Origin of the sequence: Streptomyces sp. NPDC006458, from assembly GCF_040612135.1 — a bacterium.
Taxonomy (GTDB): domain Bacteria; phylum Actinomycetota; class Actinomycetes; order Streptomycetales; family Streptomycetaceae; genus Streptomyces.
Genome location: NZ_JBEXPR010000007.1, coordinates 264,313 through 305,681, shown reverse-complemented (window position 1 = coordinate 305,681; position 41,369 = coordinate 264,313). Strand labels below are relative to the sequence as shown.

Annotated in this window: 41 protein-coding genes and 2 rRNA genes (1 of these 43 running past the window's edge); 18 read left to right on the top strand and 25 right to left on the bottom strand. The window is 70.9% G+C overall.

All coding sequences use genetic code 11. The features are described from left to right. The 3 genes from ABZZ79_RS12710 to ABZZ79_RS12700 form a co-directional block, all read left to right on the top strand. A 23S ribosomal RNA gene (locus tag ABZZ79_RS12710) occupies positions 1 to 73 on the top strand; the annotation flags it as partial. 73 nt (positions 74 to 146) lie between these two features. Beyond that, positions 147 to 263 (top strand): 5S ribosomal RNA (gene rrf / locus ABZZ79_RS12705). Between the two features lie 70 nt (positions 264 to 333). Next, positions 334 to 885, top strand: coding sequence for a GNAT family N-acetyltransferase (locus ABZZ79_RS12700; protein ID WP_356688913.1), 552 nt, complete (start codon positions 334 to 336; stop codon positions 883 to 885). Positions 886 to 889: 4 nt separating this feature from the next. Here ABZZ79_RS12700 and ABZZ79_RS12695 read toward each other — a convergent pair whose 3' ends face one another. The 7 genes from ABZZ79_RS12695 to ABZZ79_RS12665 form a co-directional block, all read right to left on the bottom strand. After that, a complete protein-coding gene (locus ABZZ79_RS12695; RefSeq protein ID WP_356688912.1) occupies positions 890 to 2,404 on the bottom strand; it encodes a TraM recognition domain-containing protein in 1,515 nt (504 codons plus the stop codon). A 15-nt stretch (positions 2,405 to 2,419) separates the two neighbouring features. Further along, complete coding sequence (locus tag ABZZ79_RS12690; protein WP_356688911.1) at positions 2,420 to 3,826, bottom strand: ATP-binding protein; 1,407 nt, start codon at positions 3,824 to 3,826, stop codon at positions 2,420 to 2,422. 6 nt (positions 3,827 to 3,832) lie between these two features. Continuing rightward, entirely contained in the window at positions 3,833 to 5,392 is a 1,560-nt protein-coding gene (locus tag ABZZ79_RS12685; protein WP_356688910.1) for an SCO6880 family protein, read from the bottom strand. Beyond that, positions 5,389 to 6,714: a hypothetical protein gene (locus ABZZ79_RS12680; protein ID WP_356688909.1), complete on the bottom strand. Its 1,326-nt coding sequence runs from the start codon at positions 6,712 to 6,714 to the stop codon at positions 5,389 to 5,391. The genes ABZZ79_RS12685 and ABZZ79_RS12680 overlap by 4 nt, the downstream gene beginning before the upstream one ends. Continuing rightward, positions 6,704 to 7,528: a hypothetical protein gene (locus ABZZ79_RS12675; RefSeq protein WP_356688908.1), complete on the bottom strand. Its 825-nt coding sequence runs from the start codon at positions 7,526 to 7,528 to the stop codon at positions 6,704 to 6,706. The genes ABZZ79_RS12680 and ABZZ79_RS12675 overlap by 11 nt, the downstream gene beginning before the upstream one ends. A 191-nt stretch (positions 7,529 to 7,719) precedes the next feature. Continuing rightward, a complete protein-coding gene (locus ABZZ79_RS12670) occupies positions 7,720 to 8,028 on the bottom strand; it encodes a hypothetical protein (protein WP_356688907.1) in 309 nt (102 codons plus the stop codon). A gap of 285 nt (positions 8,029 to 8,313) precedes the next feature. Continuing rightward, positions 8,314 to 8,922 carry a TetR/AcrR family transcriptional regulator gene (locus ABZZ79_RS12665; protein WP_356688906.1) on the bottom strand — a complete coding sequence of 203 codons (609 nt, stop codon included), beginning with the start codon at positions 8,920 to 8,922 and terminating at the stop codon, positions 8,314 to 8,316. Positions 8,923 to 9,011: 89 nt separating this feature from the next. On the opposite strand from ABZZ79_RS12665, the gene ABZZ79_RS12660 reads away from it, so the two are divergent. The 3 genes from ABZZ79_RS12660 (at position 9,012) to ABZZ79_RS12650 (ending at position 12,087) form a co-directional block, all read left to right on the top strand. Beyond that, positions 9,012 to 9,938, top strand: a complete 927-nt coding sequence (locus ABZZ79_RS12660) for an oxidoreductase (protein ID WP_356688905.1) — start codon at positions 9,012 to 9,014, stop codon at positions 9,936 to 9,938. Between the two features lie 244 nt (positions 9,939 to 10,182). After that, entirely contained in the window at positions 10,183 to 11,145 is a 963-nt protein-coding gene (locus ABZZ79_RS12655) for a bifunctional lytic transglycosylase/C40 family peptidase (RefSeq protein WP_356688929.1), read from the top strand. A gap of 231 nt (positions 11,146 to 11,376) precedes the next feature. After that, the gene (locus ABZZ79_RS12650; RefSeq protein ID WP_356688904.1) at positions 11,377 to 12,087 is read left to right on the top strand and encodes a phosphatase PAP2 family protein; all 711 of its coding nucleotides are present in this window, start codon (positions 11,377 to 11,379) and stop codon (positions 12,085 to 12,087) included. Between the two features lie 19 nt (positions 12,088 to 12,106). Here ABZZ79_RS12650 and ABZZ79_RS12645 read toward each other — a convergent pair whose 3' ends face one another. Beyond that, positions 12,107 to 13,522: an FAD-binding oxidoreductase gene (locus ABZZ79_RS12645; RefSeq protein ID WP_356688903.1), complete on the bottom strand. Its 1,416-nt coding sequence runs from the start codon at positions 13,520 to 13,522 to the stop codon at positions 12,107 to 12,109. A 7-nt stretch (positions 13,523 to 13,529) separates the two neighbouring features. Between ABZZ79_RS12645 and ABZZ79_RS12640 the strand changes: the two genes are divergently transcribed. From ABZZ79_RS12640 to pstB, 5 genes are all read left to right on the top strand, one after another. Beyond that, entirely contained in the window at positions 13,530 to 13,694 is a 165-nt protein-coding gene (locus ABZZ79_RS12640; protein ID WP_356688902.1) for a hypothetical protein, read from the top strand. Between the two features lie 382 nt (positions 13,695 to 14,076). Next, on the top strand, positions 14,077 to 15,204 hold the full coding sequence (gene pstS / locus ABZZ79_RS12635; RefSeq protein ID WP_356688901.1) for a phosphate ABC transporter substrate-binding protein PstS: 1,128 nt from the start codon (positions 14,077 to 14,079) through the stop codon (positions 15,202 to 15,204). A 133-nt stretch (positions 15,205 to 15,337) separates the two neighbouring features. Beyond that, positions 15,338 to 16,345: a phosphate ABC transporter permease subunit PstC gene (gene pstC / locus ABZZ79_RS12630; protein ID WP_356688900.1), complete on the top strand. Its 1,008-nt coding sequence runs from the start codon at positions 15,338 to 15,340 to the stop codon at positions 16,343 to 16,345. Further along, the gene (gene pstA / locus ABZZ79_RS12625) at positions 16,342 to 17,403 is read left to right on the top strand and encodes a phosphate ABC transporter permease PstA (RefSeq protein WP_356688899.1); all 1,062 of its coding nucleotides are present in this window, start codon (positions 16,342 to 16,344) and stop codon (positions 17,401 to 17,403) included. The genes pstC and pstA overlap by 4 nt, the downstream gene beginning before the upstream one ends. Positions 17,404 to 17,450: 47 nt before the next feature. Beyond that, positions 17,451 to 18,227, top strand: a complete 777-nt coding sequence (gene pstB / locus ABZZ79_RS12620) for a phosphate ABC transporter ATP-binding protein PstB (protein ID WP_356688898.1) — start codon at positions 17,451 to 17,453, stop codon at positions 18,225 to 18,227. Between the two features lie 837 nt (positions 18,228 to 19,064). On the opposite strand, the gene ABZZ79_RS12615 is transcribed toward pstB, so the two are convergent. Continuing rightward, complete coding sequence (locus tag ABZZ79_RS12615; RefSeq protein ID WP_356688897.1) at positions 19,065 to 20,063, bottom strand: inorganic phosphate transporter; 999 nt, start codon at positions 20,061 to 20,063, stop codon at positions 19,065 to 19,067. Between the two features lie 9 nt (positions 20,064 to 20,072). Beyond that, on the bottom strand, positions 20,073 to 20,693 hold the full coding sequence (locus tag ABZZ79_RS12610; RefSeq protein ID WP_356688896.1) for a DUF47 family protein: 621 nt from the start codon (positions 20,691 to 20,693) through the stop codon (positions 20,073 to 20,075). Positions 20,694 to 20,924: 231 nt separating this feature from the next. On the opposite strand from ABZZ79_RS12610, the gene ABZZ79_RS12605 reads away from it, so the two are divergent. Further along, positions 20,925 to 21,272 (top strand): metal-sensitive transcriptional regulator, encoded by a 348-nt coding sequence (locus tag ABZZ79_RS12605; protein ID WP_356688895.1) that lies wholly within the window; start codon positions 20,925 to 20,927, stop codon positions 21,270 to 21,272. Between the two features lie 49 nt (positions 21,273 to 21,321). Here ABZZ79_RS12605 and ABZZ79_RS12600 read toward each other — a convergent pair whose 3' ends face one another. After that, positions 21,322 to 21,498, bottom strand: coding sequence for a hypothetical protein (locus tag ABZZ79_RS12600; protein ID WP_356688894.1), 177 nt, complete (start codon positions 21,496 to 21,498; stop codon positions 21,322 to 21,324). Between the two features lie 99 nt (positions 21,499 to 21,597). Next, positions 21,598 to 22,422: a hypothetical protein gene (locus ABZZ79_RS12595; RefSeq protein ID WP_356688893.1), complete on the bottom strand. Its 825-nt coding sequence runs from the start codon at positions 22,420 to 22,422 to the stop codon at positions 21,598 to 21,600. A 146-nt stretch (positions 22,423 to 22,568) separates the two neighbouring features. Here ABZZ79_RS12595 and ABZZ79_RS12590 point away from each other — a divergent pair, with 146 nt between their 5' ends. Next, entirely contained in the window at positions 22,569 to 22,742 is a 174-nt protein-coding gene (locus ABZZ79_RS12590) for a hypothetical protein (protein WP_356688892.1), read from the top strand. Position 22,743: 1 nt separating this feature from the next. Here ABZZ79_RS12590 and ABZZ79_RS12585 read toward each other — a convergent pair whose 3' ends face one another. The 7 genes from ABZZ79_RS12585 to mshD all read right to left on the bottom strand — a co-directional run bounded on the left by ABZZ79_RS12585 (position 22,744) and on the right by mshD (position 30,408). Next, positions 22,744 to 23,166, bottom strand: a complete 423-nt coding sequence (locus tag ABZZ79_RS12585) for an NUDIX hydrolase (RefSeq protein ID WP_356688891.1) — start codon at positions 23,164 to 23,166, stop codon at positions 22,744 to 22,746. 26 nt (positions 23,167 to 23,192) lie between these two features. Then, positions 23,193 to 24,239, bottom strand: a complete 1,047-nt coding sequence (locus ABZZ79_RS12580; protein ID WP_356688890.1) for a CHAD domain-containing protein — start codon at positions 24,237 to 24,239, stop codon at positions 23,193 to 23,195. Next, on the bottom strand, positions 24,220 to 26,454 hold the full coding sequence (locus ABZZ79_RS12575) for an RNA degradosome polyphosphate kinase (RefSeq protein WP_356688889.1): 2,235 nt from the start codon (positions 26,452 to 26,454) through the stop codon (positions 24,220 to 24,222). Before ABZZ79_RS12575 ends, ABZZ79_RS12580 begins: the two co-directional genes overlap by 20 nt. Before the next feature lie 337 nt (positions 26,455 to 26,791). After that, positions 26,792 to 27,793 carry an ABC transporter permease gene (locus tag ABZZ79_RS12570; protein WP_356688888.1) on the bottom strand — a complete coding sequence of 334 codons (1,002 nt, stop codon included), beginning with the start codon at positions 27,791 to 27,793 and terminating at the stop codon, positions 26,792 to 26,794. Continuing rightward, complete coding sequence (locus ABZZ79_RS12565; protein ID WP_356688887.1) at positions 27,790 to 28,674, bottom strand: ABC transporter ATP-binding protein; 885 nt, start codon at positions 28,672 to 28,674, stop codon at positions 27,790 to 27,792. Before ABZZ79_RS12565 ends, ABZZ79_RS12570 begins: the two co-directional genes overlap by 4 nt. A 58-nt stretch (positions 28,675 to 28,732) precedes the next feature. Then, positions 28,733 to 29,119 (bottom strand): GntR family transcriptional regulator, encoded by a 387-nt coding sequence (locus tag ABZZ79_RS12560; RefSeq protein ID WP_356688886.1) that lies wholly within the window; start codon positions 29,117 to 29,119, stop codon positions 28,733 to 28,735. Between the two features lie 362 nt (positions 29,120 to 29,481). Then, positions 29,482 to 30,408 carry a mycothiol synthase gene (gene mshD / locus ABZZ79_RS12555; protein WP_356688885.1) on the bottom strand — a complete coding sequence of 309 codons (927 nt, stop codon included), beginning with the start codon at positions 30,406 to 30,408 and terminating at the stop codon, positions 29,482 to 29,484. 145 nt (positions 30,409 to 30,553) lie between these two features. Between mshD and ABZZ79_RS12550 the strand changes: the two genes are divergently transcribed. Next, on the top strand, positions 30,554 to 32,362 hold the full coding sequence (locus tag ABZZ79_RS12550) for a bifunctional metallophosphatase/5'-nucleotidase (protein WP_356688884.1): 1,809 nt from the start codon (positions 30,554 to 30,556) through the stop codon (positions 32,360 to 32,362). A 282-nt stretch (positions 32,363 to 32,644) separates the two neighbouring features. Further along, positions 32,645 to 33,028, top strand: a complete 384-nt coding sequence (locus ABZZ79_RS12545) for a DUF6281 family protein (RefSeq protein WP_356688883.1) — start codon at positions 32,645 to 32,647, stop codon at positions 33,026 to 33,028. Positions 33,029 to 33,056: 28 nt separating this feature from the next. Here ABZZ79_RS12545 and ABZZ79_RS12540 read toward each other — a convergent pair whose 3' ends face one another. From ABZZ79_RS12540 to ABZZ79_RS12515, 6 genes are all read right to left on the bottom strand, one after another. Continuing rightward, entirely contained in the window at positions 33,057 to 34,478 is a 1,422-nt protein-coding gene (locus tag ABZZ79_RS12540) for a HAMP domain-containing sensor histidine kinase (RefSeq protein ID WP_356688882.1), read from the bottom strand. Then, positions 34,475 to 35,212, bottom strand: coding sequence for a response regulator transcription factor (locus ABZZ79_RS12535; RefSeq protein WP_356688881.1), 738 nt, complete (start codon positions 35,210 to 35,212; stop codon positions 34,475 to 34,477). Before ABZZ79_RS12535 ends, ABZZ79_RS12540 begins: the two co-directional genes overlap by 4 nt. Positions 35,213 to 35,302: 90 nt before the next feature. Further along, on the bottom strand, positions 35,303 to 35,488 hold the full coding sequence (locus ABZZ79_RS12530; protein ID WP_356688880.1) for a hypothetical protein: 186 nt from the start codon (positions 35,486 to 35,488) through the stop codon (positions 35,303 to 35,305). Positions 35,489 to 35,510: 22 nt separating this feature from the next. Continuing rightward, positions 35,511 to 36,662 carry a trypsin-like peptidase domain-containing protein gene (locus ABZZ79_RS12525; protein ID WP_356688879.1) on the bottom strand — a complete coding sequence of 384 codons (1,152 nt, stop codon included), beginning with the start codon at positions 36,660 to 36,662 and terminating at the stop codon, positions 35,511 to 35,513. Between the two features lie 102 nt (positions 36,663 to 36,764). Then, complete coding sequence (locus tag ABZZ79_RS12520) at positions 36,765 to 37,787, bottom strand: LacI family DNA-binding transcriptional regulator (protein ID WP_356688878.1); 1,023 nt, start codon at positions 37,785 to 37,787, stop codon at positions 36,765 to 36,767. A 97-nt stretch (positions 37,788 to 37,884) separates the two neighbouring features. Beyond that, positions 37,885 to 38,664 (bottom strand): response regulator transcription factor, encoded by a 780-nt coding sequence (locus ABZZ79_RS12515; RefSeq protein WP_356688877.1) that lies wholly within the window; start codon positions 38,662 to 38,664, stop codon positions 37,885 to 37,887. A gap of 183 nt (positions 38,665 to 38,847) precedes the next feature. Between ABZZ79_RS12515 and ABZZ79_RS12510 the strand changes: the two genes are divergently transcribed. The 3 genes in view from ABZZ79_RS12510 to ABZZ79_RS12500 are tightly spaced (at most 38 nt apart) and all read left to right on the top strand, a layout consistent with a single transcriptional unit that may run on beyond the window. Next, a complete protein-coding gene (locus ABZZ79_RS12510) occupies positions 38,848 to 39,720 on the top strand; it encodes an alpha/beta fold hydrolase (RefSeq protein ID WP_356688876.1) in 873 nt (290 codons plus the stop codon). Between the two features lie 38 nt (positions 39,721 to 39,758). Further along, positions 39,759 to 40,013: a MoaD/ThiS family protein gene (locus ABZZ79_RS12505; protein ID WP_356688875.1), complete on the top strand. Its 255-nt coding sequence runs from the start codon at positions 39,759 to 39,761 to the stop codon at positions 40,011 to 40,013. A 7-nt stretch (positions 40,014 to 40,020) separates the two neighbouring features. Next, on the top strand, positions 40,021 to 41,369 hold the 5' portion of the coding sequence (locus ABZZ79_RS12500; protein ID WP_356688874.1) for a hypothetical protein. 67 nt of this gene lie beyond the right edge of the window; 1,349 of the gene's 1,416 nt are visible here — the first part of the coding sequence; it begins with the start codon at positions 40,021 to 40,023; its stop codon lies beyond the right edge, outside the window.

The window sequence follows — 41,369 nt, the reverse complement described above, 5'->3', positions numbered from 1 at the left end:
GTTGATAGGCCGGATATGGAAGCACGGTAACGTGTGGAGTTGACCGGTACTAATAGGCCGAGGGCTTGTCCTCAGTTGCTCGCGTCCACTGTGTTGGTTCTGAAACCACGAACGACAGCTCCGGCTGGTTGTCTGTTTCATAGTGTTTCGGTGGTCATAGCGTAGGGGAAACGCCCGGTTACATTCCGAACCCGGAAGCTAAGCCTTACAGCGCCGATGGTACTGCAGGGGGGACCCTGTGGGAGAGTAGGACGCCGCCGAACAATCATTGAAGAAAACCCCCGTACCGTTAATCGGTACGGGGGTTTTCTGCGTTCGGCTACTGTGGCCGACATGAGCTACCAGGTTCGTTCCATACGCGCAGACGAGTGGCCGGCGGCCAGAAGGCTTCGGCTCACCGCGTTGCAGGATCCCGTGGCGCATCTCGCCTTTCTGGAGACCTACGAGCAGGCCATGGCCCGCCCGGACGCCTTCTGGCAGGAGCGCGCCGTCGGCGCGGCCGAGGGAGCGACCGGTCGCCAGCAGATCATCGCTGAGGGCCCGGACGGGGAATGGGTCGGCACCTTGACCGTGCTGATCGAGGAGGCCGGATCGACGGACTGGGCCGGGTTTCCGGTGGAGCGGAAGCAGGGGCATGTCGTCGGCGTGTTCGTGAAGGCGGACTGCCGGGGCATCGGTCTCACCGAGGTGCTCTTCGCCGCCGGCCTGGACTGGGCGTGGGCGCAGGGCGTGGAGCGGGTGCGGCTCATCGTGCACGAGGAGAACACACGGGCACAGGCCTTCTACCGCAAGATCGGGTTCGTGCCAAGCGGGGTGATCGTGCCGTTGAGCGCGGCCTCCGGTGAGAAGGAGCTGGAGTTCGTCCTCGACTCCGATACCGACTGAGCGCTCAGACCGGCAGCTCGTCGTGCGGCCAGCGGGAGCGGGCCTGCTCCCGGGAACGCAGCAGGGCCAGGGTGCGCAGGCCCCGGTCGGCTCCGGTGGTGAGCAGATCCGGGAGCTGGGGGAGCGGGGCCACGGCGGCGATGTCGTCCAGGACCAGGGTCAGTGGTGGGTCGAGCCGACCGGAGGATGACCGTTCGGCCATGCGCCGGCCGCGCTCGACCACGCTTGCGACGAGGGCCGTCAGCAGGGGCATCGCGCCGGGGTTGGTCCGCGGATCCTCGATGGACTCGCCGACCACATAGAGGCTTCCCCCTTCCGCGACGAAGGAATCCAGCGCGAGGGCGTCGGGTCGATTGGGCGTGCACGCCTCGCGGATGTTCACCGTGAACAGCGCGGCCAGCGCCCGGCCGATCAACTCCTGGGCCATGTCCCTGCGTTCGGGATGGGCAGTGAGAGCCGCCTCCAGCTCGCCCGCCGAGCCGGGTGCGGCCTTGACGTGCGTACGGAGGGTGCGTACGGCTTCCTGGATCTGGGTGCCCTGGGACCAGCGGTGGACGTGACGGATGGTGCGGTTGTCCAGGGCCGCGGCATGGAGACAGCTGCGCAGGAGCGTTTCGGCCGTGTCGCTGACCGCCTGGTCGAGCCGGGACGTCGGGCGGACCGGGGTGAGCAGGGCCCTCGCTCTCTCGGCCGCGGTCGCCTTGGTCTCGCAGCCCGTCGTGGGCGACCAGTGGAGTCTGGCCGGGGTGTCGCAGAGGTGGGCGGGGTCGTAGAGGAGGGTGGGGCCAAGTTTTGCCCGTGCGTCCTTGGTGTCCTGCCAGAGCGAGGGGTTCGAGGTGACGACCAGGATGGGGCCGTCCGCGTCCCGTACCGCCTGGGTCGCTGTCCGGTGGCGGCCTTCGCGGGTGGCCACGAGGACTCGTTCCCAACTGCCCACCGTCTCCGGGCCGAACAGGGCTGCCGGGGCCGACGGGACCTCCGCTGCGGGCTCCTTGTGCGGGGACATGGGTGCCGTCGGACGCTCTTCCTCGGCGGCTTTGGCGCTCGGGCCCGCTTCCACGGGCGTGCGGTGTTCCGTGCCCGGCAGGTGTTCCGCCCTCGGCTGCGGAACCTCGTACTGCGGCCGTCCCTTGCGGTTCTCGTGCCCCTCCCCCTTGCGTCTCGCCCGGACCGCCCGCCAGCGTGCGAAGGTGCCGAGGACGAACACCGTGAGGACCAGCAGGATCATCATCTGGCCGATGAACAGACCCCAGAAGAGGCCGTAGCCGGAGAGGGCGGCGGCCGGGGTGTCGGGCCAGGCGCCGGCGACGTCGTGGGGGCTGGTGACGAGGTGACGCATGGCCAGGGGCGTACGGGCGAAGGTGACCGTGCCCGGCCAGGTGCCGTGGGTGAACCAGGCGGCGAGGCCGGTCGCCGTCCAGACGAGCATGGTCATGCCGACGAGGAACGCGAGTATGCCGATCAGCAGGCCGTCGGGGATGCCGCCCTGGGCATCCCGGCGCTCGTTCTCCGGTCTCACGCCGCCGCTCCCTACCTATGCCACCGTCGACTCGGAGTCGCCGAGGTGCTGCTCCACGAAGGCCGCCGCCCGCTCCTCCGCTTCCAGCTCGGCCGCGTGCAGGGCGTCGTCCAGGTCCTGGGAGGACTCTGTCATCGCGCGGTCGGTGAAGACCAGCGGGCGTTCCGTCTCGGTGACCAGGTGCTTGACGACCTGGACGTTGCCGTTGACGTCCCAGACCGCGATACCGGGGGTGAGGGTCGGGATGATCTCCACCGCCCAGCGTGGCAGACCCAGCACCCGGCCCGTGGCCCTCGCCTCGTCGGCCTTCTGGGCGTAGATCGTCCGGGTCGACGCCATCTTCAGGATCGCCGCGGCCTCCTTCGCCGCCGCGCCGTCCACGACGTCGGAGAGGTGGTGGACGACCGCGACGAAGGACAGGCCGAGCCGTCGGCCGAACTTCAGCAGACGCTGGAACAGCTGCGCCACGAAGGGGCTGTTGATGATGTGCCAGGCCTCTTCCACCAGGAAGATGCGCTTCTTGCGGTCGGGCCGGATCCAGGTGTGCTCCAGCCACACACCGACGATCGCCATGAGGATGGGCATGGCGATGGAGTTGCGGTCGATGTGGGAGAGGTCGAACACGATCAGCGGCGCGTCCAGGTCGATGCCGACCGTGGTCGGACCGTCGAACATGCCGCGCAGGTCGCCGTCGACCAGCCGGTCGAGCACCAGGGCCACGTCCAGGCCCCACGCCCGGACATCGTCTATGTCGACGTTCATCGCCTCGGCCGACTCCGGCTCGGGGTGCCGTAGCTGCTCGACGATGTCGGTGAGAACCGGCTGGCGCTCCACGATCGTCTCGTTGACGAAGGCGTGCGCGACCTTGAGGGCGAAGCCGGAGCGTTCGTCGAGGCCGTGCCCCATCGCCACTTCGATGATGGTCCTGAGCAGGGCGAGCTGGCCGGTCGTGGTGATCGCCGGGTCCAGGGGGTTGAGCCGGATGCCGTGGTCGAGAGCCGCCGTCGGGTCCAGCCGGATGGGCGTTATCCCCAGCTCCTGCGCGATGAGGTTCCACTCGCCGACGCCGTCCTCGCCCTGTGCGTCCAGGACGACGACCTGGCGGTCGCGGAAGCGCAGCTGGCGCAGGACGTACGTCTTCTCCAGCGCGGACTTGCCGTTGCCGGACTCGCCGAGTACCAGCCAGTGCGGGGCCGGGAGTTGCTGGCCGTACAGCTGGAAGGGGTCGTAGATGTAGCCCTTGCCGGAGTACACCTCCCGCCCGATGATCACGCCCGAGTCGCCCAGGCCGGGCGCGGCCGTCGGCAGGTAGACCGCCTGGGCCTGCCCGGTCGACGTCCGTACGGGCAGCCGGGTCGTCTCGACCTTCCCGAACAGGAAGGAGGTGAAGGCGTCGGTGAGGACGGACAGCGGATCCCGCATCAGGTCCTACCTCCGGATGCCGGTGGCGAAGGGAAGAGTGTTCACGAAGGCCCGGTGGTGCTCGCGGTCGCACCACTCCAGCTTCAGGTACGACTTTCCGGCCGATGCCCTGATCGTGCGCTTGTCGCGCGCCAGGGCCTCGGGACTGCGCGAGGAGACCGTGATGTAGCCGACCAGGTTCACTCCCGCGGCGCCGCTCGCGAGGTCCTCGCCGCGCTGGTCGAGGCGGCTGTGGGCGGCAACGTCGCGCGGGTCGACGGTGCGGTTCATCTTGGCGGCGCGGGACGCCTCGGCCTCGTCGTTGGTCTTCTCGGTGAGCATGCGCTCGATGGCGATCTCGGTGGGTTCGAGGTCCATCGTGACGGCGACCGTGCGGATCACGTCCGGGGTGTGGACGAGGAGCGGGGCGAGGAAGTTGACGCCGACGGGCGTCATCGGCCACTCCTTCACCCAGGCCGTGGCATGGCACCACGGGGCGCGGGTGCTGGACTCGCGGGTCTTGGCCTGCAGGTACGTGGGCTCCATCGCGTCCAGCTCGGCCGGCCAGGCATTGCGCTTCGTCATCGCCTGGAGGTGGTCGATCGGGTGGTCGGGGTCGTACATGGAGTGGACCAGCGAGGCGAGTCGGCCCTGGCCGAGCGGCTGGCGCACGCGGATGTCCGCCTCCTGCAGGCGGGAGCAGATGTCGGTCAGCTCGCGGGCCATGACGACCGCGAGGCCCGCGTCCCGGTCCACCTTGCCGCCGCCGTGCGGGCGGGAGGCGCGGGCCATGGCGTTGGCCTCGGCGGCCAGCTCGCGCGTGAAGTGCATGCAGGCGACGAGATAGGCGCGGTGCTGCTCGCTGCTGGTGGACACCATCGACTGGAGCTGGTCGTAGGACTGCTGCAGCCATGGCAGGGCCTTGTCGTGGCCGCGCACGGCGACGTCCTTGGCGTGGGCGTCGGGGTCGGCCGGGAGGGTGCGGGCGAGCATCTGGATGCGGGTGACGAAGCCGTCGCCGTTGGCCACGTGCTTGAGCAGTGTGCCGAAGCGGTCGACCAGGGCCTCCTGGTCCTCGCTGTCGCGCAGGCCGACGCCGGGGCCCTCGATCTCGATGGCCGCGGTCACCGTACGCCGGTCGGCGTGCAGCAGTACGGCGATCTCGTCGGGGCCGAACGGGGCGGCCAGCCAGCTGATGCGGCCGATGCCGGGCGGCGGGCCGATCTCGATCTCGCGCCCGTCCAGCCGGGTACCGGCCTCCATCGCGCCCGAACGGTAGGCCGTGCCCTGCCGCAGGACGCGCTTGTAGCTGCGGTTGATCTCGAACCACCGGTAGAACGTGCGCTGCTTGTACGGCACGTAGACCGCTGCCAGGGCGACCAGCGGGAAGCCCATGAGCAGCACGATGCGCAGGGACAGCACCGGGACGAGGAGCCCGCACATCATGCCGAGGAACGCGCCGCCGATGATGAGCGCGATCTCGCCGGACTCTCGGTTCCGTCCGACGATCGCGTTCGGCCGGGCGCGGCCGATCAGATATGTACGGCGGGGCGTGACCGGATGGGACAGATGGGACTCGGTCGTCAACGCCCTTCACCTCCCGTGCGGTTGGTACTGCTGTTGCGGGTGTTGCTGGCGTGGGGCGTGTTCACCGGGCTGCCCGAGCGGGGCGAGGGTGCGGCGGAGGGGACAGATCCGCCGCCACCGGTCGAGGTGCGCGAGCTGTGCGCGGCGACACCGCCGGCGGCCGTGTTGGCCGGGCGGGGCGTGTTGGACCCGCCCTGGCCGCCGCCGTTGCTGTCGGCGCGGGTGCTGTGGGTCTTGATGCCCTGGGCGACGAGGGTCGCGGGGGAGCTGATGACGGCCGCGGCCTTGCCTTCGGCGCCCTGCATGATGCGGTTGTTGCGGGAGTTCGCGATCTCGTCGCCGAAGCCGGGGACGAAGCGGTAGATCATCGCGGACGCGAAGATGGCGAGCAGGATGATCGCGAGGCCGGAGACGACCGCGGAGAAGGCGTCGGGGCCGTCCTCGGCGGACAGCGCTCCGGCGAGGCCGAGGACGATGACGATGACCGGCTTGACCAGGATGACCGCGATCATGACGCCCGCCCAGCGGCGGACGTGGCCCCACAGGTTCTTGTCGACGAGGCCGGCGTAGACGACTGTGCCGAGCAGGGCGCCGACGTAGAGCAGGGCGGCCCTGATGACGAGCTCCAGCCAGAGCACGCCCGCGGCGAGGATGCTGACCAGCGACACCACGATCAGCATGATCGGGCCGCCGCCGATGTCCTCGCCCTTCTTCAGGGCGCCGGAGAAGTTGCCGAAGAACACGTTCGTCTGGTTGCCGGTGGTGCCCGCGAGGACGTCGCTGACGCCGTCGGTGGCGGAGACGACGGTGTAGAGGATCAGCGGGGTGAACGCGGAGGCGAGCACGGTGAGCCAGAGGAACCCGATGGCCTCCGAGATCGCCGTGGTGAGCGGCACGCCCCGCACGGCCCGCTTCGCCACGGCCAGCAGCCACAGCAGCAGGGTGAGGATCGTCGACGCGGCGAAGACGACGGCGTACTGCTGGAGGAACTTCGCGTTCGTGAAGTCCACGGTCGCCGTGTCGTTCACGGCCCCGCTGAGCTTGTCGATCGTCCAGGAGGCGGCGTCGGCGCAGCCGCGGGCGAGGGAGGAGAGGGGGTCCAGGGTGGAGGTGGGGTCTACGGAGGGGGAGTTGCTGCCGTCGCCTTCGTTGCGTTCGCAGTACCTCTTCGCAGGCCCGACGATGAGGTCGCAGCGATCCTCGGAGGGTGAGGGCGAGGGGGTGGGGGCTGCCGAGGCACGGGTGGCCAGCAGCACGAGCGCGGTCTGTACGACGGTGACGGCGGCGGTGGCCTTGAGCGCGCGGCGCGTGTTACCGGGCATAGCTGAAGCCTCCGTTCTCCTCGACGGCCTTTGCCATTTCGTCGGCGCTGGACGCCTTGTCGTCGCCCGGGACGGGTGCGGGACCGTCCTTCTGGGCGAAGCTGTCGACCTTCCAGTCACCGTCCGCCCAGCGCAGCTGGAGGGTCATGGTGAACCAGTCGCTGGTGACCGGGTTGGTCGAGGTCTCACCAGCCGTGCCGAACACTCCGGTGCACCAGACCTCGATGGACGCGGCGGTGTCCGAGTAGCTGGTGGCCTTGGTGCCGATCGGCACGGTGCGCGAGACGTATGTCTGAGCGTCCTTGGAGTTGCCGTTCTTGTCCAGGCCGATGTTGTTCAGGAACTCCTCGGTGTACGCCTGGTCGAGCTGCTGCTCCAGGGCGGCCTGCTCGTCGGAGACGAAGAGCTGCCGGACGATCTCCGAGCGCCGCGTGGGCTTGAGGATGTCGGCCGAGACCAGTGTCACCGCGTAGTTGGCCGCCGCGCTCTCCGCCCCCTGCTGGTCGTGTGCGAACCCCGAAGGGATCCCCCCGCTGCCCGTCCCCACCGGCTTCGTCCCCGTGGCCGCCGTCTCCGAAGCCTCCGGGCCCTTCCCGCCCCCGCCCCCGCTCCCCTCGTCGGATGACGAATCGTCTCCTCCCCGGTTCGCGAAGGCGATCGCGGCGATGAGGAGGACGACGACGGCGACGACGGTGATGAGGCTGCGGGAGGAGGAGGCGCGGCGGCGGGGGCCGCCGGAGGAGGTGTCCTCGGGCAGGCGGGTGCGCGTGCCGGCGTAGCCGCCGGCGGTTTCGTGTTCGTCTCCCAGGCTCATGCGGCGTACGCTCCCTCGACGTCGTACGGGTGCACCTCGTACCGGAACACGTAGGAGTACGACGGTAGCCGTGCTGGTTCCCGCGTGGGCGTGGTGTGGTGACTCGACATCAGGGAGACGCAACCTCAGTCGGTGGGCACGACGGATGGGTGGGTGGGGAGTACGGACCGGGCGTGCCCGGGGACGAGGTGCTAGACCGCCATGCCGTAGACGATCGTGAACAGCGTGCCGAGCGAGCCGATGATGAAGACGCCCGTGAGGCCCGCGATGATCAGACCCTTGCCCTGTTCCGCGCTGAAGGTGTCGCGCAGGGCGGTGGCGCCGATACGTTGCTTCGCCGCGCCCCAGATGGCGATGCCGAGGCAGAGCAGGATGGCGACCGCCATCACCACCTCGATCATGATCTTCGCCTCGTTGCCCAGACTGCCGAAGGGGCCCCAGTCCGGAGCGATCCCGCCGATGATGGTGTTGATGTCTCCCTTGTCGGCCGCAAAGAGCATGTAAGTCACCGCCCCTGGTGGGTAGTTCCGCTATCCCCTGCGGTGTGCAGAGGTCAGGCCCATTCTCGCCGACAAAGGCGCTGTCGTATGTCGACTTGGCGTCATTGATTGGCGGGTTTCGTACGATTGCTTGGTCACTCTGTGTATCACGGCAGGTCACGCCGGGCAATGAGGCCTGAGCGGAACCTGTCGGCGGTTCCGTCGTTGTCCCCTTTTACCGTTGTCGCCGGCTGATCGCCGTGTCCCTTGTGGCGCACCGCTTGTGACGGTCCGTCGGGGTGAAGGCTATCTCCGGCGGGGGGTGAGGCCGTGCAGCAGGTGGTGGACGAGCTCGTCGAGGGAGCCGAGGGCGTCCTCGGCCGGGAGATGGCCGGTGGTGGCGAAGGCGGCCACGCCGTGCAGGGCGGCGCCCGCCAGGAGGGTGATGCGGTCGGGGTCGCCCGGGATGATCTCGCCGCGTTCCTGGGCGTCGGAGAACACCTGGGACAGCGGTGTCATCGCGCTCGCCACGGCCTCCGCGAGCTGCTCGGAGATGTCCGGGTCGTGCTTGCGGGCGTACATCAGCTCCAGCAGCGCCGCGTTGTCGACGGCGAAGAGGAGATAGGCGCGGGCCAGGGCGACCAGGCGGGTCTCAAGGGGCAGGGCGGGGTCGTCGGCGCGGTCGATGGTGGCCGCCATGCGCTCGAAGCCGGTGAGGGCGAGGGCGTCGAGCAGGGCCTGCTTGTCCTTGAAATGGCGGCCCGGGGCGGCGTGGCTGACGCCGGTGGCCCGTGCGAGTTCGCGCAGGGAGAGCGCGCCGGCCCCCTTCTCCCGCAGGGTGTCCTCGGCGCTCGCGAGCAGGGCGGCGCGGAGGTCTCCGTGGTGGTAGGGGCGGCTCTCGGGCATGGTCAGCATCGTAGCTCTATGTAGTCAATGACAGCGTCGGTGATACGCGATCCAGTGTTGCCATTGACATCATTGTTGTCGCTGCCTACATTGGCGGTATGTCCTCATCGCGTACGCCGGCGTCCGGGTCGGCCAAGTGGAATGCCTCCCAGCTCCCCGACCTCTCCGGCCGTACGGCGGTCGTCACGGGCGCGAACAGCGGCATCGGCCGTACCGCCGCACTGGCGCTGGCGCGCGCGGGCGCGCATGTGGTGCTCGCCGTGCGCGACATCGAGCGCGGCCGGAAGGCGGCCGAGGCGATGGGCGGCAGCACCGAGGTCCGTCGCCTGGATCTCGCCGCGCTGGACTCCGTGCGTGCCTTCGCCGAGGACTGGCAGGAACGCCCGCTGGATCTGCTGATCAACAACGCGGGCGTGATGATGCTGCCGGAGCAGAGGACCGCGGACGGCTTCGAGATGCAGTTCGGCACGAACCACCTCGGGCACTTCGCGCTGACGAACCTGCTGCTGCCGTACCTCACCGACCGCGTGGTGACCGTCGCCTCCCTCGCCCACCGTTGGGGCGGCGCCCGCATCCGCTTCGAGGACCTCGACTGGGCCTCCGGCTACAACCCGCAGGCCGCCTACGCGCAGTCCAAGCTGGCCAACCTGCTGTTCACGCTGGAGCTCCAGCGTCGGCTGGCCGAGGCCGGCTCCCCGGTCCGCGCCCTCGCCGCGCACCCCGGGTGGTCCGCCACCAACCTGCAGAGCCACGCGGGCAACCCGGTCACCCGTGTCGCCATGCAGCTCGGCAACGTCCTCCTCGCCCAGCCCGACACCGCCGGCGCCCTGCCCACGCTCTACGCCGCCACGCAGGACCTCCCCGGCGCCGGCTACGTCGGCCCCGACGGCCCCGGCGAGTGGCGCGGCGCACCCACTCTGGTCAGCCGCTCCCGCGCGGCGAGCGACCCGGACGCGGCCCGCCGACTGTGGACGGCCTCCGAGGAACTGACGGGCATCCACTTCCCGACGGGCGTCGGCTCCTGACCGGGCGCGCCACTCCTTATCCCTGTCGAACGGAACGGAACGGCACCACGCGCGCGCGTGACGCCCGCTCTTCTCCTACGACCGCCCACGCGCGCGTGACGCATCCCTCCTGGCACCCTCCCCAATAGGCCGAAATAATGGCCGACTCGGTGGCCACACCGCCGAAGTCGTCATGAACAGGCCCGAGATGGGGGAGGGTTGAGCCGTGCGCAAAGTGTGGGTGATCGGCGGCGTCGCGCTCGGCATGGGCCTGAGCTTCGTGATGCTGCTCGTGATCGGGGTGTACATCGTCGCCGGGAACGTGCTGAACGGCGTCGGGGGCGGCGGCCGGGCCCTGGCCAAGGGGGCGGTGCCGGCCGCATACCAGGGGCTGGTGCAGCGCTGGGGCAACCTCTGCCCCGCCATCAGCCCCTCGCTGCTCGCCGCCCAGCTGTACCAGGAGAGCGGCTTCGACCCGAACGCCCAGAGCCCGGCCGCGGCGCAGGGCATCGCGCAGTTCATCCCGGGCACCTGGGCCACCCACGGCCTCGACGGCGACGGGGACGGCGACCGGGACGTCTGGGACCCCCAGGACGCGATCCCCTCGGCGGCCTCGTACGACTGCTCGCTCGCCAAGTACGTCAAGGACGTGCCGGGGGACACCACCCGGAACATGCTCGCCGCGTACAACGCGGGGGCCTACGCGGTCATCAAGTACGGGGGCGTGCCGCCGTACAAGGAGACCCAGAACTATGTGAAGACCATCACCACGCTCCAGGCGAGTTTCGCCGCCCCCGTCAGCCGGGTCGATCCCTCCGAGCAGGCCGCCGGGGCGATCCACTACGCGCAGAAGAAGCTCGGGACTCCTTATCTGTGGGGTGGGAACGGAACCGCCGAGCAGGGTGGACGGTTCGACTGTTCGGGGCTGACCAAGGCGGCGTACGCAAGTGTCGGGATCACGCTTCCGCGCGTGGCGAACGATCAGTACAACGCGGGGCCGCATCCGGGCCGGGACGAACTGCTGCCCGGTGACCTGGTCTTCTTCTCGACGGACCCGAACAATTCCCGGGCCATCGATCACGTGGGGATCTACGTCGGCGGCGGGTACATGATCGACGCGCCGCGCACGGGGGCCGTCATCCGGTTCGACCCGATCGACACCCGCAAGTACTTCGGTGCCACCCGGGTCACCGAGGATGGCGCAAAAGCACTGCCCACAGGCGTCTGAAACGGACCGAACGGAGCGTGAACCCACCCCCTGAGCTGCGGCGATGGGTCTCTCTTCGATAACGTCTGAGTGATCATTCAGTGGAGTGTGGAACGAACCTGAAGGGGCCGTGCGTTCCTGTTCACGGGTCGGGCCGACGGAAACGGTCGACAGGTCCGTACACCACGGGGGTGGCAGAGCTCGGCACGCGCGTGTGCGCGAGCGGAAGGACGACGAAGGGGCCGCGGCACCATGGCTGGACTCGCGCAATCCGGGTCGAACCCCGACGTCGAGCTGCTCTACGACATCAATGGCCTGGCCAAGGACGCCCCGCACTGGTTCGACCGGGTCGTCGAGTACGTCGGCGAGTACGGGCTGCTGTTCGCCATGGTGCTGCTCGTGCTGTGGTGCTGTTGGACCGTGCGGCGGCGCGCCGACGCCGAGGAGGCCGCCTCCTCCGTGGCCGCGCTGGTGTGGGCGCCGCTCGCGGCCGGCATCGCGGTCCTGGTGAACGTGCCGATAAGAGGCTTCGTGGAGCGGCCCCGGCCGTTCCTCGACCACCAGGGGCTGGAAGTCCTGGTGTCCGGCAAGACCGACTACTCCTTCGTCAGTGACCACGCCACCATCACCATGGCCATGGCCGTCGGCCTGTTCGTGGCCAACCGCCGCTTCGGCCTCGTCGGGATAGGGCTCGCCCTCCTGGAGGGCTTCTGCCGCGTCTACATGGGCGTGCACTACCCGACCGACGTCATCGGCGGCTTCGCGCTCGGCACGGCCGTGGCCCTGCTGCTCTCCCCGCTCGCCACGGCCCTGCTCACCCCGCTGACCCGCGCGATCGGGAGCTCCCCGCGCGCGGGGTGGCTGATCCGGCGGCGTACGCCCCCTTCCGCCGGCGGTGACCCGGTGATCCCCGGCGCCCGCGCCGAGTCCACCGCCACCACGGAGAGGGACCTGGCGGCCTAGCGCCGGTACGGCAGACGCCCTACAGCGCCTGCGGGAAGGTGAACGTCCGCTCCGGGTCGTACTGCTTCTTCAGCTGGGCCAGCCGACCGGCCGCGTCGCCGTAGTACGCCTTGCGCCAGTTCGTCAGGGTCGGGTCGGTGTAGTTCTGGTAGGCGGCACCGGACGCGTAGGGGCGCATCGCGTCGTGGGCGCCGGTGAGCCAGGACTGGGCCGTGCTGCCGGAAGTGCCCGCCCGCCAGGCGCCGATGTACTGGGCCAGCATCCGCGAGCGGCGGTGCACGAACGCGGTCGCCGTGGGGGAGACCCGGTTGACCGCCCCGCCCAGTGCGGTCAGCGCGATGCTGCCGGAGCCGCCGCGCACGGCCGCGATCTGGGCCATCAGCGTGCGGATGCCGTTCGAGGACAGCGAGCGGTCGAAGAAGTCGGAGCGCGCCGCGTACGTCTCACGGCCGAGCGCGCCCTGCGGGGAACGGCCCGGTGTGGAGCCCGGCAGGTGGCACTGCGCGTCGTTGGCGAAGGACGAGCAGCCCGCGTACACCTCCATGGCCTCCTCGTAGGAACGCCGGCGCAGTGAGACGTTGGTCGCCGACGCGCCGATGCGGTCGGCCAGGCGGTCCACGGCGTTCTGCAGTTCGCGGTAGGTGCCGAGGGAGAAGGCGGCGACGGAGACGGTGGGCCTGCCCCCGGCCGCGTTCGCCAGGTGCAGCGAGGACCAGATCTCGTCGGGCTGGCTCGGTCCCCACTCCTGCCAGGCCCGTATCACCGCGGCCGCCTTCGACCACGGCCAGGTCATATAGGCGACCACGGCCTGCGGGGCGGCATGGGTGCGGAAGCGCAGTTCGGTGACGACGCCGAAGTTGCCGTTGCCCGCGCCGCGCAGTGCCCAGAACAGGTCCTTGTTCTCACGCGCGTTCGCGATGAGCCGGCGGCCGTCGGCGGTGATCAGGGTGGCCTGGGTGAGGCTGTCGCAGGTCAGTCCGTAGGCCCGGGAGACCACGCCGTGGCCGCCGCCGAGGACGAGGCCGGAGACGCCGACCGTGGGGCAGGAGCCCGCCGGGATCGTCACGCCCCTGGCGGCCAGCGCCCGGTAGACGTCGATCAGCTTGGCGCCCGCGCCGATCACCGCCTCTCCGCCGCTCGCGCGTACCCGGTTCAGCTTGGAGACGTCGATGATCAGCCGGCCGTTGCCCGAGGACCAGCCCGCGTAGGAGTGCCCGCCGTTGCGGATGGCCACCTTCACACCGTGGGCGTTTGTATACGACAGGACCGTGCGGATGTCGGCGTCGTGGGCGACGTAGGCGACCGCGGAGGGCTTCAGCGAGTCGAAGCGGGTGTTGTAGAGCTGCCGGGCCGCCGCCCAGGCCCGGTCGCCCGGACGGACCAGGGGACCGTCCAGGTCGAGGGCGAGCGCACCCAGGCCGGCTGCCGCTGTCATCGTCGTCGTGGAGGACGACGAGCCAGACGAGGAGGACGCGGGGGCGGAGCTGGGCGACGTGGACGTGCTTCTGGGGTGTTCCGTTCCGGTACAGCCGGCCGTGGTGGCTGCGGCGAGGGCGGCGACGCCGCCGCCGATGAACGTCCGTCGCTCCATGTCCGTCTCCCCTTGACGCCGTTCCTGTGGAACGGGACGGCTACGCGGGCAACCGGGTTCCCGCGCTGACAGGGGTTCAGGCTCAGCACCTCCCCTTGCTTCTGAAGGGTGGTGTAGCGTCAGGATCCAGTGTCCGTTTTGCCCTGATCGAGGGATCTCGTGGTTCGGTGGTGCCGGATCACGCCGGAACCTCTGCGTGCTCTCCCCGTGAGCATTCCGTGACCTAACCGCACCGACCACAGGGGTTCACCCCCCGTTAACTTCCGGCCATAGGCGGCTTCACCTCTTCTGCCTAATTTCGGCCTTACCCGGCGACGAGCGCGCCTCGATCGCGCTCTCGCCGGCCAGACCTCGCACGCCGCGATCAGGACGGCGGCTCCTGGAAGGAATGTCCGAAAGTGAAGCTTCAGCGCATGAACCGGCGGGCCCTCACCCTCGGTGCTCTCGCCGTCTCCAGCGCCCTGGCCCTCACGGCGTGCGGCTCCGACGACACGGGTGAGAAGAGCAACGAGAGCGGCGCGCCCAACAGCGCTGCCGCGGGCAGCGTCCAGTGTGACGACGCCAAGGGCCAGCTCCTCGCCGACGGCTCGTCCGCGCAGAAGAACGCCATCGACGCCTGGGTCAAGGCCTTCACCCAGGCCTGCAACGGCGTCCAGATCAACTACAAGGGCGGCGGCTCCGGCGCCGGTGTCACCGCGTTCACCCAGGGTCAGGTCGCCTTCGCCGGCTCCGACTCCGCGCTGAAGCCGGAGGAGGTGACCGCCTCGAAGGAGGTCTGCCAGGGTGGCCAGGGCATCGACCTCCCGATGGTCGGCGGCCCGATCGCCGTCGGTTACAACGTCCCGGGTGTCGACAACCTCGTCCTGGACGCGCCGACCCTCGCGAAGATCTTCGACAGCAAGATCACCAACTGGAACGACAAGGCCATCGCGGCGCTCAACCCCGACGCGAAGCTGCCCGACCTGAAGATCCAGGCGTTCCACCGTTCCGAGGACTCCGGCACCACGGACAACTTCACCAAGTACCTGATCGCCACCACCCCGGACAACTGGAAGTACGAGGGCGGCAAGGCCTGGCAGGCCAAGGGCGGCCAGGCGGCCTCCGGCTCCGCGGGCATCTCCCAGCAGGTGCAGCAGAACTCCGGCGCCATCGGCTACATGGAGCTCTCCTACGCCAAGGAGCTCTCCACCGTCGCCCTCGACACGGGTGCCGCCGCGCCGGTCACCGCCTCCACGGACAGCGCCACCAAGGCCATCGCGGACGCCCAGGTCGTCGGCACGGGCAAGGACCTCGCCCTCAAGCTGAACTACGCGACCAAGGCCGACGGTGCCTACCCGATCACCCTGGTCACCTACGAGATCGTCTGCGACAAGGGCAACAAGGCGGACACCCTGCCCGCCACCAAGGCCTTCCTGCGCTACATCGCCAGCGAGGACGGCCAGAAGGTCCTGGTCGACAACGACTACGCGCCGATCCCCGCCGACATCATCGCCAAGGTCCGCACGACCATCGACGAGCTGAGCTGACCCCCGGTGCGGTCCGGCCCCCACTCCGGGGCCCGGACCGCACCGTCCGGTGCACCGCCGCCAGGGGCCGCACGACGAGTACGGCTCCACCGAGCCGCCCTCGTGAGGACGGTTCCGCAGACCGGAGAACCCGATGGACATAACCACCAACAGCACTCAGGCACCGCCCCCTGCCCCGCAGCCGGGCGCCAAGGAACAGAAGCGCAACGCCCGAGGCGCCACCCGTCCCGGAGACCGCATCTTCCTCGGTCTCTCCCGCGGGTCCGGCATCCTGCTGCTTGCGATCATGGCCGCGATCGCGATCTTCCTCGCCTATCGCGCCTCGCTCGCCCTCAGCGACAACGAGGGCAACTTCCTGACCACCTTCGAGTGGAACACCAACCTCCAGCCGCCGGTCTTCGGCATCGCCGTCCTGGCGTTCGGCACAGTGGTGTCCTCGATCATCGCCATGGCCATCGCGGTCCCGATCGCCGTCGCCATCGCGCTCTTCCTCACCCACTACGCCCCGCGCAGGCTGAGCGGTCCCATCGCCTATGTGATCGACCTGCTCGCCGCCGTGCCGTCGATCGTGTACGGCCTGTGGGGCGCCCTGATCCTCGTCCCGCACATGGACGGCCTGTACGGCTGGCTGGACGACTACCTCGGCTGGACCGGCATCTTCGAGTGGCAGGGCGGCGCCCCCCGCTCCATGCTCACCGTCGGCATCCTGCTCGCGATCATGATCCTGCCGATCATCACCAACGTGAGCCGTGAGGTCTTCCGGCAGGTCCCGCAGATGCACGAGGAGGCCGCCCTGGCCCTCGGTGCCACGCGCTGGGAGGTCATCCGGATGGCCGTCCTGCCCTTCGGCCGCTCCGGCGTGATCTCCGCCTCGATGCTCGGCCTCGGCCGTGCCCTCGGCGAGACCATGGCCGTCGCGACCGTGCTCTCCCCGAGCTTCACCATCGACGCCAGTCTGCTCAACCCGGGCGGCGGCACCTTCGCCCAGAACATCGCCAGCAAGTTCAACGAGGCGACGCCCTTCGGCCGTGACGCGCTCATCGCCTCCGGTCTGGTGCTGTTCGTCATCACCCTGCTGGTCAACGGTGCGGCCCGCGCGATCATCGCCCGCCGCAAGGAGTACTCGGGGGCCAACGCATGAGCCACGCAGCCGTCGCCAGCACCAAGCGCGCCAGCAGCCTGCGCGGTGCCAGCCTGCCGAAGTGGTCCCCCTGGGCGATCGCCGCGGGCTCCATCGCCCTCGGCGTGGGCATCGGCCTGGCCGCCGGCCTGGAGAGCCGCATCCAGTGGGGCCTGATCGCCGCACTGCTGTTCGTCTTCGGTACGTACGGCATCGCCGCGCGGGTCGAGGGCAAGCGGCAGGCGAAGGACCGCGTCGCCACGTCCCTGGTGTGGGTCTCCTTCGTCATCGCCATCGTGCCCCTCGCGTCGCTGATCTGGGCGACCGTCGAGCGCGGCACCAAGGTCCTCGACGTCTACTTCCTGACGCACTCGATGGGTGTCGTCGCGGACAGCGAGCCGGGTGGCGGTATCTACCACGCCATCATCGGCAGCCTGGAGCAGGTCGCCCTCGCCACCGCGATCGGTGCGCCGATCGGTGTCCTCACCGCGATCTACCTCGTCGAGTACGGCCGGGGCGCCCTGGCCCGCGCCGTCACCTTCTTCGTCGACGTGATGACCGGTATCCCGTCGATCGTCGCCGGTCTGTTCATCCTCAGCCTCATGCTGATGTGGGACATGCAGCCCTTCGGCTTCGCCGGCTCGCTCGCCCTGGCCATCCTGATGATGCCGGTGGTCGTGCGCTCCACCGAGGAGATGCTCAAGCTCGTGCCGAACGAGCTGCGGGAGGCGTCGCTCGCGCTGGGCGTGCCCAAGTGGCGGACGATCCTGAAGGTCGTCCTGCCCACCGCCATCGGTGGCATCACGACGGGCATCATGTTGTCCGTCGCCCGTATCGCCGGTGAGACCGCCCCGGTACTGCTGCTGGTGTTCGGTAACCCGTTCATCAACAACAACCCCTTCGAGGGCGCACAGGCCTCGCTGCCGCTGTACATCTACCAGCAGTACCAGCAGAGTCAGTCCGAGGCGGCGTACGACCGTGCCTGGGCGGCGTCCCTGACGCTGATCGCCTTCGTGATGATCCTGAACATGGTGGCCCGTGGCATTGCCCGCTGGAAGGCCCCGAAGACCGGTCGCTGACGCGGCCACACAGCGACCGAGCCTGAATTTCTGGAAGTGAAGTAGACATGGCCAAGCGAATCGACGTCAGCGGACTGACCGCCTACTACGGCTCCCACAAAGCGATCGAGGACATTTCGATGACCGTCGAGCCCCGCTCGGTGACGGCGTTCATCGGACCGTCCGGGTGCGGCAAGTCGACGTTCCTGCGCACGCTGAACCGTATGCACGAGGTCACCTCGGGTGGCCGCGTCGAGGGCAAGGTGCTGCTCGACGACGAGGACCTGTACGGGACGGGCATCGACCCGGTGTCCGTGCGGCGTGAGGTCGGCATGGTGTTCCAGCGGCCGAACCCGTTCCCGACGATGTCGATCTACGACAACGTGGCGGCGGGGCTGCGGTTGAACGGCAGCTACAAGAAGAGCGAACTGAGCGACATCGTCGAGAAGTCGCTCAAGGGTGCGAACCTGTGGAACGAGGTCAAGGACCGGCTGCAGAAGCCGGGGTCCGGGCTGTCGGGTGGTCAGCAGCAGCGGCTGTGCATCGCTCGGGCGATCGCGGTGGAGCCGAACGTTCTGCTGATGGACGAGCCGTGCTCGGCGCTCGACCCGATCTCGACGCTGGCGATCGAGGACCTGATCGGTGAGCTGAAGGAGCGCTTCACGATCGTCATCGTGACGCACAACATGCAGCAGGCGGCGCGTGTGTCGGACCGCACGGCGTTCTTCAACCTCGCGGCGGTCGGGCAGCCGGGTCGGCTGATCGAGATCGACGACACGGAGCGGATCTTCTCCAACCCGTCCGTCCAGGCGACCGAGGACTACATCTCCGGCCGCTTCGGATGATCCTTCCCTGATCCCCTCGCGGTGCTGCATGGCGGTGCCACCGCGAGGTTGAAAAGGGCCCGCCCCCTGGCTCCCGGGGGGCGGGCCCATTTCGTGTTGCCTGCGGGGTGCCTGCGGCGGCTCTGTGCCTGCGGGGTGCCTGCGGCGCTTGTTGTCTGCCGGGTGCCTGCCGCGTTTGTTGCCTGCCGGGTGCCTGCGGCGCTTGTTGTCTGCCGGGTGCCTGCCGCGCTTGTTGTCTGCCGGGTGCCTGCGGCGGCCCGTTGCTGTTCGGTGGGGGTGGGGGCAGCGCTGCTTCCGGGTGGGTGGTGCGGGGGCGGGCCGGGGGGTGTCCGTCCTCGGTCCGCCGTTCTGGCCCCTCGCATCGGCTGAGGGCGGTTACCGCCGTCCGCTGCGGGCAGACACCCCCCGCCCCGCCCCCTCCCCGCCGTACGCGGCTTCCCGCCACACCCAGCCGCGGGCATGCGTGCAGCTGGTGGTGGCACGGGTGGGCGCGGTGGCACTTCGTAGTGCCGAGTTGCGTGATGCCCCCGCCTCCGCGTTCGCCGCGGGCTGCGTGCCGCACACTCAGCCGCGGGCATGCGTGCCGCTCGGGGCGGCACGGGTGGGCGCGGCGGTACCTCGTGGCGCCGAGTTGGGTGATGCCCCCCGCCTGCCGCTCGCGCCGCCGTCGCGGGCATGTGTGTGCTGGGGGTGGCACGGGGGCTGTGGGTCCCCTCCCCGCTGCGGGAGGCACCTCGTCGTGACGAGTGCGTGACGTCCCCGCCTCAGCCCCGTAGGGGCACGGTTGGGGGGCGGGAGAAACGTTCCCTCTGGAGGTGCTCGGGCGGGGGCCTTGGGTTAGAGGAAGGCCAGGTTGAGCACGCCGAAGGCGCCCGCGGCCACGAAGGCCGCTGCCGGCATGGTGATGAACCAGCCGAGGACGATGTTCTTGGCGACACCCCAGCGGACCGCGTTCACGCGCTTTGTCGCGCCGACGCCCATGATGGCCGAGGTGATGACGTGGGTCGTGGAGATGGGGGCCTTGAAGAGGTAGGCCGTGGTGAACATGATCGACGCGCCGGTCGTCTCCGCGGCGAAGCCCTGCGGGGGATCGAGCTCGATGATCTTGCGGCCAAGCGTGCGCATGATGCGCCAGCCGCCGGCGTACGTGCCGAGGGAGAGCATCACGGCGCAGACGATCTTTACCCAGATCGGGATCGGGTCGCCGTAGTCCTCGACGTCGGCGATGACGAGGGCCATCACGACGATGCCCATGGTCTTCTGCGCGTCCTGGAGGCCGTGGCCGAGGGCCATGCCGGCCGCCGAGACGGTCTGGGCGATACGGAAGCCGCGCTTGGCCTTGTGGGGGTTGGCCCGGCGGAATATCCACATGATGGCCGCCATCACCAGGTAACCGGCCAGCAGGCCGACCACGGGGGAGACGAACATCGGGATGATGACCTTGTCGAGGACGCCGCTCCAGTAGACCGTCGTGCCGCCCGCGAGGGCCGCGCCGACCATGCCGCCGAACAGGGCGTGGGAGGAGGACGAGGGGAGGCCGAAGTACCAGGTGATCAGGTTCCAGGTGATCGCGCCGGTGAGGGCGGCGAAGAGGATGCCCATGCCCTTGGAGCCCTCGGGCGTCTCGATCAGGCCCTCGGAGACCGTCTTGGCCACGCCGGAGCCCAGGAAGGCACCCGCGAGGTTCATCACGGCCGCCATGGCGAGCGCGGCGCGGGGGGTCAGGGCCCGGGTCGAGACGGACGTCGCGATCGCGTTCGCCGAGTCGTGGAAGCCGTTGGTGTACGTGAAGAAGAGCGCGACCCCGATGGTCACGACCAGAGCGACGGTGTCCATGGACGGGCCTCAGGACTCCTTGACCGCGATGGTCTCCACCGTGTTCGCCACGTGTTCGAATGCGTCCGCCGCCTCTTCGAGGACGTCCACGATCTGCTTGAGCTTGAGCACCTCGATGGCGTCGTACTTGCCGTTGAAGAGGTGGGCGAGCAGCTTGCGGTGGATCTGGTCGGCCTGGTTCTCCAGCCGGTTGACCTCGATCCAGTACTCGGTGAGGTTGTTCATCGTGCGCAGGTTGGGCATCGCCTCGGCCGTCAGCTCGGCCGCGCGGGCGAGGACCTCGATCTGCTGCTCGACGCCCCTGGGCAGTTCCTCGACGTTGTAGAGGACGACCAGGTCGACGGCCTCCTCCATGAAGTCCATGATGTCGTCGAGGGACGAAGCGAGGGAGTAGATGTCCTCGCGGTCGAAGGGCGTGATGAACGAGGAGTTCAGCTGGTGGAAGATCGCGTGTGTGGCGTCGTCACCGGCGTGTTCCGCTGCCCGCATACGCTCCGCGATCTCAGCCCGGGCGGATGCGTCCGCCCCGAGCAGTTCCATCAGGAGCTTCGAGCCCGTGACGATGTTGTCCGCGGACGCGGCGAACATGTCGTAGAAGCTCGTCTCCCTGGGGGTCAGACGAAAGCGCACGTGTGGTCCTCGGGATGCTTCGGTTTCGGTCAGGCTGATGCTAGGCGCATCATTCGGCCACGGCTATCGGGCCGTCCCCCAGTGTCGCCCATCGGGCAGAGTTATCGGCAGGTGGGCGGGCAAGCCTTGTCCGGGGTGGTGTCGGCCACAGGGCGTCATACCCGCGATATTCGGTAACATATACCCACCGGGGGTATATACTGACTAGCTCGTCTTGATTGGGAGGCCGTGATGACGACCACCGAGGCCGGTGCAGAGGCGGCCGCCGAGGCCGTGGTGACCGACCACGACCACGGAGTGCACGGGTACCACAAGCAGAAGGACGAGCACCTCAAGCGTCTGCGCCGGATCGAGGGCCAGATCCGCGGCCTGCAGCGCATGGTCGACGAGGACGTCTACTGCATCGACATACTCACGCAGGTGTCCGCCTCCACCAAGGCCCTGCAGTCCTTCGCCCTCCAACTGCTCGACGAGCACCTGCGGCACTGCGTCGCCGACGCGGCCCTCAAGGGCGGCGCCGAGATCGACGCCAAGGTGGAGGAGGCCACCAAGGCCATCGGGCGGATGCTGCGCACCTGACACGGCCTGACCGATGACCCGGGGGGTTCGCCACGGCGGGCGGTGATGTTCAGCCGCCCGCCGCCTCTCGCAGCTCGGCCACCCGCAGCACCTCGTCGATGCTCTCCAGACTGAGCCGGTCCTCGTCGGCCGTCGACGCCGCGATGATCAGCTCACCGCACAGTTCGATCTCGGCGAGGGCCACGTGGTCCTGCACCGCCGTACCGCCGACCGGAGCCACGCGCATCACCTCTTCTCCGCCGTCACCGACTCTCTAGAGTAGGGAGCCGTCCACGGACCGCGCATGGCACGGACGGGCTAGTTCTCATACCGGTCCGGTGCTCCTCTACTCCTCCGCGATCCGGCCCGCGTAGATGTCCTCGTCGTCCGGCAGGCGTACGTCGGCCGGGGTGCCGAAGTCGTAGAGGAGAGTCGTCGAGGCCACCGCCACCGTGTCCTTCCGGTGGCCGTTGACGAAGCTGAAACGGTGTCTGACCTTGCGGATCCGGCCCTCCGCGTCGAGGAACACGTCGAACGGGACGACCGCCGTCGCGAACCCTTTCGCCGCCGCCGCGAGGGAGGCCCGGCCGTCCGCCGAGGCGGTTCGCGCCGCCACCGTCAGATCCGCCGTGCCCGTGTAGTGCCGGACCTCGGTGCCGGCGAGGTCGGTGATGCCGACGAACTTCGCCGTGCGGGTGCCGCGCAGCACCTCCGCCGCCGCGAAGGGGTCGGTGGCCCCGCCGGTGACCAGATTGCCGTCGGACAGGGTGGCCGTCTCCACCCGCACCCATTTGTCGGCCGGGACGCCCGCGCCCCGGTTCTTCATGAACAGCGCACCGGGCGCCAGCAGCTCGGTGATCGGGCGGTGCTCGGCGCGGCCCGCCGGGTCCTGCGGCAGCAGCACCTTCAGCCGGCCCAGCCGGCGGGTGTAGTCGTACACGCCCTCGCCCCGGATGGTGACCCGGGTGCCGCCGGTCGCCATCTCCATCGACGTACGCGCCCGGGAGCTCTCGGCGTCCACCAGCGCGTCGGCGGCCTCGTGCAGCGTGTGCACCGGGTCCTCGGCGGCCTCCCCGCTGCCCCCGCAGCCGGACGTGCCCAGACAGACACAGGCCATCAGGCCCGCCGCCACGACCGTTCCGCCCGCCTTGCCGTGCTGCCTCTCCGCCATCGCCTGCCGACCCCCAGCCGTAGGTCCGTCACGCGCCCCTGTCGTGACGGTTAACGACGGGTAGGGGGCGTCGTCACGCGGTCGGCCGGGGTCGGCAGGGGATGCCGTGAACCCGCTGTTCATCCGGTCTGGGTAACGTTGTCGGTGTGACTCAGCACGAGCGCTTCGCGTCCACTCAGGACCACGCCGAGCACCGTACGACCACCGTCGAACAGGGGCCGTTCTGCGTGGCCCGCTGCATCTGCGGCTGGCGCGGCCCCGCCCGCCGCGCCCGCAGTCTGGCCCGCGCGGACGCGGAGGGACACGCGGCCGCCCGGTGAGTCAGCACAGTGTGCGCAGCAGCTTCTCCACGAGTTCGCGGTCGCGCGGCTGGGTGAGGCGGTCGCGGGCCGTGGCCGGGGAGAGCCAGAGGATGCGGTCCACCTCCGTGTTCGGCAGGAAGCCGCCGCCCGTGGCCTCGGCCGCCCAGTAACGGACCTGCTTCGGGCGCCCGTTGGCGAAGTAGTGGACGGTGGAGAGCTCTTCGCCCGGACGGGCGGTGTAGCCCGTCTCCTCCACCACCTCGCGCAGGGCGCCCGTGAGCGCGTCCTCGCCGCGCTTCAACTTGCCCTTGGGATGGGACCAGTCGTCGTACTTGGGGCGGTGCACCAGACAGATCTCCAGCCCCTCGCCGAACGGGGAGCGGCGCCACAGCACGCAGCCGGCCGCCTGGATCGGAGTGGTGCTCGTCGTCTGGGGTGTCACCCGGGATTCACCGCCCTCGTCAGCGCTCAGGACGTGCTCACCGTCTGTTTCTGCCAGGACTGCTGGAAGGCGAAGCGCGCCGCCTCCACCTCATGGCGCTGGTCGGCGTGGAGCACTCCGAGGGCGTACGCCGTCGCCGGGGCGATACGCGGGGTGCGCGCCGCGTGGGCCGCGGCGGCGGCCGCCTCCGAGGCGTCCCGGTGCCGGTTCAGCGCCTGCCCGGCCGCGAGCAGCCGCACGTTCACCGGGGCGTCCTGACCGTGCCCGTACAGCACCTCCAGGGCGTAGCGGTGCAGGCGCAGCAGCAGACGGACCTGGTGCCACGGCCCGTCCTGCGGGTGCGGGGCCGGGTCCGGGGACAGGCCGTGGATCAGCGCCTCGGCGTTGTACGGGCTGCCCGCGGTGACCAGCGGCAGCCCGGCGATCGCGTCGGAGAGCCGCTCCTCGGCGGCCGCCGCGTGCGCGCGCAGGTCGGCGTCCGGGGCCGCCGGAGTGAGCGGCACCTCGCTGGCCAGTACGGCGACCTTGTCGGCGACCGCGTGGAAGCGGCTGCTGCCGAGCGCCTGGAGCGCGGTGGAGTGCGCCCGGGTGCGGGCCAGCGTCAGTTGGCGGTCGAGCAGCGCGCCCGCCTTCGCCGCGCCCACCGTGAGGTTGCCGCGCTCCGGCATCGGCGGCGCCCCGCCCGGGGTGCCCGCCGTCTGGGCGGGCAAGGTCACCGAGCCGGACAGCCGGTGCAGCGCGGTCAGCAGGCGCTCCAGCCGGGCCGCGCAGTCGTACTCGGCCGCCAGCGTGCCCGACAGCCAGGCGAGTTCGGGCCGCATGCCCTCCGACCAGTCGGCGTCCAGCAGCGGACGGTAGGTGTGCAGGCTGCCGCTGATGCGGCGGGCCGAGCGGCGCAGCGAGCGCGCCGCTCCGACGGACTCCTGCGAACCGCTGCTGCCGACGCCGGTCTCCCGGTGCTGGCGCAGGGCGCGCAGGAACTCCGTGGCCTGGGAGCGGAGATAGTCCGCGAGGGACTCTCCGGCCACCGGCTGGGCCAAGGGGTCCGTCGGTTCAAGGTGTTGCTGTGCCACGCCTGCGCCTCCGGGCGTCTATGAGCATCTCCTGGACGTTCCTCAGCGGCTGGCCCTCGGCGTCCGTCGCGTGCCGGGTCCACTCGCCGTCCGAGCCCAGGTGCCAGGAGGCGGTGGTGTCGGACATGCCGGTCTCCAGCAGCCGGTTGAGCGCGGCGCGGTGGGCCGGGTCGACGACCCTGACCAGGGCCTCGATACGGCGGTCGAGGTTGCGGTGCATCATGTCGGCGCTGCCGATCCACACCTCGGGCTCGCCGCCGTTGCCGAAGCCGAAGACCCGCGAGTGCTCCAGGAAACGGCCGAGCACCGAGCGGACCCGGATGTTCTCCGACAGGCCCGCCACCCCGGGGCGCAGCGCACAGATGCCGCGCACCCACACATCGACCGGGACGCCCGCCTGGGACGCCCGGTACAGCGCGTCGACGACCGCCTCGTCGACCATCGAGTTGACCTTGATACGGACGTACGCGGGACGTCCGGCACGGTGGTGCTGGACCTCCTTGTTGATCCGCGATATCAGGCCGTCGCGCAGCGACTTGGGCGCGACGAGCAGCCTGCGGTAGGTCTCGCGGCGCGAGTAGCCCGAGAGCCGGTTGAACAGGTCCGACAGGTCCGCGCCGACCTGCGGGTCCGCCGTCAGCAGGCCCAGGTCCTCGTAGAGGCGGGCCGTCTTGGGGTGGTAGTTGCCGGTGCCGACGTGGCTGTAGCGGCGCAGGGTGTCGCCCTCCTGGCGGACCACCAGCGACAGCTTGCAGTGCGTCTTCAGGCCGACCAGGCCGTAGACCACGTGGCAGCCGGCCTCCTCCAGCTTGCGCGCCCACTTGATGTTGGCGTGCTCGTCGAAGCGGGCCTTGATCTCGACCAGGACCAGGACCTGCTTGCCGGCCTCGGCGGCGTCGATGAGCGCGTTGACTATCGGGGAGTCGCCGGAGGTTCGGTACAGCGTCTGCTTGATCGCGAGGACGTCGGGGTCCTCGGCCGCCTGCTCCAGGAAGGCCTGCACCGAGGTGGAGAACGAGTCGTAGGGGTGGTGCAGCAGCACGTCCCGGCTGCGCAGCGCGGCGAAGATGTCCGGCGGGGAGGCCGACTCCACCTCGGCGAGATCGCGGTGGGTGCCCGCGACGAACTTGGGGTACTTCAGCTCCGGCCGGTCCAGGCCGTGGATGCGGAACAGGCCGGTCAGGTCGAGCGGGCCGGGCAGCGGGTAGACCTCGGCCTCGCTGATCTTCAGCTCGCGCACCAGCAGGTCCAGGACCTCGCGGTCGATGGACTCCTCGACCTCCAGGCGCACCGGCGGCCCGAAGCGGCGCCGCATGAGTTCCTTCTCCAGGGCCTGGAGGAGGTTCTCGGCGTCGTCCTCCTCGACCTCCAGGTCCTCGTTGCGGGTGATGCGGAAGGCGTGGTGCTCCAGCACCTCCATGCCCGGGAACAGCTCTTCCAGGTGCGCGCCGATGACGTCCTCGATGGGGACGAAGCGGCCGGGGCTGGACTCCAGGAAGCGGTTCAGCAGCGGCGGCACCTTCACACGGGCGAAGTGCCGGTGGCCGCTGACCGGGTTGCGCACCACGACGGCCAGGTTCAGCGACAGGCCCGAGATGTACGGGAAGGGGTGCGCCGGGTCGACCGCCAGCGGGGTCAGCACGGGGAAGATCTGGTGCCGGAACAGGGTGAACAGGCGGGCCTGCTCCTTCTCCGTCAGCTCGCTCCAGCGGACCAGGTGGATGCCTTCCTCCGCGAGCCCGGGGGCGACGTCCTCGTGGAAGCAGGCGGCATGCCGTGCCATGAGCTCGCGGGAGCGCGCCCAGATCATCTCCAGCACCTGGCCGGGCTGGAGTCCGGAGGCGGACCGGGTGGCGACGCCGGTGGCGATACGGCGCTTCAGACCGGCCACCCGGACCATGAAGAACTCGTCGAGGTTGCTGGCGAAGATCGCCAGGAAGTTCGCCCGCTCCAGGAGGGGCGTGTTCGGGTCCTCGGCGAGCTCCAGAACCCGTTCGTTGAACGCGAGCCAGCTGCGCTCCCGGTCCAGGAACCGGCCCTGCGGCAGCTGGACCCCGTCGTCCTGCGTCTCCTCGTACGCGTCGAGATCCGCGTCGAGGTCGGGTTCCAGATCGGAGACCGTGGCCGCCGCCACGGTGTGCGGGCGGTGCGCGGCTATGGAGCCCACGGGGGGCTGTGCGTGCTGGACCTCTGCCTGGGCGTTCTGCTGACTCATGGACCCATTCTTCCGCGCCATGAGCGAAACGGGCGCGTCGGAGGACGCGGGCGGGAGCGCGGCGGCGGCCTTGAACGGGCGCGGCGAGGGCTCGGGCTCGGCGACTGGGCTCATTGGCTGAGCTTCGCAAGAGCGTCTGAACCAATGGTTACGGCGACATGGCGTACGGGATAGCGGGGAACGGATCACGGGGGTCCGCGTCCCCCGCCCGGCGTACGGGAGGCCTGGCGGGGCGGGTACGTCCCCCTCCGCCCCCGCGAAGGCCGTACGCAGTCCGGGCGAGGGTCTGTCCGACGGATTCACGCCTGCCGTGCGACACCCGGTGGACAGAGCGCTCTCAGCGTGTGCGGCGGCGTATCAGCCAGAAGGCGGCCAGGACCGTCGCGGCGGTCAGGGCCAGGACGATGCCGGTCTCCACGAGCTGGAGCGGCCAGAAGTGAGAGGCCGGGTGGTAGTCGGCGTAGTAGCCCACGAGGTCGCGCCGGGCGACGCAGGCCGGCTCCTCGAAGCAGGACGCGTCCACCCGGGAGCCGTCGGCGCCGAGGGCCCCTTCGGCGACCCTCAGGCCGTCGTACGAGGGGTACTCCTCCGCCGCCGTCGTGATCGTCACCGGCGGCCACAGATACGGGCGCAGCGCGCCCAGGGCGAACATCAGGCCCAGCTGGGCGAGGACCGCGCCGCCGAGAGCCGGCAGGGCCCGTCCGGCGAGCAGTCCGACGAGGGCGCCGACGGCCAGGCCGAGGAGCGGGTAGGCGGTGGCGAGCAGGCCGTTGGCCTGGAAGGTGGCCGGGTCGTGCCAGGCGTACCAGCCGAGGTCGGACAGCAGCGTGGAGTCCGCCTCCCAGACGGCGCGGTGCAGCAGCGTGAGCAGCAGGGTGCCCGGGATCAGCAGGGCGGCGGGCACGGCCAGCTCGGCCGCCAGCCAGCGGGCGGGGGAGACGGACTGCACCCAGGCCAGCCGCGCGGTGCCGTTCTCCAGCTCGCGGCCGATCAGCGCGCCGCCCGTCCAGCCCGCGACGAGGCCCGGCAGGACGCCCAGCAGGGCCGCTGACAGGGACACGGCCAGTTCGTAGCGGTAGTACTCGGGACCGGTGACGTAGTCGCAGCCCAGGTCCCAGCGTGTGCCGCAGTCCATCCCGGTGTACTGGCGCCAGGCCGCGTCCCCGCCCGGTCCGTACGCCCACAGCAGCATGGTGGCGGCCAGCGCGAACAGCAGGATCCAGAAGCGCAGTGCCACGCGGTGCAGGCGGAGCACGGCCCACACCATCCCGCGCGGGGCGCGGCGGCGGGGCCCGGCCTCGTCGGGCGCGGGGGCCTGGACGGTCACGGTGGTGGTCATACGGCGTCCTCCAGCGACTCGTCGAGCAGCAGGGCGGGCGCCTCGGGGGCCCGCAGATGGGCGAGGACCAGTTCCTCCAGGGACGGCTCGGCGATCTCCCAGCCGGCGTCGACCGGCCCGCTCGGCCGCACCAGCGCGGTGAGCCGGCGGCCGCTGGTGCGGGACTCGACGACGGTGTGCGGGGCGAGGCCGGCGGTGCGGCCGGTGACCAGACGGTGCGCGGCGAGCAGCTCCTCCAGGGGTCCGGCGAGCCGGACGCGGCCCCCGCCGAGCAGCAGGAGGTGGTCGCAGGAGCCCTCCAGTTCGGCGACGACGTGCGAGGACATCACCACGGTGGTGCCGTGCTCGGCGGCGTCGGCCATCAGCGTGCCCATCAGCTGGTGCCGGGCGAGCGGGTCGAGATCGGCCATCGGCTCGTCCAGCAGCAGCAGTTCGGGCCGCTTGCCGAGGGCCAGGGCGAGTGCCACGCGGGTGCGCTGGCCGCCGGACAGGGAGCGGATCCTGGCGGCGGGGTCCAGGTCGCCCTGGTCGACGACCGCCTCGGCCTTGGCCGTGTCCCAGCGGCGCGGGTTGAGCTCGCGGCCCAGACGCAGGGTCTCGGCGACGGTGAGCTGCTGGTGCAGGGGCTTGTCCTGGGCGACGTAGGCCAGGCGCTCGCGGGCGGCGGCCGGGGTGGTGCCGAGGACGGTGAGCGAGCCGTGGGTCGGACCGAGCAGCCCGGCCGCGAGGGCGAGCAGGGTGGACTTGCCGGCGCCGTTCGGCCCGACGAGGGCGCAGACGCGGCCGGCCGGCAGGCGGAACGCGCAGTCCTGGAGCGCGGGCCGGGCGCGGCGCCCGAACCGTCTGCCCAGCGCGGCCGCCTCGATGGCGGTGCCGGTCATCGCGTGCCCCCCTGCCCCGCGCGTGCAGCTCGAAGCCCGCGCGGTCCCCCCATGGCGTTCATCGCTGCTCCCCCTCGAAGTCTTGCTCCAGTACGGATGTGAAGAGTGCGGCCACGTCGTCCCGCTCCAGCCCGGCCGCGCGGGCCCGCCGTGCCCAGTCCTCCAGCTCGGCGCGCAGCGGGGAATCGGCGGCGGCGGCGCCCAGTGAGCGCCGCACGAAGGTGCCGAGTCCGCGCCGGGCCTCGACCAGCCCCTCGCGTTCGAGTTCTCGGTAGGCCTTGAGCACGGTGTTCGGATTGATGGCGGTGGCTTCCACGACCTCGCGGGCCGTGGGGAGCTTGTCGCCGGGTTCCAGCAGGCCGAGGCGCAGGGCCTGTTTGGTCTGCTGGACGATCTGGACGTAGGTGGCGATGCCGCTGCGCCGGTCGATGCGGTACTCGATCACTGTCCGGCCACTTGTCGTCCGGCCACGTCTCGAATCACCCTTTCACTACTTGATTAGTGAAAGGGTGATGTGAAGGAGGGGGCGGTGTCAAGATCACCGCCCCCTGAGGGTGAATGCGCCTCAGGCGTTGACGCCCTGGCCGGGGCGCTTCGGGCCTCGACCCGGGTGCCTCACGCCCGCGCCCGTGCCCGGTGCTTCACGTCCCCGTCCGCGCCCGGGTGCTTCACGTCCCCGTCCGCGCCCGGGTGCCTCACGCCCGCGTCCGTGCCCGGCGCTTCACGTCCGCGCCCGTGCCGGGTGCCTCACTCCGCGCCTGTGCCCCGGGTTCCTCACGTCCGCGTCCGCGTCCGTGCCCCGGTGCCTCACGTCTCCGTGCGGTACATCAGATCCGCCTCGTGGGTCGCGAACCCCAGCGCCTCGTACACCGCCACCGCCGCCTTGTTGTCGGCGTCGACGTAGAGCATCGCGGTCGGCAGCGTCTGGGCCGCCAGGTGGTTCAGGCCGATCGTGGTGAGGGCCTTGCCGAGGCCGCCGCCCTGCGCGTCGGGGGAGACGCCGACGACGTACACCTCGCCGAGCTGCTCCTCGGCGTGCACCTTGGTCCAGTGGAAGCCGATCAGCTCCTCGCCGCGGACGGCCAGGAAGAAGCCCGCCGGGTCGAACCACGGCTCGGCCTTGCGGTCGTCGAGGTCGCGCTGGGTGAGTGAGCCCTGCTCGGGGTGGTGGGCGAAGGCGGCCGCGTTCACCGCGAGCCAGGCGGTGTCGTCCGCGCCCGGCACGAACGTACGGACCGTCACGCCTTCGGGAAGCGCCGGCTCGGGCAGCTCCAGACCGGTCAACGGGCGGCGCATCTGGCGCAGTTCACGGAACAGGGTCAGCCCAAGCACCTGCGCGAGATGGCGGGCCGCCGGGTGGCCGCCGTGCGCCCACACCCGCAGCCGCTTGCCGGAGGCGGCGAGCAGGGCGGAGCCGAGTGCGCGCCCGTGCCCGTGCCCGCGGTGCGCGGGGTGGACGACCAGCTCGGCGGCCGGCGCCTCCACCGGGTCGGTGTCCTCCAGCTGGGCGTAGCCCACGAGTTCGGTTCCGGCGGCGAGCAGCAGATGGGACACGCCGTCACGCGCGCCGCCGCGCAGCTGGAGCCTGCCCTGTTCGGAGACCGCCTGCTGGCCGTCGTTGCGGGCGGCCTCCGCGAGCAGTGCGAGCACGGCGTCGATCTGCTCCGCGTCGAGCGCGGCGAAGGTCTCGATGGAGCGGGAGCGGCCGGGCCGTGCGAAGTCGTCGCTGGTCATGCCTATGAGGGTAAAGGCCCGCACTCGCGAAAGGCCGCCAAAGGGAAACCCAGATGTAACCATGAACCCCCTGTCGCGCTACGCGCGTTGACTCTAGGCTGCGCCCGGACCGAGACATACCTTCACGTGCACCACAGGGGGGCGCATGCCTGCCACACCTCAGCCGCACCACCGCAGACGCCGTACGCACCGGCTCCTCGCGGCCGCCGCCGGACTCGCGACCGTCGGCGCGCTCGCCGCCGCGCTGCCCGCTACCGCGAACGCCGACGAGGCCACGGGGACGGACAAGCACACGGGCCGCTACCAGGACGTGCAGCTGCTGTCCTTCAACGACCTGCACGGCAACCTGGAGCCGCCGGCCGGCTCCTCCGGCCGGGTCACCGAGGTCCAGCCGGACGGCACCACGAAGACCATCGACGGCGTCGGCGGCGTCGAGTACCTCGCCACGCACCTGCGCAAGGCGCGCGAGGGCCACCCGTACTCCGTCACCGCGGCCGGCGGCGACATGGTCGGTGCCTCCCCGCTGATCTCCGGCCTGTTCCACGACGAGCCCACCATCGAGGCGCTGAACAAGCTGGACCTCGACGTCACCTCGGTCGGCAACCACGAGTTCGACGAGGGCTCGGCCGAACTGAAGCGCCTGCAGTACGGCGGCTGCCACCCCACCGACGGCTGCTACGCGGACGAGGAGTTCGAGGGGGCCGAGTTCCCCTACCTCGCCGCGAACGTCCTGAACGAGAAGACCGGCCACCCGATCCTCAAGCCGTACTCGATCTGGCGGAAGAACGGCGTGCGGATCGGCTTCATCGGCGTGACCCTGGAGGGCACCCCGGGTGTCGTCACCGCCGAGGGCGTCAAGGGCCTCAAGTTCAAGGACGAGGTCGAGACGATCAACAAGTACGCCGACATCCTGCAGAAGCAGGGCGTGAAGTCGATCGTCGCGCTGATCCACGAGGGCGGCGCGCCGGCCTCCGGCTCGTACAACTACAACTGCGACTCCCCGGGTGCCGGCGACGGCATCTCCGGCCCGATCGTCGACATCGCGAAGAACATCTCGCCGACGGTCGACGCGCTGGTCACCGGCCACACCCACGCGGCCTACGTGTGCACGGTCCCCGACCCGGCGGGCAACCCGCGCATGGTCACCTCGGCCGCGTCCTTCGGCCGCCTCTACACCGACACCACCCTGACCTACGACCGCTGGACGGGTGACATCGCCCGTACGTCGGTGAAGTCGGCGAACCACGTGGTCACCCGGGACGTCCCCAAGGCCGAGGACCTGTCCGGGCTGATCGCCAAGTGGAACGTCCTCGCGGCGCCCATCGGCAGCCGTGCCATCGGCTACATCTCCGCCGACATCAACAACTCCGGCACCGAGTCCCCGCTCGGCGACCTCATCGCCGACGCCCAGCTCGCCTACGGCAAGGAGCTGGACCCGGAGACCGACCTGGCCCTGATGAACCCCGGCGGCATCCGCGCCCCCCTGACCTACGCGGCCAAGGGCTCCGAGGGCGACGGCGTCGTCACCTACGCCGAGGGCTTCACCGTCCAGCCGTTCTCCAACCTGGTCAACCTCCAGGACCTCACCGGCGCCCAGCTGATCCAGGTCCTCAAGGAGCAGGTCAGCGGCACCAACACGGCCTCCCCGAAGATCCTCCAGATCTCCTCGGGCCTCACCTACACCCTGGACCTGACGAAGACCGGCGCCGACCGCGTCGTCACGGACTCCGTCAAGCTCAACGGTGAGCCCGTCAACCTCACCGCCACCTACCGCGTCGCCACCAACAACTTCCTCTCCGGCGGCGGCGACGGCTTCCCGACCATCGCCCTCGGCACCAACGACCTTCTCGGCGCCGACGACCTCGCGGCACTGGAGAAGTACCTGCTGGCCAACTCCACCCCCAGCTCCCCGCTGGCCCCGCCGGCGGCGAACCGGATCACGATCGTGAAGTGACCCCGGTCTGACCCGAAAGGGCCCGGGAGGCGCGCGACGCCGCGCCTCCCGGGCCCTTTTGTCATCTCCCGCCGCGCGAGTGCCGCTTCCGGTGGGGCACTCCGGGTCCGGGAAGAGCACGGTGCCGCACATGCTCAGGCCGCTCAGGCCGCTCAGGCCGCTCAGGCCGTTCGGGGCGCTCGGGCCGCCGGGACGGGCCGGCGGACGCGCTGCCGGACTGGTGGCCGACGAAGATGCGGAACTGGTGGCGAACGAAACAGGGCACCGCCGCGTCCCGGTGGTGTGAAGCGAACTGTGGTGGGTGCGTGGGGTCTGCTGATGGTGACGCTCGCCGGGTGCACGGTGGGTGGTGGGGGCGGGGAGGGCGAGGCGTCCTGCGTGCACCTCGTGATGTACCAGGGGCGTCGGTACGTGGGCCACGCGCCGGGCGACGTCGAGGTCGGTGAGCGGCTCGGTGCGGCCGTCAGGCCGGGCTGCGACGACACGGGGGGCTACCCCGACGACCCCGGTACGCCGGATGAGCGCGTGACCGCCTACGCGATCCAGGGCGTGGACCCGGCCCTGGCCATCGTGCTGGACCCGGTGGCGCCGGACGTGGTGCTGGTCGCGTGGGAGAGCGGTGCGACCCTGCCCGTGGAGCTGCGGGGTGTGGTGGGGAGCGACTGACCCGGCCCGGACCGGGCCGTCCCGCGGGCTACGCGGTCTCCGACGGCGGTGGAGTCGTCGCCCCCGGCAGCCGTACCGTCGCCACCGTGCCGCCGCCGGGTGCCGGGGACAGGGTCACCTCGCCGCCGGACCGGTGGATCGTACGGGCGACGATCGACAGACCCAGGCCGGAGCCGGGCAGGGCACGGGCCGAGGGGGAGCGCCAGAAGCGGTCGAAGACATGGGGGAGTTCGTCGGCGGGGATGCCGGGGCCGTGGTCCCGGACCGTCAGGACGCCCTGCTGAAGGCTCACCTCGATCGTGCCCGCCTCGGGGCTGAACTTCACCGCGTTGTCCAGGATGTTGACCAGGGCCCGTTCCAGCGCGGCGGGCTCCGCGCGGACGTACCAGGGCGACAGGCCGGCCGTGATCGTCAGCTCCGGGCCGCGCAGCCGCGCCCGGCGCAGCGCGGTCTCCACGGTGTCCTCCAGGGACACCACCTGGACCCGCTCACCCCGCTGCCCCTCCGACCTGGACAGCTCCTGAAGGCCGCCGATCAGCGCGGCCAGCTCCGTCATCTGCGCCTTCACCGAGGCCAGCAGCGCCTTGCGGTCCGCCTCCGGCAGGGGGCGGCCCGTCTCCTCGCTGCGGGTCAGGAGCTCGATGTTGGTGCGCAGGGAGGTGAGGGGGGTGCGCAGTTCGTGGCCGGCGTCGGCGATCAGCTGCTGTTGCAGGTCCCGGGAACTGGCCAGGGCCGTGGTCATGGAGTTGAAGGAGCGGCTGAGGCGGGCGATCTCGTCCTCGTCGTCCTCCTCCACGGGGATGCGGGCCGTCAGATCCTCCGTCCGGGCCACGTGTTCCACCGCGTCCGTCAGTTTGTCCACCGGCCGCAGGCCCGCTCGTGCCACCGCGAGGCCCGCCGCTCCCGCCCCGAGCACTCCGATGCCGGAGACCAGAAGGAGAATGAGGGCGAGTTCTTCGAGGGTGTCCTGGGTGTCCTCCAGGGGCAGTGCGACCAGCAGCGCGACCTCGCTGCCCAGGGGCAGGGTCATGGTGCGGACGGACTTGCCGTTGATGTCCTTGCCGTCGCGGAAGCGCGGGTCGCTGTCGGCGTCCCCGGCGACCTCCACGTCACTCGCGGTGATCCGCACCGAACCGGCGGAGTTGCCGAAGACGCAGTAGGCGCCGTCGGACTTGACCAGCTCCATATAGGCCTGGTTCCGCGGCCCGAGCGGGAGGTTGTCGTCCGTCGACTCGGTGCAGTCGGCCAGGGTGTCCCGTATCTCCGGGAGGGAGATCCTCAGGTTGCCGTAGCGCAGGTTGTCGTCGAGCTCCCCGTACAGCTTCCCCTGCACGATGAACCAGCACGTCACCGACACCGCCGCCACCGCGAACGCCACCGCCGCCGCCACCAGCAGCGCCAGCCGGGAGCGCAGGGGCAGGGAGCGCAGCCGCCGTGCCGCCCTGTTCACTCGGCGCCGCCCTGCCGGAGCACGTACCCCACCCCGCGCACCGTGTGGACCAGGCGCGGCTCGCCGCCCGCCTCGGTCTTGCGGCGCAGGTACATGACGTAGACGTCCAGGGAGTTCGACGACGGCTCGAAGTCGAAGCCCCAGACCGCCTTCAGGATCTGCTCACGGGTCAGGACCTGGCGCGGGTGCGCCAGGAACATCTCCAGCAGCGTGAACTCCGTGCGGGTCAGCTCCACCGGACGCCCGCGCCGCGTGACCTCCCGCGTCGCCAGGTCCATGCGCAGGTCGGCGAAGGTCAGCGCCTCGTCCTGCGGGGCGTCCGCGCCCGCCACCGCCGCGGCGTACGAGCTGCGGCGCAGCAGCGCGCGGATACGGGCGAACAGTTCGTCCAGCTCGAAGGGCTTGACCAGGTAGTCGTCCGCCCCGGCGTCCAGGCCGGTGACCCGGTCGCCGACCGTGTCGCGGGCCGTGAGCATCAGGATCGGGGTGGTGTCGCCCGCGCCCCGGATGCGGCGGGCGGCGGTCAGACCGTCCATGCGGGGCATCTGGATGTCGAGGACGACCAGGTCCGGGCGGTACGCCTTCGCCTTCTCCAGCGCGTCGATGCCGTCGACGGCGACCTCGGTGCCGTACCCCTCGAAGGCGAGGCTGCGCTGGAGTGCTTCGCGCACCGCCGGCTCGTCGTCGACGATGAGGATGCGCTGGGGGTCACGGTCGCCTTCGACGGGGGTCATGGGTGTCTGGTTCCTCTGGTTCCTCGGGTGGGGGACGGGGGTGCCGGCCGGGCGGCGCCGCGCACGGGCGGGCCCTTCTCGCAGCTGCTCTCAGCCTCGCACGTTCCGTGCCGTACGGCGGCGGCCCGCGGCCCGGCGCCGTGAACCGGCCGTGGGGGAGGGGACCTCCGGTGCCCGGCCGCCCGTCGGGGCGTGCAGCGCGTACGCCCCCTCCAGGGCCAGGGCGAGCCCGGCCGGGCCGGTGTCGGACACCTGGTGTGCGACCTGCTCGATCATGGCGTGCTCCGCTCCGCGGGGGTCAGTCGGTGGAACCCGACCGCAGGGTGTCGAGATCGGCCTTGACGGTGTTGATCGGGATCGCGAAGCCGAGGCCGACGCTGCCCGCGCCGGACGAGGATCCCGAACCGGCCGAGTGCATCGCCGAGTTGATCCCGATGATGTTGCCGTTCATGTCGATCAGGGCGCCGCCGGAGTTCCCCGGGTTGAGGGACGCGTCGGTCTGGAGCGCCTTGTACGTCGTGGTGGACGAGCCGGTGTCGCCGTTGAACTCGCGGCCGTCGAACTCGAACGGCCAGCCGCCGTCGGGCTGCTGCGGCTGCTGGCCCTCGCCGGTGGAGACGGTGACATCGCGGTCGAGGGCGGACACGATCCCGCTGGTCACGGTGCCGGTCAGGCCCTCGGGGGAGCCGATCGCGACGACCTCGTCGCCGACCTGGACGGCGTCGGAGTCGCCCAGGGTGGCCGCCTTGAGGCCGGAGGCGTTGGCCAGCTTGATCAGGGCGAGGTCCTTGCCGCTGTCGGTGCCGACGACCTCGGCGGTGTACTCCTTGCCGTCGCTGGTCCTCGCCTTGATCTGGGAGGCGCCGGCGATGACGTGGTTGTTGGTGACGATCTCGCCGTCACTGGTGATGATCACACCGGAGCCGGTGGAGGACCCGTTGTTCCCCGTCGCGCTGATCTCCACGATGCTCGGGCTGACCGCCCTGGCGACCCCGGAGACCGTGCCCTTCTGGCTGGCGGGGACCACGTTGGTGCTGGTCGCGCTGGAGGCGACCGCGTCGGAGCCGCCGGTCAGCTCCTGGATGCCGTAGGCCGTGCCGCCGCCGATGGCGGCCGCGACGGCCGCGACCGCGGCCAGCAGCGCGAGGGGACCGCGCCTGCGCCGGCGGGGCCTTCGCCCGGGGACGACCGCGGCCGTCGTGGGCTCGTAAGGCGGCGGGGGCGGCCACTCGGGGTTCACGGCGGTGACCGGCTCGGCCGGGTTCACCGGGTGCACCGGGCTCGCGGGGCCCGTGGGGCTCGCCGGATCCGCCGGGTGCGCGAAGGTCTCTGAGGGGATGGTGGGGTGCTGCTCGCCGCCCGTGCGGGGGTGAGTGCCACCCGCGTAGGGGTGTGCGCCGCCCTGGTACGTGTTCTCGTACTCGCCGTCTCGGCGGTTGCTCTCGGTCATGTCCATGAGCTTGGCGCCCGACGATGAGAGCTCCCTGAGCGCCGCCTGAGAAGCCCGGCAGAACGTCGTATGCCCTATATGAAGACCCGACGCCCATGCGGGCTACTCGCAGCCGCAGGACCGCCGTGGCACCAGCCGCGACGGGAACACCTTCAGCCGCTCGCGGCGGGAGCCCGCGACGCGCAGTCCGTCGTCGAGCACGAGGTCGACCGCCACGCGGGCCATCGCCGAGCGGTCCGAGGCGACCGTGGTCAGCGGCGGGTCGGCCAGCGCCGCTTCCTTGATGTCGTCGAAGCCGGCCACGGCCAGCTCACCGGGAACATCGATCCGCAGTTCGCGCGCCGCGCGCAGCAGGCCTATCGCCTGGTCGTCGGTGGAGCAGAAGAACGCGGGCGGCCGCTCCGGCCCGGACAGCACGTCCAGCGCGACCCGGTAGGCGTCGTAGCGGTTGTACGGCGCCTCGAACAGGCGGCCCTCGGTGGACAGGCCCGCCTCGTCCATCGCGCGCTTCCAGCCCTCGACATGGTCGGAGACCGGGTCGCCGACGGCCGGGGTGTCGGCGGTGCCGCCCATACAGGCGACGTACTCGTGGCCGTGCGCCAGCAGATGGCGGACGGCGAGTTCGGCGCCGCCGAGGTCGTCCGTGACGACGGCGACGTCGTCGATGGACTCGGGCCGCTCGTGCAGCAGCACCACACGGGCGTCCCATGCCTCGATCTCGGCGGCGGCCAGGTCGTTCAGCGCGTGGGAGACGAGGATGAGGCCCGAGACCCGCATGCCGAGGAAGGCGCGCAGATAGTGGACCTCGCGCTCGGCCACGTAGTCGGTGTTGCCGACCAGGACCATCTTTCCGCGCTCGGAGGCGGCCTGCTCGACCGCGTGCGCCATCTCCCCGAAGAAGGGCTGACGGGCGTCCGGGATGATCAGGCCTATGAGGTCGGTGCGCCGCGAGGCCATCGCCTGGGCCACCCGGTCGGGCCGGTAGCCCAGCTCCTTGATGGCGGCGAGGACACGCTCGCGCGTGGCCGGGGCGACCGGCCGGGGTCCGTTGTTGATGACGTAGCTGACGACGGCGGTGGAGGTCCCCGCCAGTCGCGCCACGTCATCCCGAGTCACCTTGGCCACGTGCGGAGTCTACGCGGATGGAACGCCGGTGGGCAGGGCGTGGAGGGGCCCGACCGAGGTCCTGGTGTGCGGTCGCAATGCCCTGCCCGTGCGTCCCTCACGCGTCGGCCGTGACCTCGGAGGCTTCATGTACGGCCTCGTTGTCCGCATCTTCCTGCTTTGCCCGGTCCGCCTTGGCCTTCGCCTCGTCGGAGTGCCGGTCGACTTTTTCGGGAGTAACGAATCGATAACCGACGTTCCGGACGGTCCCGATCAGCGACTCGTGCTCGGGGCCGAGCTTTGCCCGCAGTCGTCGTACGTGCACGTCCACGGTCCGGGTGCCGCCGAAGTAGTCGTAGCCCCAGACCTCCTGGAGCAGCTGGGCGCGGGTGAACACGCGGCCCGGGTGCTGGGCCAGGTACTTCAGGAGCTCGAACTCCTTGAAGGTCAGGTCCAGGACCCGGCCCTTGAGCTTGGCGGAGTAGGTCGCCTCGTCGACCGAGAGGTCGCCGTTGCGGATCTCCATCGGGGAGTCGTCGTTGACGATCTGCTGCCGGCCCATCGCCAGCCGCAGCCTTGCCTCGACCTCCGCCGGGCCGGCCGTGTCCAGCAGGACGTCGTCGATGCCCCAGTCGGCGGTGACGGCGGCCAGACCGCCCTCGGTGACGACGAGGACGAGCGGACAGCCTGGGCCCGTGGAGCGCAGCAGCTGACACAGGCTGCGCACCTGGGGCAGATCGCGGCGGCCGTCGACGAGGATCACGTCGGCGCCGGGGGTGTCGACGAGTGCGGGCCCCTCGGCCGGGGCGACCCGGACGTTGTGCAGAAGCAGGCCGAGCGCGGGCAGCACCTCCGTCGACGGCTGGAGGGCGTTGGTCAGGAGCAGCAGAGAACTCATACGTCTGGTTCCTCCTCGGTCCCTGCGAGGACGTGTGCGGTACGGAACTGCTCTGCGATCCCGGGGGCCCCGTACACCTGCGGGTCACCTGAGGTTTTCCCGCTTCGTATACAACGCTTCCGAAAGCACAAAAGGACCCGGGGGCTACGCTGCCCGAGTCCTCTGTCCAGCAGAATAGCCGACATGAGCGATGGTCCGGCAGGTCATGTGGCACGATCCGCCGTTCGTCCGCATTCCGAGACGAGCAGAAGCGCACCAATGCGGACGTATCTGCGCACTGCCGACGGAGTCGCCATCGATTCCGTATACGATCCGGGGCCACTCGTATACGACGCTGCCGGGCCACCTGCTGTCGACCTCGCGTTCGTCGTCGCGCACGGGTTCACCGGCGATGTGGACCGGCCTCATGTCAGGCGGGTGTCCGCCGCGCTGCGGCGGTACGGGGCCGTCCTCACTTTCTCCTTCCGCGGCCACGGCCGTTCGGGTGGTCGTTCCACGGTCGGCGACCGCGAGGTCCTCGATCTGGCCGCCGCGGTCGCCTGCGTCCGCGGCCACGGGCACACCCGGGTGGTCACGGTCGGCTTCTCCATGGGCGGCTCCGTCGTGCTGCGGCACGCGGCCCTGCGGCCGGGCGAGGCCGACGCCGTGGTGTCCGTCAGCGCTCCCGCCCGCTGGTACTACCGGGGCACGGCCCCGATGCGGCGGGTGCACTGGCTGATCACCCGGCCCGAGGGCCGTCTGGTCAGCCGCTACGGCTTCCGCACCCGCATCCATCACGAGGCGGGGGCATCTCCCACGCCCTTCAGGCAGTGGGGGAGGGACCCGGTCCCGCTGTCGCCCGTCGAGGCGGTCCCGCGGATCGCACCGACCCCGCTGCTGATCGTCCACGGTGACCGCGACGGCTACTTCCCCGTCGACCACCCGCGCATGCTGGCCGCCGCGGCGGGGGAGCACGGTGAGCTGTGGCTGGAGCCGGGCATGGGGCACGCCGAGAACGCCTGCGAGGACTCCCTGCTGGCCAGGATCGGGGACTGGGGGCTGTCCCGGGCGGGCTAGCCTGACCCTGTTCACTGCCGAACCGACTTGAGGACGAGATGGCAAAGGTCACGGTCCGCTACTGGGCCGCAGCCAAGGCCGCGGCCGGCGTCGCCGAGGAGCCCCATGAGGCCGCGACGCTCGCCGAGGCGCTCGACGCGGTGCGCTCGCTCCATCCCGGCGAGCTCACCCGCGTCCTGCTGCGGTGCTCGTTCCTCGTCGACGGTGATCCCGTCGGGACCCGCGCGCATGAGACGGTACGGCTGGCCGAGGGCGGCACGGTCGAGGTGCTCCCGCCGTTCGCAGGAGGGTGACCGGAGCATGAGCGACCAGCCGTACCAGGGGCCGTACGACGGTTCCCACGACCCTTATGCGCAGCAGCCCCGGCAGCAGTGGCCCGGGGAGCAGCAGCCGTACCAGCAGGGTGCCGACGAGGCGCAGTACACCCAGCAGTGGCAGGGGCAGACCTGGGAGACCCAGATGCAGCCGCCGGTGCCCGCCGTGAGCACGACCGAGACGGCGTACCTGCCGCCGCAGCAGGAGCCCTGGGCCTGGCCGGCCACCGCGGCCGCCGGTCACCCGGGTCAGGGCGGCGTCCCCGCCCACGACCCGGCGGGCCAGGGCGCCGCCCAGCCCGGCTACGCCGCCGCGTCCGGCTACGGCCAGGACGCCCTGGGGGGTGCCGAGCCCGGCTACGGCCAGGACGCCCTGGGGGGTGCCGAGCCCGGCTACGGCCAGGACGCCCTGTCCGGCTACGCCGTCTCTCACTCCTCCTACTCCTCTCACTCCTCTGACCCCTCCTACGGCTACGGCCAGGACGCCCGGACCGGAGCCGAGCCCGCGCAGGGGACGGCCACCCAGGGGCCGGCCGACGCTTCGGCCGCTCAGGGTCCCGCCGCGCCCGCCGACGGTGCCGTGCCCGCCGGTTCGGCCGCCTCCGGGGGCCCCGCCTACGGCCCCGCCACCCTGGCCGGCAACTCCCGGATCACCGACGCCCAGCGGGCCAGGCTGGAGGGCCGGTCGCCGATCATCGAGCCCGGGATGCAGCCGGCCGCGCTCACCGCGCTGCTCGGTCTGCTGCTCTCGGGGGCCGCGGCCGTCGGCTCGTACGCCCTGCTGGTGCCGCTCGTCGCGCTCCAGGGCCTGACCGCGGCCGGCTGGTTCCGGCTGAACGGCATGTGGCCGGCCCGCCAGGGCATCGCGCTGGCCTTCGCCGGGGCCCTGGCCGCGGACGCGGCGCTGTTGGTGGCCGGGCGGGACAACGCCCCCGCGGCGATCCTCGGGACGCTCGGGGTGTGGGTGCTGCTCACGCTGGTGCTCCAGCTGCGTTCGCACGCCGAGCCCGACGAGCGGATGTACGGCCTGATGGCCACCGTCGTCTCGGCGGCGCTGGCGATCCTCGCGGCCGGTCATCTCGCGGCGGAGCCGGACGCGACGACGATCGGCGCGGCCGCGGTCGCGGTGGCCGTGCTCGCCAGGGCGCTGCCGCTGCCGGCGCCCGCCTCCGTGGTCGTGTCGCTGCTCGCGGCGGCCGGTGCGGGCATCGCGGTCGGCGGCATGACCGGGGTGGGTGCGCAGGGCGCTCTCGTCGGCGCGGCCGCGGCCGTGTGCGCGCTGATCGGGCACCGGGTCGCGAGCTACGACTACCCCTCGCGGTTCGTGCACTTCAC

Coding starts and splice junctions, on each gene's coding strand:
- ABZZ79_RS12700 (WP_356688913.1), top strand. CDS start 334: ATGAGCTACCAGGTTCGTTCCATACGCGCAGACGAGTGGCCGGCGGCC.
- ABZZ79_RS12690 (WP_356688911.1), bottom strand. CDS start 3,826: ATGCGGGATCCGCTGTCCGTCCTCACCGACGCCTTCACCTCCTTCCTG.
- ABZZ79_RS12680 (WP_356688909.1), bottom strand. CDS start 6,714: ATGCCCGGTAACACGCGCCGCGCGCTCAAGGCCACCGCCGCCGTCACC.
- ABZZ79_RS12675 (WP_356688908.1), bottom strand. CDS start 7,528: ATGAGCCTGGGAGACGAACACGAAACCGCCGGCGGCTACGCCGGCACG.
- ABZZ79_RS12670 (WP_356688907.1), bottom strand. CDS start 8,028: ATGCTCTTTGCGGCCGACAAGGGAGACATCAACACCATCATCGGCGGG.
- ABZZ79_RS12665 (WP_356688906.1), bottom strand. CDS start 8,922: ATGCTGACCATGCCCGAGAGCCGCCCCTACCACCACGGAGACCTCCGC.
- ABZZ79_RS12660 (WP_356688905.1), top strand. CDS start 9,012: ATGTCCTCATCGCGTACGCCGGCGTCCGGGTCGGCCAAGTGGAATGCC.
- ABZZ79_RS12655 (WP_356688929.1), top strand. CDS start 10,183: ATGGGCCTGAGCTTCGTGATGCTGCTCGTGATCGGGGTGTACATCGTC.
- ABZZ79_RS12650 (WP_356688904.1), top strand. CDS start 11,377: ATGGCTGGACTCGCGCAATCCGGGTCGAACCCCGACGTCGAGCTGCTC.
- ABZZ79_RS12645 (WP_356688903.1), bottom strand. CDS start 13,522: ATGACAGCGGCAGCCGGCCTGGGTGCGCTCGCCCTCGACCTGGACGGT.
- pstC (WP_356688900.1), top strand. CDS start 15,338: ATGGACATAACCACCAACAGCACTCAGGCACCGCCCCCTGCCCCGCAG.
- pstA (WP_356688899.1), top strand. CDS start 16,342: ATGAGCCACGCAGCCGTCGCCAGCACCAAGCGCGCCAGCAGCCTGCGC.
- pstB (WP_356688898.1), top strand. CDS start 17,451: ATGGCCAAGCGAATCGACGTCAGCGGACTGACCGCCTACTACGGCTCC.
- ABZZ79_RS12615 (WP_356688897.1), bottom strand. CDS start 20,063: ATGGACACCGTCGCTCTGGTCGTGACCATCGGGGTCGCGCTCTTCTTC.
- ABZZ79_RS12605 (WP_356688895.1), top strand. CDS start 20,925: ATGACGACCACCGAGGCCGGTGCAGAGGCGGCCGCCGAGGCCGTGGTG.
- ABZZ79_RS12600 (WP_356688894.1), bottom strand. CDS start 21,498: ATGCGCGTGGCTCCGGTCGGCGGTACGGCGGTGCAGGACCACGTGGCC.
- ABZZ79_RS12595 (WP_356688893.1), bottom strand. CDS start 22,422: ATGGCGGAGAGGCAGCACGGCAAGGCGGGCGGAACGGTCGTGGCGGCG.
- ABZZ79_RS12575 (WP_356688889.1), bottom strand. CDS start 26,454: ATGAGTCAGCAGAACGCCCAGGCAGAGGTCCAGCACGCACAGCCCCCC.
- ABZZ79_RS12570 (WP_356688888.1), bottom strand. CDS start 27,793: ATGACCACCACCGTGACCGTCCAGGCCCCCGCGCCCGACGAGGCCGGG.
- ABZZ79_RS12565 (WP_356688887.1), bottom strand. CDS start 28,674: ATGACCGGCACCGCCATCGAGGCGGCCGCGCTGGGCAGACGGTTCGGG.
- mshD (WP_356688885.1), bottom strand. CDS start 30,408: ATGACCAGCGACGACTTCGCACGGCCCGGCCGCTCCCGCTCCATCGAG.
- ABZZ79_RS12550 (WP_356688884.1), top strand. CDS start 30,554: ATGCCTGCCACACCTCAGCCGCACCACCGCAGACGCCGTACGCACCGG.
- ABZZ79_RS12535 (WP_356688881.1), bottom strand. CDS start 35,212: ATGACCCCCGTCGAAGGCGACCGTGACCCCCAGCGCATCCTCATCGTC.
- ABZZ79_RS12530 (WP_356688880.1), bottom strand. CDS start 35,488: ATGATCGAGCAGGTCGCACACCAGGTGTCCGACACCGGCCCGGCCGGG.
- ABZZ79_RS12525 (WP_356688879.1), bottom strand. CDS start 36,662: ATGACCGAGAGCAACCGCCGAGACGGCGAGTACGAGAACACGTACCAG.
- ABZZ79_RS12515 (WP_356688877.1), bottom strand. CDS start 38,664: ATGAGTTCTCTGCTGCTCCTGACCAACGCCCTCCAGCCGTCGACGGAG.
- ABZZ79_RS12510 (WP_356688876.1), top strand. CDS start 38,848: ATGAGCGATGGTCCGGCAGGTCATGTGGCACGATCCGCCGTTCGTCCG.
- ABZZ79_RS12505 (WP_356688875.1), top strand. CDS start 39,759: ATGGCAAAGGTCACGGTCCGCTACTGGGCCGCAGCCAAGGCCGCGGCC.